Below are 50,181 nucleotides of genomic sequence, written 5' to 3'. Positions count from 1 at the left end.
AACTATCGACGTATGAAATATTAGATTGGATTCTAATTTTCTCTTCGGAATCGATTCGCCCTTTTTCTATAAGACGAACTAATATCTTTTCTAAAGCAGCTTTTGCTTTATCCAAAGCAGCTTGATTAGTATCGTATAATTTGACTTTACAACCAGCAGTAGCAGTAACTTGTGCTATACCACTTCCCATTGTTCCTCCTCCGATAATTCCTACATTCATGCTTTATCTTTTATTGTGGATTCCGCATCAAGTGCGGAATGACAAATCTGTTGATTTATCTTCCTTTAAATTCTGGTTTTCTTTTCTCTATAAATGCAGCAACACCTTCAGCATAATCTTCTGTACTCGCTGCTTCAATTTGTAATTTAGACTCTAAAGCTAGCTGAGATTCTAAATCATTTGTCATTGAATTATTATACAATTCTTTAATGAGACCTAAAGCTTTTGTTGGCATGTTTGCCATTTTCAATGCTAGTTTATTAATAGTGTCTTCAAATTCTTCTACTGGAACACATTTGTATATCATTCCCATTTTTTCAGCCTCAACTGCTGGAATTTTATCACCTAACATCGCTAACGCTAATGCTTTTTGAAATCCGATTAGACGCGGTAGAAAAAACGTACCAGCACTATCAGGAACTAAACCAATTAAACTAAACGCTTGAATAAAACTCACTTTTTCGTGTGCCACTATAACATCACAGGCTAAAGCAATATTTGCTCCTGCTCCTGCTGCAACACCATTAACTGCAGCTATTACTGGTTTCTTAATAGCTCGTATTCTTGTAATGATTGGGTTGTAATGTTCTTCGAGAATTTTTTTAAATCCTGGATTTAAGTCTGAATCTGTTACTTCTTTTAAGTCTTGACCAGCACAAAACGCTTTTCCGTTTCCAGTAAGAACGATTGCTCTTACGTCAGCATTCTTTTCACAAGCGTCTAAAGTGTCGTGAAGTAAAAATGCCATTTCACGATTGAAGCTATTGAATACTTCTGGTCTGTTTAGCCTTATTATGGCTACTTTATTTTCTATTTTTAATTCTATTGAACTCATTACATCTTTATTATTTATTGCAAGCACGAAGGCCATTACAGTGTTATATTAAGACTCCTGCTTTCGCAAGAATTGGTCACTTTAAACATTTAAAATAATCGAATGGTTCTTGACAATCATCACACTGAAATTGTGCTTTACATGCCGTTGAACCAAATTGACTTACTAGCCTCGTGTTTTGAGAACCACAATTGGTACACTTAACGATTCGTTTTCCGTTTAGCAAGACATCTATATCTGCTTCGGCATCTAAAGGCGCTGCTATTCCATAATCTTCTAAGGCTTTTCGACCTCTTGGTGTAATCCAATCAGTAGTCCATGCAGGATGTAAAATCAAATCAATTTCAGAGTCGTAACCTGCGTCCTTTAATGCTTTTTTAATATCGTCTCCTATCACATCCATTGCAGGACAACCACTATAGGTTGGCGTAATTTCGACTTTAACGATCTCGTTTATAATCACTGCAGAACGCACGACTCCCATATCCATAATAGATAATACTGGGATTTCTGGATCTGAAACCTCTTCCAATATTGGGATTAACTTTTCGTCTATATTTTGTTCTGTTGATGTCATATGTTTTTAAAACTGAATTTGAAAAGCTTTCTAACTACTGTCATCTTCAAATTCAACTTCTTTTTTTTTAGATTCCTGACTGCGCAGCAATTTGGGTTACCATTCCATATTTGGATAGGCGCGTTGCATGTATTGCAATTCACTTAATAAATACCCTAAATGCTCTGTATGAATCCCTTCTTTACCACCTTTTTGGAAATATTTTGATTCTGGTATCTCAAGGTCTGCTACCTGTAAAAGGTCATTTACTCGTTTATAATAATTTAATTTTAGCTTGGTTACATCGACACCTACGCCTTCTGCTACCATAACTTTATCGGCTTCTGTTTGATGAAACAATTCATCTGTATACGTCCATAAATCATTAATAGCCTCTTGCATTTTTTGATTACTCTCCTCTGTACCATCACCTAAACGCTTGACCCAATCTGAAGAGAAACGTTCGTGATAACTCACTTCTTTGATGCATTTATTTGCAATAGCAGACAACGTTAAATCTGTACTTTTCTGCAATTCTGCAAGGAATGCCAAATGATAGACATCAAATAAAAATTGACGACCAATGGTGTAGGCAAAATTCGTATTAGGTTGTTCTACCAATAATACATTTTTGTACTCGCGCTCTTTTCGGAGCATCGCAATATCATCTTCGGTTCTTTTATCTCCCGCAATTTTAGCTGCATATTGGAAATAGCTGCGAACTTGTCCGAATAAATCTAATGAGATGTTTGTACAAGCGATATCTGTTTCTAATGTTGGTCCATGACCACAAAGTTCTCCTAGGCGTTGGCCGAGGATTAAGCTGTTATCTGCAATACCAAGAATGTAGTTATATAAGTTTTCGTTTTTCATGTTTACTTCCCACGAAAGCGGGACTCATTTTAATTAAACATTGTATTAAATTTTAAGAATTTCCCGCTTTCTTGGGAATTGTATTTTGTACAAAGCTCAAATTACATATGTTTTACGTCGTCTGGCAACTCATAAAAAGTTGGATGGCGATACACTTTATCATGAGCAGGCTCAAATAATTCGCCGTTATTATCAGGATTTGAAGCTGTAATATTAATAGATTCTACAACCCAAATACTGACACCTTCACTGCGTCTTGTGTAGACATCACGTGCGTTTTCTAGAGCCATTTCTGAATCCGCTGCATGAAGACTACCAAAGTGCCTGTGCTCTAATCCGTTTTTACTTCTTACAAAGATTTCCCAGAGTGGCCAGTTTTTTTTATTTGACATAATATTAAAATTAAAATCGAGCGTGACATTGAAATCAAAAACCGTTCAGGTCCCTATTCGACTTCAATTTCAAGTCTCTATTATACTGCTTGTTTTTGTTTTCTTTCTTGTTTCTTTTCGGCATGCGCCATTGCTGCATCACGAATCCATTCGCCTTCTTCCCATGCACCGATTCTTGCTTTCATTCTTTCCTTGTTGCAAGGTCCATGACCTTTTACAACTTGCCAAAATTCATCCCAATTGATGTCTCCAAAATCGTAGCTACCACGTTCTTCGTTCCATTTTAAATCTGGATCTGGAATAGTTAAGCCAATTAATTCTGCTTGAGGAACTGTTTGATCTATAAACTGTTGACGTAAATCATCATTTGACTTTCGTTTTAATTTCCATTTCATGGACTGCTCGGTATGGACAGACTCAGCATCTGTTGGTCCTAACATCATTAAGCTTGGCCACCACCAGCGGTTTAACGCATCTTGAGCCAATTCTTTTTGCTCAGGGGAACCGTTAGCTAATTTCATCATGATTTCAAAACCTTGACGTTGGTGAAAACTTTCTTCTTTACACACACGAATCATTGCTCGTGCATAAGGTCCGTACGATGTGTTACACAACGGCACTTGATTAATAATAGCTGCACCATCTACCAACCAACCAACGGCTCCCATATCTGCCCAAGAGACTGTAGGATAATTGAAGATACTTGAATATTTGGCTTTCCCTGTATGTAATTGCTCGTACATTTCTTCTCTAGAAATCCCTAAAGTTTCAGTTGCAGAATACAGGTACAAACCATGACCCGCCTCATCTTGCACTTTTGCTAATAGCGCCACTTTACGTCTTAAGGAAGGTGCTCTTGAAATCCAGTTACCTTCTGGTAGCATACCTACAATTTCGGAATGTGCGTGTTGCGACATTTGACGTATATGCGTTTTACGATACTTTTCTGGCATCCAATCTTTAGGTTCGATTTTCTCGTCTCTTGCGATACGCTCATCGAATTGCCTTTCTAAACTTCTAATTTGCTCTTCACTCATTGTTTTTAGCTTTTAGCTGTTGGCTTTTGACCACAAGCGAGTTAATTTTTCTTTTTTACTATCCCAACCCTTTCCAAAAGAAAGGGCTTTTGTAATTGTTTTTAGCTTTAGAAATCAGTCTTAAATAATAGTCACTGATTTCTTATTTTGCGCTTACTCGATTGACAACCGCGTTAAGGATGGAGCACTTGTTGGAGCTCATCTTTGATAGCGACTTGCGAGAGCCTGACCCTTTAGGGTAACGCCCTAATTATTATGTTAAACGTCGAAATCGACGACGACTTTATCTGCCGTTGGCACAGCTTGACAGCTTAATACCAAATTTTGCGCGACTTCTTTTTCATCTAATGCATAATTAATTTTCATTTCTACTGATCCTCCAATCACACGGCATTTACAGGTGCTACAAACTCCGCCTTTACACGCAAATGGCAAATCTGCTCCAGCGCCTAAAGCTGCATCTAAAATATTATCATATTCTTTTGTCATCGTGAATGAAAATTCTTTTCCACCATCAACGATCGTAACTTCTACACCTTCTACTTTTTGTTGTGCTAAACGTTCTGCACGTTTAATATCATCTTCTGAAAGCCCAGTGACAAACAACTCAAAATGAACTAATTCTTTGGGCAAGCCTTGGTTAATTAAATACGTACTTATGTAGTTTACCATGTTCTCTGGTCCACAAAGGAATACCTCACTTGTATCTGGAATATCTATAAATGTTTTTGTCAAAATACCCATTTTATCATCATCAAAGCGACCGTTAAACAAGTCTATATCTCGCCGTTCTTTGGTTAAAAAGTAGTAGATTTCGAATCTTCCGAAATATTTGTTTCTTAGTTGTTCTAGTTCTTCTTTAAAGATAATAGATTTAGCTGTCTTATTGACATAAAATAACTTACATGTTGAATTTGGCTCTGCTTTAAGATGCGTTTTCACCATAGATAGCACTGGAGTGATACCGCTTCCTGCCGCAAAAAATAGATAATTTTTAGCATCTTCTGGTTTAACTGAGACACCAAAATTACCACTAGGAGACATAACTTCCAGGTCATCTCCAGCTCTCAATACTTCGTTTATATAGGTCGAAAACTTTCCGCCAGGGATAAGTTTAACAGCAACCTGCCATTTATTCTCAATAGGACTTGAACACAAAGAATAAGAACGACGCACATCCTCATTATTAATATCTACTTTTAAAGTCAAATGTTGCCCTTGTCTAAATTTAAATGCGTCTTGCAAGTGCACTGGGACCTCAAAAGTCACTACTGATGTATCTTCTGTCTCCTTATAAATATCTGCAACTCTTAAGTTGTAAAATTCTGCCATTACTATCCTTAACCCTTTCCAGAGGAAAGGGAATTATTACGTTAAACTTTATTAAAACCTATCAGGCTTTCAAAACCTTACAGATCAAACTAACAACTGTTAGTTTAAAGAACAAAGATACAAAATTTAAATCTTAATTAATTGTTAATTCCGTCAATGAGAACTTGACTCAATCCATTAGCTAAATCGTTTGCGTTAAGATCTTCTTTTTTGGGAATCCATAAATACAACGACCGCAAAGTAGTTAGCATTGAAAACATGATAATTTCGGGATTACTATTTTTAATTTCTGAAGTAGTAATACCTGTTTTTATAATCTTAAGAAAATTAGCTTCATATTCATTTCTAAGTTTAAGGTAGTATTCTAAATGGTCTTCTAGGTGCATCCAGTCATTATTTAAAGACGCCATACCGCTAGTGTTATGAGATGTGATATCAACATGTAAGCTTACGATTTTTTTAAGTTTATCAATATTAGATTCTTCTGAACTGATAATTATATCCATTCCATTAGTGAATTCTTCAGCTATACATATGATAATGACTTTAAGTATGTCTTGTTTCGAGTTGATATGATTATAAAGACTAGCTGCTTTCATCCCCATTGCAGTTGCCAAATCACGCATGGTCACGGCACTGTAACCTTTCTCTTTAAAAAGTTTAGCAGCAGTATTTATAATTTCATCTTTACGTGTTTCAGATTTCATTAGCGCTAAGATACATATTCGGCTTAAACTATATCTCAATCAAAACACGACATATTAAAAGGCGATTTTTAATTCATAACTTTGCAATGTTTTAAAGTTAAATCATCTCAATATTCTATGAATACTCAAATAGAAACCAATCCTTTAATTGATAGATTACCACCTCACTTAAAGCAATTTATTAAACCTCAAAACTACGATGACTACTCCCCAATCAATCAGGCAGTTTGGCGTTATGTGATGCGCAAAAACGTGTCTTACTTAAGCGAATTTGCTCACCATTCATACGTAAAAGGATTACACAAAACTGGAATCTCTGTTGACACCATCCCGAGTATGTATGGTATGAATCGTATTTTAAAAGATATTGGCTGGGCTGCAGTTGCTGTGGATGGTTTTATACCTCCTAATGCATTTATGGAGTTTCAAGCCTACAAAGTATTAGTCATTGCTTCGGAAATGCGACAACTAGAAAATATTGAATACACACCAGCTCCAGATATCATTCATGAAGCTGCAGGTCACGCCCCAATAATTGCAAATCCAGATTATGCAGAATACTTAAGACGTTTTGGAGAAATTGGCGCGAAAGCCATCTTATCATCACATGATAATGATATGTATGAAGCTGTAAGATCTCTTTCTATTTTGAAAGAATCTGCTGACTCCAGAAATGAGGAGATTGAAAAAGCTGAAGATGTAGTTAACGAACTTCAAAACAAAAAAGTGCCGCTTTCTGAAATGGCAAAAATCAGAAACTTACACTGGTGGACTGTTGAGTACGGATTAATTGGCACCATTGAAAATCCAAAAATTTATGGTGCAGGATTATTGTCTTCTATTGGTGAAAGCAAATGGTGTATGACTAAAAATGTGGAAAAATGGCTGTATAGTAGTGATGCTGCAGACATAGAATTTGACATCACTAAACCGCAGCCTCAACTTTTCGTAACTCCTGATTTCGCCTATTTAATGCAAGTTCTTGAGGAGTTCTCTAGCAATATGGCACTTAGAAAAGGTGGATTTAGAGGCTTACAAAAACTTATTGATTCTCAAAAAATTGGAAGTATTGAGCTCAATACTGGTTTACAAATTTCTGGCATATTTACCCAAATGATAACTGATGAAGACAATAATGTTGTCTTTTTTAAAACCCAAGGACCTACTGCTTTAGCCAATAGAGACAAAGAACTTATTGGCCACGGCAAAAACGCTAATATAAATGGATTTAGTTCTCCTATTGGCAAACTTAAAGGGATTAGTCTAGCCATTGAAGACATGCGACCACGAGATCTAAAAGCTTATAATTTTTACGACGGAAAACGCATCTCTATAGAATATGAGAGCGGCATTACTATTGAAGGCTTAAATGTTACTGGAATTAGAAATGTCTTTGGCAAATTAATCCTTATCGAATTTGAAGATTGTACTGTTACCTATAAAAAGCATAAATTATTTTCTCCCGAAGAAGGCACTTTTAAACTAGCTGTTGGCTCCTCTATTACTTCTGCTTTTGCTGGTGCTGCAGATTATAGATCATTTGATAACTTATATCATGTTTCAGAAACAAAAACAACTAAACTTGATAAAAATAAAACGATACTTGAATTGGAATTACTCTATAAAAAAGTGAGAACTCTAAGAGATTCAACATACACCGCTAAAGATCTAGAAGTAATTTTCAGTACATTATCAGCGAATCATCAGGAAGATTGGCTTTTAGCTATAGAACTGTATGAATTGACAAATAATTTCGACAATAGACTGAGTGAAGATATTTTAAGTTATTTAAACAAAATGAAGATTAAAAAACCTAAAATAGCTCACTTAATTGATAATGGATTAGAATTAATTACTCTATAAAACTTTAACTATGGGATTTTTAAATTTTATTTTTGGCAGGAAAAAACGTCAAGTACAAGAATACTTAAATAATGGAGCAATTATTTTAGATGTAAGAACACAACGCGAATGGGATAATGGACATATTAATAACTCTGTTCATATTCCTTTAAATGAATTGAATACTCGAGTAAAGGAAGTAAAAGCATTAAATAAACCTTTAGTGGTCTGTTGCGCAAGTGGCGTTCGTTCCAATAAAGCCGCTAAATTCTTAAACCTCAAAGCTATTGACGCTATCAATGGTGGCGGTTGGGTTAATCTAGAAAAAAATATAAATTGAAATGAGATTCGCAGCTCTACATATTGTGTGGCTTCGACTAGGCTCAGCACGACATTATGAATACATCGTGTGTTACCAGAATTACTTCTTTAGACTCGGTAGGTTTTTAAGCTTATCAAAATTGCTCACTAGGTTTTGATTATATTCTAAAGTCCAACCCTTAGTATTGGTAAGAATATAAAATTCAGACAGTTCGCTAATTAGTCTGTTTTGTGCGTTTGATTTTAAATCTGAAGCTTCAATTTTTTTGACTAGTGATGTATTCACTATTTTTTTTACGTCATTATAATCTTTAGCTTCAAATTGGTTTAGGAAACCGGCTTGAATGTCATAATATTCAAAATCTGGACTAATTTTAATTTCTTCTTTTGGAATACTCATAATACGACGAGTTTTGGCTAATTCGTCAACTTCATACGTCATCAAGCTAAATCATAACTAACGGTCACATCTGCATTTACGATTACAATAGCTCTTTTCTCGGCTTCTAATAAATCACCAAAAACTGCTTTTGAGTTTTTATAAGTAAAACCCTAACTAAAATAGCCTTCTGTAACTACTAACTTCCCAACGTTCTTGATTAGCTCTTGAATGAGTGCTGTATTTTCCAGAAGCGACATTCTATCTTCTTTTTTATCTCAACAATATTTAAATGCAAAGAGTACAACTAGAGTAATAATGACACCAAAAAGCGTCTATCTCATATGATAATTTACATCAAAAAAACCTTAGTTTTCTTTGATGCACGAAACCTAACTAATATTTGTTATTTCATTGAAATCGATAAAACCCAACAGTTTTCAAGCTGCTTCATATGATCTCAACTTTACATTAAGTTTAAATTATTAATCCTTTGTAAGTTCCAATTTCTCAGCAAAATAGTCGCAGAAATCTTTCATAGTTGCCGTCATTTTATCATCTTGAGTAGCTCTTTGGAAGGTATTACTCATTTCAACTAGTGTTTGATGAAAAAACTGTTTCATCTCGTCAACAGGCATGTCTTTAGTCCACAAATCAATACGAAGAGTTTCCTTAGCTTTCCCATCCCAAACAGCAAGCATCATTGCTTTTGCCTCTTCGTTTGAGATACCGCCATCTTCTGCGGTCCAATGTAATTTTTCTGGAACTTTATTTTCGTCAAGTTCTATATTGAGCTCTATTTTGGATGTGTGATTTGCCATTATTTGGAGGGTTTGTAATTTGATTTATTAAATATATCTATTGCTTCGGTTTGCAACATTTCGTTAAGAGAAACCTTGTTATTTTTCATATATGATCTTACAATTTGCCAACCTATATATTGGCCAAGTCGTCCTGGAGTTTCATTATCTAATGCTAAAAAGAATTTTGAAAAAGGTGCCTCTGCTATAAAACGCGCTGGTAAAGAACTATCGGTATTGTAAAGCATTTCATTTTCTACAAATTCTGTCCAAATCATATCTTCATTAAAGTTAGCGAATTCCAATTGCTCTTTTGAGTAACCGATTTTTTCAGCATCAGTTTTAAATGGAATGACTTTATCTTTGAAATACAGCTGTTTTCCGAAGAAAATCATCTCGTCTAAAAATGTCTTTCTTTGAGATTGAAAAATTTGTTTCTCTGCATACGCTTTTGCCAAATCGACGACTACTTGTGATGGCTCCAAATTTTGAGTAATATATTTAGGGAAATTTCCATAAAATTTATGATCTTGACCTAAATAATTATCAAGCGGAATAAGCACTATAGTATCTGTGACAATGACTTTATCTCTATAAGAAACATTATTTGTCAAGGTAATTATACGAGGTTCGGTAAAGGATACGTTGTAATATTTTAAATGCTGAAATAACCTATTGATTTCATTTTTGATTGTCGAAAAGTCATTAAATTTTTTACTTGCTTCGTTTAACAACTCATTTTGCAAAGTATCACTCATTTGAGCTATAAAAATTGAATCAGGAACATGATTTGAGAACATGAATGGATATACCTTTTTAAGCTGACCTAAATCCTCTGGTTTAGCCTCAGCGAAAGCACGATCAAATCGCTCAATATTAAAATGTGTATCAATTTTTGCGATTTCGTTCTCTAAGGCTTCATCATTTTTACAACTAAAAAAAGCCGCTAGAACAAAAACAAATAGTGTTATTTTTCTCATGTACTTAGATTTCAAAATTTTAATAAAAGTAAATATGTTTTACTAACTGATTTTTGAGTTTATCTTATTATTTTTGTAAAGCAAAGGTACTCTTCTTAAAATAAAAACTCAATAAAATGCAAACAGAAAAAGTCGTTGAACATATTGTAAATTGGCTTAAAGATTATGCTAAAAAAGCTGGTGCGAATGGTTTTGTTATAGGTATATCCGGAGGAATTGATTCTGCTGTCACGTCCACTCTGTGTGCCAAAACAGGGTTAAAGATTCTATGCATTGAAATGCCAATTCATCAAGCTGAAAGTCATGTAAGTAGAGCACAAAAACATATTTCTCAATTAAAAGAGCGTTTTTCTAACGTAAAAAGCACTAAAACAGACCTGACACCTGTTTTTGAAGAATTTAAAACAGAAGTCTCTTTAGACGGCGAACAAGCTACTGTAGATATGGTATTAGCTAACACAAGAGCTCGATTAAGGATGACCACCTTGTATTATCATGCTGGAATATTAGGGCTTTTAGTCGCTGGAACTGGAAATAAAGTTGAAGATTTTGGTGTGGGTTTTTACACAAAGTATGGAGATGGTGGCGTTGATTTGAGTCCTATTGCCGATCTTATGAAATCTGAAGTTTACCAAATAGGAGAATACCTTAAGGTACCAGAATCAATTATAAAAGCTACACCAAGTGATGGTTTATTTGGAGATGCTAGAAGTGATGAAGATCAAATTGGTGCTTCTTATCCAGAACTAGAATGGGCAATGAACATGAAAGAAGAGGGGAAAACTGAAAATGCTTTTGAAGGACGACAAAAAGAAGTATTTCGAATATTCACCAATTATAATCTCTCAAATACTCACAAAATGGTAGCCATACCAGTTTGTGAAATTCCTAATAATTTAAAATAATCGCTGAGATAATCACACAAAAACTGAACTATGTTGAAATTTTTAGTAGCTTTGTATGAAAAATTACAACATTCTTGAATTTATTTAACAAGTTCTGGCTCATTATTTTAACTAACTAATTTAAATATGTATTATGATTAAGGTATTAGTGGTTGATAACCATCCTATCGTAACTACTGGCTTTCAATTATTATTTGATAATCATGAAGACATTCAAGTAGTGGGAACTGCTGGAAGTGGTGTTGAGATTTTTGAGTTTGTAAGACGTCATGAAGTTGATGTTATTGTCTCAGAAATTGAGCTCCCAGAGCTCAATGGGATTACCGCGCTTAGAGCTATTAAGAAAGAGCATGGCAAGATTAACATTATTATGTTTAGCTACCATCCCGAAGAAATCTATGCTATAAGCACTATAAAAGCTGGAGCATCTGGATATGTATCAAAATCTGAATCTACAAATGTCATCATAAAAGCGATAAAGACTGCTTACAGTGGAGGAATTCATCTAAGCGATAAGATGTCTAAACATTTAAACTATAATGACACAAAACAGTCTAAAACTAGAATTTACAAACGCTTATCAACTCGCGAAGTAGAAGTCCTAAAATTATTATCATCTGGCAAAAAAAATAAAGAAATTGCTTTAGAACTTGACATTAATGAGAAAACAGTAAGTACTTATAAAGCAAGACTTTTTAAGAAACTTAATGTCACAAATCTTATTGATTTAGTAAATCAAGGCAAACACATGGATATTTCTTAAACTTTACCTCCAACAACTTTTCCAAGTTTTCTAGACAGTAACATTTTTAAACCTAGATAATCCTTAACATCCTCTAATATATTTCTGGAGTTCGCATCCTCTCGCAAGGTATCATTTTGATATTCTAATACTTTTTTATCAATCAAATAACAACGCAATGTCAAAATTGTTTGTGTTACTAACTGAGCAATTGAATGTTGTTTTGCCTTCGGAATGATATGATTACGCTCCCAATCATGCAATGTGTAACGCTCATCATTCATTAATATAGTAGTCACATCATTAGCCAACTCTTGATCTAGTCTATTTACGAAATTCTGTATTGAGAATTCAGGTTCTTGATGCAGCGTATCTATAATTGTTTGATATAACGTCTTAAAGATAGGATTTGAAAACTGCATCTCGTCTTCTTGCAAATCAAGATATATCTTCTCAAAAACTTTAGCATTTTGGATTACTGGTTCTAATTGCAATTCACCATCGTCTGATTCTTTTAAAACTAAGTCTTCAAAATCCTCTACCTCTGTACCATAGAGTAATAAGATTTCAATTATTTTACGTTCTAATTCATATTGCAAATCTACTTTTTGCGCTTTAGGCTCTGATTTTACAACTTGAAATGCGTTTTGTTTTTGCTCATTCTTGTGGGTTTTATTTGCCTCTTGAACATCTTTTTTATTTATTTGGGCTAAGGTCGTAAACAGCACGTCTTCTCTAATATCCATAATACGGGAGCATTCTTGGATATAAATTTCCTTTTTTATTTGATCAGGTATTTTAGAGATACTATTTACAATATCTCTAATAGTCTCTGCTTTTTTTATTGGGTCGTTATTAGCTTCTTTTATTAATAAAGAGGCTTTAAATTGAATAAAATCTTTGGAGTTGTCCTTGAGATACGTTGTTAATTCTTCAAGCGTCTTTTGTTTTGCAAAACTATCTGGATCTTCACCTTCCGGAAAACCGCAGACTTTCACGTTCATACCTTGCTCTAGAATCAAATCTATACCTCGTATTGAGGCTCTAATTCCTGCCGCGTCACCATCAAAAAGTACTGTGATATTATTTGTCAATCTATTTACAAGTCTTATCTGCTCAGAAGATAACGCAGTACCAGAAGATGCTACAGTATTTTTAATTCCTGCTTGATGAAATTGAATGACATCTGTATAGCCTTCAACTAAATAACAATTATCTTCTTTAGCTATTGCTTGTTTTGCATGGTAAATCCCATAGAGTATTTTGCTTTTGTGATATACTTCACTCTCTGGAGAGTTCATGTACTTAGCAGCCTTTTTATCTACTTTTAAAATACGCCCTCCAAAACCTAGAATACGACCACTCATACTATGAATAGGAAACATAACACGACCTTTAAAACGATCAAATTTCTTATCTGGCTTGACTATTGTTAATCCTGTTTTTTCAAGAAACTCAATTTGATACCCTTGCTTTAAAGCTTCATCTGTAAAGCCTTGCCACTCATCTAATGAATATCCTAGATTAAACTGTTTAATGGTTTCGTTTGTAAATCCACGTTCTTTAAAATAGCTTAAACCGATCGCTTGACCTTGATCTGTTTTAAATAGGATACGCTCAAAATATTGCTTAGCATATTCATTAACCAAATACAAACTCTCTCTTTCATCAGCTTCTTGCTTTTGCTCATCGGTTTGTTCGGTTTCTTCTATTTCAATATTATATTTTTTAGCGAGATATTTTATAGCTTCAGGATACGTAAAATGCTCATGCTCCATTATAAATGTGACTGCATTCCCTCCTTTTCCGCTGGAAAAGTCTTTCCAAATTTGCTTTACAGGAGACACCATAAAGCTTGGTGAACGCTCATCACTAAATGGACTCAACCCTTTAAAGTTACTTCCTGACTTCTTCAACTGAACAAAATCACCAATAACCTCTTCAACGCGAGCGGTTTCAAATACTTGTTCTATGGAGGATTTTGATATCAATTTTAAAGATAATAGTTAACATCAAATTTAAGCTATTATATGCTAACAAAAAAGCACCATTCGTTTTATAAAAGGTGCTTTAAATCGTATTTTGATAGACTAGTCCAAATCAAATCTAAACCCTAGAGATAGGTTATGCTGATCAAATGTTTGGTTTTCAAATACAGGGTTTAAGTCATATTTCGCATATATACCTAAGCCTCCATAACCCACATAAGCACTTACACCGTATACAAAAGGTGTCGCATTATAATTACGTCTTATTCTTTGCTTTACGCGATTTCCATCTTCTTTGAAACGCAACTTTTGTTGCGTACCAATATTAAAACCTGCGTATCCACCAATCCCTATTTTAAAGTGATTCTCTGTACTGTATCTAAAGTAATTCTTACGTTCTATTTTTTTTGATGGCCCAAACTCAAAGTGTATGGGTACAACCAGATTTGTTATTCTAAATTCCGCCTCACTTAACTCACTGGGAAAAGCTTCCAAAGTCGTTATATTTCCATCTTGAACAAAATATTGATCATTTTTAGGTGTTAATTTATTCCATTGAAGAGAGACACCATATTTTAATCGTACTGCATTAGACTCCTTAAATAGTCGTGTTTTCCATGCGACGCCTAACTCTATAAATCCAGAACCCATGAAAGAGTATTCATCACCAATTTTTTGACCATCACCGATAGCATTATTAAACCCCGCTGCAAACACTAAATCACTGGTGGTACGTTTATCATAAACTCTTGATTTATTTTTTGGATTAATATTAATTCCTGTAAATTTTCTGAAGCTAAACCCAAACTGCACAGTCTCATCGGAATACCCATCATTATTTCGTTCTAATAGAGCAATTTTATTATCAAGAATTGCCATACGATTCTCAATATTTAGAGCTCGTTTTTTAGCTACTTCTTTTTTTAGCATTTCAGCGTCATCCTTAGTTATGCCTCCAACATCTAGTCTTCTATTAATGTTTTCTACTTCAGCCTTTAAAAATTCGCGTTCTTCGTTTTCGATAGTTTTTTTTAGCTCGATTAATCTGTCGATTTCTAAACCATTTTCTCTAAATGGCATATTATTTCCCGTAGAGTCTTGTTGTGTTTCTTGTGCATTCACATTACTTACAATTAAGCATAGTATGAGGAGCACTAAAGGTTTTGTGATCGTATTCATAGTGTTTGTTTTAGTTACCGAATTATTCGGAATGGATTGATGATAAATTTCACTTCGACTGCGCTCAGCGACTACTTGGAACCTTAGTTGTTACGCTCAGTAACTGCAGTTATGACCGATTTGTAACCTGATTTTAAACCGTCAAACACTCTGGTTCTAAACGATTGTTCCAGATCATCTTCAACGTCTTGAAGTAAAGCGTCTGCATCTACTGTTCGCGAAGTTTTTTTATATATTCGCTCTCTTAAAATAGCTCTTTCTGCCTGTTTTAATAGATTTTTAATTTCGGCATCTGTAATAGCTCCATTTTTAATTGTGAGGTTTTTGATTTGATTAACAACCTCAACCGCTTTGACCTCTTCAAAGGTTAATGTACTCACAGCCGTTTGTTCTAATTTATTAGTATTTGAATTTATAATCGCTACAGCTTGTTTTGTTTCATTTAATTTAATTAGTTTCTCTTTTATTGATTTCTCAATTTTAGTCTCTGTTTTATTATTAGTAGACTGATTAGATATTGTCGCTAACTTAGGTTCGTCTTTGATTGATGGTTTAATTTGTTTCTGCTTTTTATTCTCTTCGGAAATTTCAGCAACAACTTCCTTTTTAAAAGCTTCATTACTATCATTTGCCTCTACCTTAATTTGAGATGCTTTGATGCTGGTTTCGACTACTGTTGGTTCTACTAGTTGATTTTCCGAAGCATTAAACATTATATTAGTGACGAAAATAATTCCAATAATACTCGCGGCAATACCGATATAAAAGAGAAAGCCTCGTTTGCTGTTTTTATTGCTGGCATCAAGATCTGTAGACAATTTATCCCAAGCATCACTAGATGGCTGTAGGGTTCTTTTCTCTAACTTATCTTTTAGACTCTCTTCAAACTTAACTGATGCCATAACTTGTTGTATTTATGTCCTTAATTTTTTTCTGAAGCATTTGTCGGGCTTTAGATAATTGTGATTTTGAGGTGCCTTGAGAAATACTCAAAATATCTGCTATTTCCTGATGCTTATAGCCTTCAATTGCATGCATAACAAACACCATTTTATAACCTTTTGGAAGCTCATCAATGAGCTGTTGAATTTGAGCAACTTCAATTTGTGACTCTATATTGTTGTAGTGCTCTTTATAAATGGTTTCATCTTCAACCGAGAACTCTACCTGCTTTTCTTGTCTTAAAAAAGAAATAGATTCTCTTACCATGATGCGTCTCAACCAACCTTCAAAACTTCCCTCATTTTTAAAATTTTTAAGATTTATAAACGCTTTTAAAAAACCTTTTAACATCACAGATTCAGCATTTTGGATGTCTTTTATATAATAGCGGCATACGCTAAGCATTTTTGGCGCATGAATCTCAAACAATGTATGCTGAGCATCACGCTTGCCTTTCACTGCTCTTTTTATAAGCGTCGTATTATTTTTATGATGTAATTGAATTACTTTCAAAATGGCTTTCATTTGGTCTTCTATTTATAAAGACGTAATAATTGTTCAAATGGTTGCCTGATGATTCAAAAAACTTTAGTTAATGACTTGTTTGCTATTAACTTGATGTTTATCAGGCAAATAAATTTAACCATTTGGTAAGTGACCTATTGATTAAATTAGTTCTATTTAATAGATAACGATTATTTTTTTCTATCAATCACATAATTAACCATTAACTCCAATGATGATTTGTATTGAGATTCTGGATATGTATGTAATATCTCTAAAGCTTGCCCTTGAAATTGCTTCATTTTATTGACCGCGTAATCAAGTCCGTTGTGGTCTTTCACAAAATTAATAACCTCCTTAACCCTCTTTTTATCTTTATTATGGTTCTTAATTGAATTGATCAACCAAGATTTTTCCTTTTTAGAGCAATTATTAATGACATAAATCAAAGGTAGTGTCATTTTTTGTTCTTTAATATCTATTCCTGTAGGCTTACCAATTGCTTCATTTCCATAATCAAAAAGATCATCTTTGATTTGAAATGCCATTCCAATGAGTTCTCCAAATTTTCGCATAGTCTCTATATGCTCAGAATTTGGTTTTACAGATGCAGCACCTAAACTACAACATGCAGCGATGAGTGTTGCTGTTTTTTGTCTGATGATTTCGTAATAGATATCCTCTGTAATATCTAGTTGTCTCGCTTTTTCAATTTGCAATAATTCTCCTTCGCTCATTTCTCGAACAGCGACGGATATAATCTTTAATAGATCAAAATCATTATTATCTATGGATAGTAATAATCCTTTCGACAACAGAAAATCACCGATAAGAACTGCAATTTTATTTTTCCATAATGCATTAATTGAGAAAAATCCTCTTCTACGATTACTATCATCAACAACATCATCATGAACTAGGGTTGCTGTATGAATTAACTCAATAACCGAAGCTCCTCTATAAGTACGCTCATTAACTTCACCGTTATCAACCATTTTAGCGACTAAAAAGACAAACATTGGTCGCATTTGTTTCCCTTTTCGGTTTACGATATAGTGCGTTATACGGTTTAATAAGGCAACCTTACTTGACATAGAGAGTAAAAACTTCTGTTCAAAGAGTTCCATCTCGTAGGCAATGGGTTGTTTTATCTGTTCGGTAATCTTCAAGTATTATTACTTTTTTGTGTTGATTTTACAAAATTACTAATTAAGAACTAAAGGTTTTGAATATGATGTAATAAAAAATTAAATCTTATGACTTTGAGATTTCCCTTATCTTTTTTCTTTACTTTTAGGTTAATTAATTTAAATTTTGAATTTTATGAAAAAAATTACTCTTTTCTTTTTAACACTCTTAGTATTTACTTTTGGTAATGCTCAAGAAACCATTTCTTTTGAAGCTCCTGCCTACAGTCTTGGGAATATTAATGCTCAAAATGGCTGGGTGACCACTGGAGATGGTACTGGAGGTTTTGTAGCTAACCAAGTCATTACTGACGAATTATCAACAGACGGTACACAATCTCTTAAAATTGTCCAAGAAACTGCTTTTGGAGGGCAATCAAGTGCTATTGTAGGTGGTTTTTATGATTATGCTTTACCTATAACTCAAGAGGGTTCTACATTTTCTGCAGATATGAACATCACTCAACAAGATGCTAATAGTTCAAATTTTATATTTGGATTAGTTAATCTTACGGCTGGATCATTTATAACTTGGATAGAATTTGATTTTGCTGGTAATATTTTTGTTTTAGTAGACGATGGTCTTGGTACTGTTGTTAGAAATGATACTGGAACATCATGGAGTATTGACACGTGGTATAATATAAGAATGGAAATAACTGGTTCTATAATAACTTTCTTTGTGGATGATACTCAAGTAAGCACTGGAACAGTTATTATTACTGATGCAGTAGAACAGGTTAGATTCTCACATGATAATTTTGCAGGATCTGCTTACATTGATAATTTTAGAACTAATGATGAGAATTTATCTGTTTCAGAATTTGATCCAAATACATTCACACATTTTTATAACAGAGATTTAAAACAACTAAAATTAAACGCCCCTCAAAACAACCTAAATAGGATAGATATCTATGATGTCTTAGGAAAACGTGTTGTAAATCAAAGTTTAAGCGGAAACGAAAGCAATATAGCATTAGCGACACTTAAAAGTGGTGTTTATATTGCTAGAATTACAACAGAAAAAGGAATTCAAACTATAAAGTTTATAAAAAACTAATAGTACAGACACCAATAAAAAAGCGACCAGACTTCGACTACTTTCAGTAAGCGAGTGGTCGCTTTTTTTATTATAATAACTTGATTCTCAACTATTTAAAATTTATTAAAATCAATCAACTCTTTCTTCTTCTTTGATTTTTTTGTAACTTATTGATTCATTAATCTTTAAAATTCTCAATATAAAAAAAATTACTTTATTAATCTTTACTATTTGCGCCTTCCACGCTGGAAATGCTCAAACCAATCTTTTCTTTGATGATTTTGAATCTTACACAGACTTCATCATTACAGGAATAGGTGATTGGGACACTCTAGACTTAGATGGTTTACCAACCTACATTGGAGGAGATTCTACATTTGAGAATGCAAATGCTGCAATGGCATTTATAATTTTTAATCCAGCAGCTGCCGGTTCAACAAATGAGGATGATCCTGCTGCGGCAGAAGCAAGAAATTTTGACCCATTTAGTGGTGTAAAATATGCTGCAGCTTGGGCTAGTCCTCCTGGAGCATTAGCAGCAAACGACGATTGGCTAATATCACCTCCTGTTGATTTAGCAGTATCTGGAAACTCAGTTACCTTTCAAGTCAAAGCCATGTCTAACACTTATGGTGATGAAAATTATGAAGTTGGTATTTACACAGGAACTGGCACACCAACAGCCTCCTCTGATTTTAATATATTAGGAGGAACAAGAACTGCTACTTATCCCGATTAGGCTGAAGTCACAGTAGATTTAAGTGGTTATGATGATACTGAAATCAGAATTGGTATTCATTATACGTCAAGTGATGTATATATGCTCTTGGTTGATAATTTTTCTGTTGACACAACTTTAAACTTAAGTGTAAATGATTTTGAATCAAACACATTTACGCATTCGTATAATAAAGACACAGACATCCTTACTCTAGACTCATCTACTTTGCCATTTAGCGGTGTAGAAATTTATAATATCCTGGGGCAACGTGTTATAAACAATACGTTATCTGTAAATAATGAAACCATTGATATATCAAATTTAAAAGATGGTATTTACTTAATTAAAGTATCTATTCAAGGACATTTACAAACCATAAAGATTTTGAAGCAGTAATTGTTATTCAAGCATAATTAAAAAGCGACTACCCTTCGACTACACTCAGTAACCGAAGGATCGCTTTTTTTTATGCCTTATTAGCCAATTGCCCACAAGCCGCATCAATATCCTTTCCACGCGATCGTCTCACGGTTACCGTAATATTATTAGCTTCCAGCATATCGACATACATGTCAATTGCTTTTGAATTTGCTTGCTGAAATTCGCCGTCATCAATAGGATTATATTCTATTAAATTAACTTTACTAGGCGCAAATTTGCAGAATTTAATCAAGGCTTCTACATCATTTTTGGTATCATTAATTCCATCCCAAACTATGTATTCATAAGTAATACGGTTTTTAGTTTTCTCATACCAATACTCTAAAGCCTCTCTTAAATCTGCTAACGGAAATGTTGCATTAAAGGGCATAATAGATGTTCTAATCTCGTCAATAGCAGAATGTAAAGACACTGCAAGTTTAAACTTCACCTCATCATCAGCCATTTTCTTTATCATCTTAGGAACTCCAGATGTTGATACTACAATACGCTTTGGTGACATTGCTAGACCTTCAGGTGATGTGATTTTATCAATCGCCTTAAGGACGTTATTATAATTCATGAGTGGCTCTCCCATACCCATGAATACGATATTAGACAGTGGCCTGTTGTGATATAATCTACTTTCCTTATCTATAACAACGACTTGATCATAAATCTCATCTGGATTAAGATTTCGCATACGTTTTAATCTTGATGTTGCGCAAAATCTACAATCTAAACTACAACCAACTTGACTAGAAACACATGCCGTAGTGCGGTTTTTAGCAGGAATCAAGACAGACTCTACGATTAAACCATCATGTAATCGTACTGCATTTTTAATGGTCCCATCGCTACTCTTCTGTATTTGATCTACTTTAATATGATTAATAACAAAGTTGCTCTTAAGCATTTCTCTGGTTTCTTTAGACACGTTGGTCATGTCTTCGAAGGAATGAGCACCTTTACTCCATAACCATTCATAAACTTGATTTCCACGAAACGCTTGATCGCCTTCTATGACAAAAAAGTCTCTTAATTGTTCTTTTGTTAATGCTCGTATGTCTTTTTTTTTAATATCCATATATGTTGCAAAAGTAATAAAACCTTTTTTTCTGTTTATGATTTAACATTAAAGTTTAAAATTTCCGAAGCATAAAAAAAGCCTTACTATTACAGAAGGCTCTATTTATAACTATAAGTGATCTATTAAATAATCAACATCGCGTCACCATAGGTGTAAAAACGATATTTTTCTTTAACTGCTTCTTCGTAAGCCCTTTTCATAAAATCGTGACCTGCAAATGCAGACACCATCATTAATAACGTAGATTTTGGTGTATGAAAATTAGTAATCATACTATTCGCTATACTAAACTCATAAGGAGGGAAAATAAATTTATTCGTCCATCCTGTAAATTCATTTAATGTTCCACTAGAGGATACACAACTTTCTACAGCACGCATAGCGGTAGTACCTACAGCACACACACGCCTTTTTTCAGCAATACCTTTATTAATGATATCTGTAGCTGGTTTTGTAACGTAAATTTCTTCACTATCCATTTTATGCTTGGACAAATCCTCAACCTCAACTGGGTTAAAAGTACCTAAACCAACATGAAGTGTCACTTCTGGTAACTCAACTCCTTTAATTTCTAAACGCTTCAGTAAATGCTTTGAAAAATGCAAACCTGCAGTTGGTGCTGCCACAGCTCCTTCATTTTTTGCAAAAATAGTTTGATAACGTTCGGCATCTTCTGGCTCTACTTCTCTTTGAATATATTTTGGGAGTGGTGTTTCACCGAGTTCGGTTAATTTTCTTCTAAATTCATGGTAAGACCCGTCATATAAGAAACGTAATGTTCTTCCTCTAGAGGTTGTATTATCAATAACTTCGGCCACCAAAGTTTCATCTTCACCAAAGTATAATTTATTACCAATTCTTATTTTACGTGCTGGATCCACTAAAACATCCCAAAGGCGCTGTTCTTCATTTAATTCTCTTAATAAGAAAACTTCAATTCTCGCTCCTGTTTTTTCTTTGTTACCGTATAGGCGAGCTGGAAACACTTTCGTGTTGTTCAAAATCATGACATCTCCTTCATCAAAATAATCGATGACATCTTTAAATAGCTTGTGCTCGATAGTTTGATTTTTTCTATCCAAAACCATTAGTCTAGACTCGTCTCTAATATCTGACGGACGTTCAGCTAATAATTCATCTGGAAGATCAAAATGGAAGTGTGATAATTTCATAAGTTATTGTTTAATTATTTTTAGGTCTTATACAATTTTGCCAAATAAACATCGCATCAAATTAAAATACTTATATCTCTGAATAATTACGGCAAATACGTTTTTTTCAAGTCGCAAATATACAATCTCAACATAGGCCTTGTCAAGTAAAACGCAGTATTTATTTAGAAAATTTAAAACCAAGAGTTTTTAAGTCGTCCCAAAACGTTGGATATGATTTAGAAACCACCCTGTAATCTTCAATAATTAAATCTGTTTTTAAGGCTAATGGAGCAAATGCCATTGCCATTCTATGGTCATTATACGTAGCAATAGCAACGTTTTTATTCAAGGTTACTGTTTTATGAAGCATTAACGTATCTTCTGTAATATCAATTGTTGCTCCTAATTTTTGCAATTCATTTTGAAGCGCAACTAAACGGTCTGTTTCTTTAATTTTTAATGTATGTAAACCTGTAAGATGACACTTTAAGCCCAAACCTAAACATGTAACTGCAATAGTTTGAGCAATATCTGGTGAGTTATTAAGTTGAAACTCTACTGTATTGCTTTTAGAATCCTCCACTTTTGTAAGTAATATACAATCACTTCCAAAGACTGTTTCCACACCAAATGCTATATAAATATGTGCTAGTACAGAGTCACCTTGTAACGATTCTTCTTTGTAAGACGTCAACTTCACTTCTGTTCCAATTGGACTTAAAGCCACTATGCTATAAAAATAAGATGCCGAAGACCAATCTGATTCTACGGTAAGACTTTCTGTTTTAAGAGCATCCTTTTTTGAATTGACCTTTATTACTTGATTTTCAAAGGTTGTTTGTATTCCAACTTGGTTTAATAAGTCAAGTGTCATATTTATATACGGAATCGAAGTGATTTTACCTTCTAAGGTCAATTCTAGTCCGTTTTCTAAACGAGAGGCAATTAATAATAATGCTGAAATATACTGACTACTCACATTAGCCTTTAAAGTTACTTTATGCCTAGTAAGTTTTTTACCTTGAATCCTAATAGGCGGACAACCATAAGCCTCTGTATAAGAGATTTCTGCACCTAATTGATGTAATGCGTCCACCAAAATTTCTATTGGTCGTTCTTTCATACGACTGGAACCAGTAAGCACAACATTCCTGCCTTCTTTACTTGCAAAATAAGCTGTTAGAAAACGCATTGCAGTTCCTGCATGATGAATATCTAAAGTAGTTTCTTTAGAAGCTAAAGCCTTTTGCATCACTATTGAATCATCAGAGTTTGAGACGTTATTAATTTTTAATTCTGGATATAATGCTTGCAGTAGCAACAATCTATTAGACTCACTTTTTGATCCAGTGATCGTGATGTTTGATTGCTCTTTAATTACAGATTTGTGAAGTTGTATTGTCATAAAAAAATACTTGCTCGTTTTGGCAAGTTGATAACTAGAGCGGAAGTTTTATTTTAATTTATCGTTATTTTGATGTCTGTCGTGGTCTCGTTTAGTTTTCAAATCCAATTTTTTATCGAAAGCACTTTGCAAATCAATACCTGTTTGATTTGCCAAACACAAAACTACAAAAACCACATCTGCTAACTCTTCTCCTAAGTCCTTATTTTTATCACTTTCCTTTTCGCTTTGCTCACCATATCGCCTTGCAATTATCCTTGCCACTTCACCAACCTCCTCTGTAAGTTGAGCCATATTAGTAAGCTCATTAAAATACCGTACGCCATGTTCTTTAATCCATGAGTCCACTTCTAATTGTGCATTTTTGATATCCATTTTAAATCTTTTTAAGTACTATCTTTTCACCTTCTTTTTCCATGGCTTGAGCAAAAAACTGTTTAAAAAACGTATAATTCTCAGGAAGTATTAACGAGGCGTTAATATTTAACTCTACATTGACTTGAAGAAAACGTCCATTTTGATTCACTAAATATTTAAATTCCCCTGTCTTATTTGCAAAATCTAGAGCTTGATTTTCCGGCAAATATTCAACATTATAACCTTCAGGCAGCATAATATTAATCATGTATTTATCAGACATTGGGTACATTAAATCAATTGGTAATTTTCGTTCGTCTTGCTTAAATGGATTTTCTTGAGTATTCAAAAAGAGTAACGGAGAAAAGTATAGTTTATCGCCTATTTCTTCAAGTGCATTATCCATTGTATACTCGTAAGTGATTTTAATGGGCTCTAATAAGCTATCCTCTCCTTCAACCTCCAAATTAGAAATAAGCAAATCCCCTTTATCCTTTTCTAAAACCTTTATATAAGCTTCAGTACTTAAATCTGCATAATTATCTCTATAACGTTTGGCGATATAATCAAACTTTTGTGACCTTACTTTTCCTTCCGCAGATAAATCTGAATTTATTTTAATATTCAAGCCTGTGATATCTCTAGAGACTTTGCGTGGTGTCAAATCAATCCATGTAGAGCTGCCATTTTCTCTAATCACCCGTCCTTGCCAATTTAAATCTCTTATAGGTAATGTATTAAAGGTCGCATTATCTCCTGTTGCATCTAATAACGACATGATGTCTTCATCTTCAACAAAACAAATAACATAGTTAAAACCATCTCTTGTAGGAAATAATGGAATCCCGTGACTCTTTGTACTAATCAATACGGGGTTTGCTATAATCCCTGCATATCTTAGCATTGACACTAACATTAAATTAATATCGCCTACATTACCAACCCCTTCTTTATAAGCTTTTCTAACACCGGCATCTGTTGTGTAGCCATAATAACCATTCCATTTAACCTTAACTTTTACATAATTATAAATAGCAAAAGCTTTTTGAGCATTACTCTCAAGATTAGCAGTTAAAGCATCTATCTCATCCTCATAATAACCAGATTTATCTAGTTGTTCGCCAAAATCATCAGACTTATAAATTGTTTTTGTTACCGCATCCCAAGAATTGGATAAATTCTTATAAGGCTCATTAGGATATTTAATCGCTGTTAATTCTAACTTTAATTTGGCTTGATAGTTACCTAAATTATCAATAAAAGGCTCGTCTTTTAATGCTGGTATATCGGTTTCATTAATTTTAATTACATTTTCGTTAATGGAAAATTGAGACACAGAAGTCTCTGAATTTCTACTACCATAACTATCACTAGAAACTGATGTATTTGTCACCGATTCGTTTCGAGACGAAGTGGTTTCTTCAATCTTAGGCCTATATGTTGTTTGAGGATTCAACACTTTATTGTAAATAAAGTACTCCGGTGTTTTTACAGACACTTCTAAGACATTAATCGGGATGGCATATTGCAATTCCAAATCGTCTATTGCTAAAAACGGTGAAGATATCTCATATGTGAATTCCACAATACAGCCTTCTTTTATATTGGGCATTGTGAATGATTTCACCTTCCAAAACTTATTTAATTCCTCATCAAAAACACCATCACTTTTAAGCTTGTCGTCTTTTACTTTACCATCTACCAAATTATATGTGTAGGCCTTAAGCTTATATAATTTTTCGCTTTCAGAATTCATCTTATTATACAACCTAACCTTCTTAGTAGCCCAACTAAAACCCTCTTTATTGTAAATTTTGATACGTTGATGAATGGTTCTAACCTGAATAAAACCGTCACCTTTACGATAATCAAATCGCACACTTTCCCTTTTAAATAAGAGAGCAGCATTCGCTGTTGGATCTTTTGGATGTACTTTTTCTGCTAGTTCATCTTTTGAAACTTTACCAAATTTAAAATTTTGAGCTTGCAAGTTTAATGCAATAAGGAGCACTACTGATGTAATTATAGTCTTCATTCTTTACGTTTTAGAGATCAATACCATTTTAGATTTATCATGTTTCACCATTATTGACATGAAGGTTCTAAAATCATCGTACGCTTCTTTTGGGTAGAATCCCTTATTTAAAATTTGTGTTCGTTTGTATCGTAATTTACCGTCAGATAATTTTTCAATAGAAAAAGAATAGCTTCCAAACTTATTAGATATATCAACTGCACTTGGTATGGCTTCAATATCAAAATTTGGATCTATAGTAATGATAAATTCATCTTCATCTTTATAACCTCTTTCTATTTCAAAATCTAAAGTTCTCTTTTTATATCGCGTAGGAATTCGAGTTACTCTATTAAAAGCATTAGGGTGAAACAGTAAACGCTTACCACTTTTTATAGCAAAACTAGAAGAAGATACACTTACGTCCTCAATAAAAACAACACGATCTTTATCATTTGTGAATTTTATGTTTTCTACGGAAAGGTTATTTATATAATCCCAATAGTCTTTAAAATATAATTCTTGATCTCGTAATGATTTATTTTGATTCCCTTCATGAAGCGCATATTGATAACCTTGAGTTTTAATCGTTACATCTGCTGAAATTGATCCATCCGCAGCAATAGTTATCATTGCATTTGTAGATTGCAAATTATCTTTTGTAGCATACACCGTTGTATGTATAATTTCACCTCCTTCTGGAGTAATCAATAAAGCATCTCTATCATCTGTAAAACCAGCGGTAAAACCAAATGGATTTGTTTGGCTGGTGCATTCTAACCAAATATCTTTAGTCTCATTTGGTATGCATAATACTGCGTGGTTACCCTCAGTAGCAGAAAATTCATTATCAAAACTGGTAATAGCTTTACCTCCATAAATAACTGCATAATAAGAAGTTACACCTACCTCATCCAAAAGCGCTTTTGTATAATTAGACAAACCTTTACAATCAGCATAACCTAGGCGTTCTACATCTCCAGCCAGCATAGGTTTCCATCCTCCAATACCCACTTGTACGCTTATATAACGGGTTTTATTTTGCATGTAATTATAAACAATCTTTGCTTTCTCAGCATCTGTAGTTGCATCTTTAGCCAAGGCTTTAACTTCTTCTTTTATGATTTCTGGTATAACTTCTGTACCCGTTAACAGCTCGTCATACATCCATTTACCAAAATCTTGCCAGTTATTATTTAGACCTTTAACGCCTTCCATTTCAAAATCTACTAGTGCTGCTCTTACCATGGGTGCGTAGCTTTTAAAAGACGGACTATAAGCTTCTGGTTTTATCGACTTTAGATTTTGAGCAGAATAATGAAAATCACTATGTGTCTCAATAGAATAACTATCAAGGTTGATTGCTTTAATCTTAACTTCTGTATCTGAGTTATTAATAATTTTATATTCTGAGTTTTCTGTGCTGACATAAAAACCTCCAATAGGTCTCCAAGACGGGACAAAAGCTGTGCTCTTATAATTTACCTGAATTTCTATAGCAATAGTATACGGATAATTTGTTGGTGTGTAATTCAAATACTTTACTCGATTATCTGAGTAAAGCGTCCCACCACTTACAGCACTTACATCTTCAAAGTCTTTTTCTCTAAATTTCTTAATCTCCTCACCATTACTATCGTAGATTCTGGCTTCTAGGCTTTTAATCTTTCTATTGTCATCATACCCTACAACAGCACCCTGATCTAAAAGACCATTTTCGTTATATACTGTCACAATACGTTTATTGCTATATAAAAAATCATTGTAAGACTCAATCTCAATAAGTGTATTGTCATACCGAACAACTGCGTTAGCCTTAACTCTTAATTGAATGGGAACTGTAGATGATTTAAGTAGTTCTTCATCTTGAGCATTTGTAGTAGTTGACAGCAATATTGCAAACAATATTACAGAGAATTTTAAGAGCATAAAAAGCGTTTAAGTTTAGGCAACTATCAAATATAGAAAATATACTTAAACACTAGGTGCGGAAAACCGTAAAGTCATCATAATTAATTAGCCATCAGCTTTTTTAAAAAAAAGGCATCAATAAAAGGGTGCCACACGGTATTGTTATGTATTGAATTTCACTCAAAATGACTCTAACGCCCCATTCTGAGAGAAACTTCTCAAGTCCAATTGGCGACACTTTTAGACCTCTAAAAAGAAAGAAATATCGAGCATTTTCAAAAGGGATTAAAAAACCCACACCTTCTACTCCAATAGTCATAGCAGCTTATATCCCGTGAGAAATAGTTGATGAAAATAAAACAACAACAAAAATAAGTGGTCTAGATTTTCCGAATAAAAAAGTAAGCAAGATAGAATGCGTAAAGCCTCTATGACGAAAAGGATGCAAATAATCTATACCAAAGAAAAACCCTAGAACACCTAAATCTGGCAGTACAGAAGACCCAAAGGATAGAAAAACTAACAACTTACTAGATTTAGAATCTACAACTTTCGCAACGGTATAAGCAACTACGCTGTGTCCAAAAATTGATGCCATTACGCCTTATCCTTAGTATCAATTATGACGGTAACAGGACCATCGTTGATCAGCTCCACTTTCATGTCTGCTCCAAATTGACCCGTTTGCACTTTTTTACTTAAATCTATTTCTAACTGTTTTACAAAGGCTTCATATAGAGGAATAGCTAAATCTGGTTTAGCTGCGCGAATATAACTTGGTCGGTTTCCTTTTTTTGTACTCGCATGAAGTGTGAATTGACTCACAACGATAGCATCACCTTTGGTTTGCAATAATGAGGTATTCATAACACCGTCAACATCTGAAAAAATACGAAGATTAGAAATTTTATTAGATAGCCATTTGATATCCTCTTGAGAATCATCACTAACAATACCAAGAAGCACTAATATACCTAAGTTGATATTCGCTACTTTTTGCCCTTCAATACTTACTGAAGCTTTTAATACGCGCTGAATGACTGCTTTCAAAATAATTTAAGATTTAAAATTCAGATTTACTGCAAATCAAATACTGCTTGCTATATACTAGTTACTTTTCTTCCCAATTATCAGTCCTATAGTGCTCGTCTTCACCTTCTAAAATTTTAAGATAGCTACGATATCTAGAATATGAAATCTCATCATTCTCTAATGCATCTTTCACTGCACATTTAGGCTCTTCTACGTGAAGACAATTATTGAATTTGCAGTGTTGTTTAAGTTTAAAAAATTCTGGAAAGTAATCAGCGACTTCTTCCTTATCTATATCCACAATACCGAAACCTTTAATCCCTGGAGTGTCAATAATTTTAGCATCAAAACTCAAGTCAAACATTTCTGCAAAGGTCGTCGTGTGCTGCCCTTGACTGTGTTGGGAGGAAATGGCTTTCGTTTTTAAATCTAATCCAGGCTCAATAGCATTAACCAGTGTTGATTTTCCAACACCAGAGTGGCCTGCAAACATACTCACCTTGCCTATCATTAATGCTTTAACCTTATCAATGTTTTTTCCTGTTTCCGCAGAAATACCGATGCACTCATATCCTATCTTTCTATATACATGAGCTAAATATTTCACCTCATCTAAAGTCTCTTCACTATACGTATCTACTTTATTAAAAAGCAATACTGTTTTTACCTGATAAGCTTCTGCAGTGACTAAAAAACGGTCTATAAAACTTGTAAACGTTGGCGGATTATCAATGGTAATTAACAAAAATACTTGATCTACATTGGATGCAATAATGTGAGTTTGTTTGGATAGATTAACCGATTTACGAACAATATAATTAGAACGGTCATGAATCTTGTGGATTACGCCTGTTACATCATCATTATTGGTCTCTAATTCAAAATCTACAATATCACCAACCGCAATGGGATTCGTGCTTTTAATACCTTTTAATCGGAATTTACCTTTGATTCTGCATTGATAAGTAGCACCAAGATTAGTTTTCACGGTGTACCAGCTTCCTGTAGATTTATAAACGAGTCCTGTCATTAAAAACAAAGATGCTAATAATTAGCGTTTAAAACAATAAAAAAAAGACCATCACTTGATGGTCTTTAATTCTATGTAAATTAAAATGTTAGTTTATGATCATACGACCTAACTTATCTTCAGATTTTCTTGAAGAGTAAATAAGATACTCTTTGTTGCTTTTTATATAAAAAACTCCTGGTCTCAAGATTAATTGATCTTCTTGTAATTCTTCTGGATCAATTCTAGTGATATCGCCATTAACTTTATTAAAAGTGAAGGCTGTTGGTATTGCTTTATTGTAGTTTCCTAATTTTTTAATCTCTTCAATATCTGTAATACCTATATTTTTTTTGTTGTCATTAAAAACAACTGTAAGCTCGCCATTGGTGTAAATTGGAATAGCTCCTAAATACTCTGGTCCTTTTCCTAAAACCGCCAAAGGGATTGCAATACCTACTCCTACTGAAAAATTAGAACCATTTGAAAACCCATACATACCAATTGACATAGTGGTAAAGCTTGCTCTTTGGTCCTTGGCAATGACATTTGCCCATTCTACAGACCCATCAGCATTTAACGATGTCACAATAATTTCATTGGTAAAAAATGTGATAGGAGTGAAACTAATACCAAGACCTCCAATACCAATACCTGAAGAACTACCAATAATTGATTGTCTATATTCTGCAAGAAAAATTAAACCTCCATTTTCTTTTTCAATTAAACTATGCGTCGAATAATAAGGTAGTATATCCTTATCCTTTTTAGCTCTTCGCTCTCCAATGAGTTTAACTTTTGTGTCAAAATCAAAGACATTAAATTTTAAGTTAGTGACTTCGTTTGAAGAGCCGTTTATAGTTGCAGAATAAATACCTTTTAATTTCCAATTTGCTTTTCCGCGTTTATTAACACTAGAATAAAAACCAACTAAATTAAGTGTGTTATTCGCTGTCATTAACATTTCACAATTAATAACTTCTTTTCCTGTAAAGTCTATATTAATAACTTCTTTATTATAGCTATTAGCTTCTTTAAAGGCATGCACTTCAAATTTTTCAATATTCTTTTTTGCTTTTCTATCTCTATAACTTTCATTAATTACAAGAAAGATATCGTCTTCCTGAGTAATATCAAAATCTGAAATTGTAAATTCTAAATCCTTTCTATCTTCAAATGATACTTTTTCTAAATGCGATGTAACGATGTCTAAATTTTCATTAATAAGCTTAATTTCATATTGCATGATTTCCTCTTTATCAAATAGAGATGCATGCATTATTAAAAGCTTATCTAGATTAGGTGAGTGTTTAAAATAGAAAGCACCTTTCTCTCTGTTTTTGGTAACCTTGGTTGAAAATAATTTTTTTGTGTTTGTTGTTAACTTTCCATCTTCAGAGATTTCTACAGCCAACAAATTATTAACTTTATTTTTTCTATCATAAACGCTACCAATAATATAAATTCTATTATTTAAAACAGCGATTTCTTCAAAGTTTGGTTCTTTATCAATAAAATCATCCATTTCAATTTCATTAACAGAAATTAAATCCATGTCTACTGAACTAAACACTTTAATATAAAAGTTTTTCCCTTTGGTTGCTAAGGTGTAAATTTTACCATTAGTCTCTCCAGCTATTTTAACAATTTTTTCTTTGTCGGCCTCAATTTCTTTTCCGTGAGTAATTGTAATTGGTCCTAATTGTCCCTGAGCATTTACCGTAGTATAAGACACTAATATCAGTAAAATAAATGTAATTCTTTTAAGCATATAATCTATATATTGAATTTGAAAGAGAATTCTTTCACGAACAAAAATATACTTTTTATTGACTTTTTAGTTTAGATTGTCAGTAATCTACATTCTAATTACTCTTTTAACAGCAATTTAGACCCCATTAGAAGACACGCTAATGATATAAATTTCAGATGATCGATTTGATAAATCAACAATAATATTAGACCTTAACTTTCCTTCTGTTCCATTTAAAATAATACGCCCTGCTTTAGCTGATACCATGACCTTTACTTGAGAAATATCTTCTAGAAACTTAATTTTAAAGATGCCATCCTATGATGGGTTTGGATAGAGTTTAATGGTTTCAGACTTACTTTTTCGCACTATGTTGTCTTGAGTAACACTTAGACCAAGACGTCCTCACCCACACATAAGATAACAACTAACGGTAGTGCAACTTACTGCTCCTGTATGCGCATAAATCAATACTGAATCTACCTCCTCAAAGCTATCAAAAACTAAATCAACTGTCGTCACCTCGCCTACTAAAACTTCTTTGGTCTTATAACCTAAATAAGAAAACTGTAAGATATCTGTAGGCTTAGCCATAATCAAGAATTTTCCATCGTCATTTGAAGATGTTCCTATTTTTGAGTTTTTAATCGTAATATGAGCTGAAGATAATTGACCTAAATTATCTGAAACTGTACCTTTAATAAGGGCCTGAGCAGATGTTCCTAATGCGATTAATACTGCACATAACACCAGTAATGTTAATTTCATAATATGAGTTTTAAATTATGAATCAAACCTCGATGAAATCTAGAATTTACAAAACCAATAATGAGTAAAACATACTTTTGAGTGAGTATAACGCATAAAAAAGCCTCAAGTTAATGAGGCTGTAAAATTTATGGATAAGGGACTAACCGTTGATGACTTTTTCTTGATGGTTAATGGATTCTTGATGAATTGCTTTAAACATACGTAAAATAAATTCTTCACTCAGTCCTTTTTCATCACCATGTAAAACCATTTTACCCAAAATCTCGTTCCATCGCTTGCTCTGCAACACTGCAACATTTTTTTGTTTTTTAAGTCCGCCAATACCATCGGCAACCTTCATTCGTTTACCTAATAATTCTATGATTTGATTATCAACCACATCAATCTGAGCTCTCAAATTATCGAGTTCTTTATTAAACGCTGCTTCAGGATCTGATTCTTTTCTAATTTTCAAATCGTCCATGATACGAATTAATGTCTTTGGTGTCACTTGCTGAGCAGCATCACTCCAAGCGTTATCAGGATCAAAATGAGTTTCTATCATTAAACCGTCAAAATTAAGATCTAATGCCGTTTGAGATACATCAAAAATCATATCTCTTTTACCAGTAATATGCGATGGGTCATTGATTAATGGTAAATCTGGAAATTTATTTTGAAACTCAATAGCTATTTGCCATTCAGGAATATTTCTATACTTCGTTTTCTCATAAGTAGAGAACCCTCTGTGAATTGCTCCTAAATTTTTAATTCCTGCAGTATATAATCTTTCAATACCACCTAACCATAAAGCTAAATCTGGATTTACTGGATTTTTCACTAACACTATTTTATCTGTTCCTTTTAGAGCATCTGCAATTTCTTGCATTATAAAAGGACTCACTGTAGAACGCGCACCAATCCATAATAAATCAATATCATGTTCTAGAGCTAATTCTACATGGTTTCTATTGGCCACTTCTGTACAGGTTTTCATACCTGTTTCTGATTTTACTTTTTGTAACCATTTTAAACCTAAAGCACCAACACCTTCAAAATTCCCTGGACGAGTTCTTGGTTTCCATATACCTGCTCTAAAATAATTAACGTCTGTATCCTTAAGCTCGTGCGCTATTTTTAAAACTTGTTCTTCGGTCTCTGCACTGCACGGTCCTGCAATAACTAGGGGATGATCTAATCCTAGACTATCTAACCATGTTCTCATTTCTTTTTTATTCTCCATTGCTTTTGGTCTTTTGGTTCTGTTTTCCATAGAAAACAAAGTCAATTTATTTTTATTTTTACGTCGAATTATTCTCTTTTAAACCAGTCCTTGTAAAATATCTTTGATGTGGTTTGTATTTTTCATTTCATTATAAACTTCATCAAAATCTTCGGCTTCCATCAATGCTTTAAAATGCTTTAAATTATTGATGTATTCATCTAATGTTTCAATAACATTCTCTCTATTTTGCTTAAATATTGGTGTCCACATTGCTGGTGAACTTTTTGCCAATCGCACTGTACTTTCAAAACCACTTCCTGCCATATCAAAAATATCGCGCTCATTTCTCTCTTTATCTATTACTGTTTTACCTAACATAAATGAGCTAATATGGGATAAATGAGACACATAAGCAATATGCTTATCATGAGCTTCAGGATTCATATAACGTATCCGCATACCTAAGTCTCTAAAAAGCTGTAAAGCTTTCTCTTGAAGTTTAAATGTTGTCTTTTCTACCTCGCAAATGATATTTGTTTTCTTATCAAATAAATGTGCAATAGCCGCTTTTGGACCAGAAAACTCAGTTCCTGCAATGGGATGTGTTGCTAAAAAATGATGTCGGTTTTTATGATTTTCAACAGACTTACAAATAGGAAACTTTGTAGAACCAACATCAATCACTAGCGTTTGCTCGCCTATCCTATCTAAAACCTTCGGTAACTCTATAACGGCTTTATCTACAGGAATTGAAAGTATGATCAAGTCTGCATTATACAAATCATCATAAGTTGCTTTCTCATCAATTAAATTGAGGTTTAAAGCGTCATCAAGATGACTCTCATTAGAATCAATACCAAAGATTTTAGCACCTACATAATTAGACTTAATGTCTATTGCTAAACTTCCGCCAATTAATCCAATACCTATGATGTATATGTTGTTCATATCTAAATTTCGTTTCTACGGAAATATTATAATTCAGGAGTTGCTATTCTTCCGAAGAAAAATAAATAGTCTCTATATTAATCGTGCTAATGCTTCTTCTAATTGATCTATTGAAGCACATAATGAAATTCGTATATAGCCTTTCCCGTTACTCCCAAAAATGGTCCCTGGTGTTATAAAAATTGACTTTTCTTTTAATATCAAATCAATATATGCTTCTGCTTCTATATGCTCTGGCAACTTAGCCCAAACAAACAATCCTGTTGCGCCTTTATTGTAAGTACAATGTAATGCCTCTGCAATTTTCCAGACGATTTTACGGCGTTGCTCATACACACTATTCAAACTTGTAAACCACATATCTGAACATTTTAAGGCTTCTATAGCTCCTTTTTGAATTCCTAAAAACATCCCAGAATCCATATTACTCTTTACACGTAATACAGCATCTATATAATCATGTTTTCCTAGCAACATGCCTACTCGCCATCCAGCCATATTAAAAGTTTTACTCAAAGAGTTTAACTCTAAACAGACCTCTTTTGCATCCTTATACTTTAAAATACTCCTAGGAAAGCGATTAAGCACAAAACTGTAAGGATTATCATTAACTATTAGAATATTATAACGTTTGCCAAACTGTATTAATTCTTCAAATAATTTAGCAGATCCATTCTCTCCAGTTGGCATATGCGGATAATTTACCCACATAATTTTCACGTTTTCAACACCTCTTTTTGCTAAAGACACCAAATCTGGACACCAATTAGACTCTGCTTTTAAGTCATAAAAAACGGGAACTGCTCCAACTAAATTAGCTACTGATTTATATGTTGGATAACCAGGGTTTGGAATCAAAACCTCGTCACCTACATTTAAAAACGCCATTGATATATGTAAAATTCCTTCTTTACTTCCCATAAGAGGAAGTACTTCGGTATGCGCACTTATAGATACTTGGAAATGTGTTTTATAAAAATCCGCAATAGCTTCTCTCAATTCTGGAATCCCTTGGTAGCTTTGATATTTGTGCGCTGCATCGTCTTCAAAAGTTTCTACAAGTGCATTGAGTACTGCTTCTGGAGGATCCATATCTGGACTTCCAATCCCCAAATTGATAATTGGCTTGCCTTGAGACATGAGCAAACGCACTTCTCTCAATTTCTTCGAAAAGTAGTATTCTTCTACATTTTGTAAACGTTTAGCAACTTGTATCATAGTCTCGCATTTTTATATTCTCCCAAAACTTTGAAGTCTTGCGTCATAATTTTCAAAATTGATTTGGCTTTATCATAGTCTTTATAAGACTCAAAAGTTATATCGACGAAAAAGGCATATTTCCATGGGGTTTCTATTTTAGGAAGTGATTGAATCTTGGTTAAATTTAACTTACAATCACTCAATACATTTAAAATAGCCGCTAAACTTCCTCTTTTATGTTCTAATTCAAATTTTATAGAGGCTTTATTAATTTTATTTTCGGGTATTTCAGAATTTTTAGTCTTGACAACAAAGAAACGTGTTTCGTTATGCTTGATTGTTTGAATGCTCTCACAAAGTATATCAAGATCGAATAATTGGGCTGCCATGCGTGACGCAATAGCGGCTATACTTCTAGTTTTATTATCCTGAATCCTCTGTGCTACTTGAGCGGTATCTATATCCTCTATTAATTTGATGTGTGGATATTGCTTAAAAAACAGTTTACACTGCAATAAAGCCATAGGATGCGAGTACACCTCTTTAATATCATCTATAGTTTGATCAGGCAATGCCATTAAGTGATGTTGGATATCTAAATAATATTCTCCTACAATATACAAATCATGTGTATCTATGAGTGCATAATTTGGAATAATGGATCCTGCTATAGAATTCTCGATTGCCATTATAGCGGCATCACTTTTACCGTTTAACACACTATCAATTACAGCATCAAACGTCATACACTCATCCACTAAGATAGTCTCGTCAAAATAGTGTTGAGACACAATGTGATGAAAAGAACCCTTCACTCCTTGTATGGCTACTTTTTTAATCAATCTCTTTTAAATTTTCAAATAATTATATAAAAAAAGTCCCGATTTTCATCGAGACTCATATTAAATTTATTTCTAATAAACTATACATACGAGGTCTCTGTCTTTTCGTTAAAAAAGAAATAAAACCAGTTATGATATGTATGATTTGATGTATTCATGTGTGTTACTAATAAAAATAGGCACCTATATTAAGACGCTAATGTACTTATATTTTTAAGAAATTAAAATTGTAAGACTATTTTTTTAGATTTTACGTTTCATAATTAAAGAATTCATAAATTAAACTACCTCATTAGCAATAATTAGTATTTTTGAATAAATAAATTTATATATGTCTATTGAGGTTGAAAACATTTCAAAAGTTTATGGCGCACAAAAAGCACTAAACAACATTTCATTTTCTGTAAATACTGGTGAAATTGTGGGTTTCTTAGGACCTAATGGCGCAGGAAAGTCTACGCTTATGAAAATCCTGACGACTTACATTAATGCCACGCAAGGCATGGCTAAGGTCGGTGGATTTGATGTACAAGCAAATAAACAGGATGTACAGAAAAATGTAGGTTACTTACCAGAACATAACCCTTTATATCTAGAGATGTATGTTAAAGAATACCTCACATTTAATGCTGGCATTTATAAAACGCCCAAAACTAGAATAAATGACGTGATTGAGCTCACTGGTTTAACACCTGAGGCTCATAAAAAAATAGGCCAGTTATCAAAAGGATATAGACAGCGTGTTGGATTGGCTAATGCTTTACTTCACGACCCATCAGTTTTAATTTTAGATGAACCTACAACTGGGTTAGACCCAAATCAATTGGTAGATATTAGACATTTGATTAAGAATATTGGTAAAGATAAAACTGTGTTTTTATCAACACATATCATGCAGGAAGTTGAAGCGATTTGTGATCGTGTCATTATCATAAATAATGGTGAAATTGTTGCCGACAAAAAACTCAAGGACTTGCGTAATGAGAAAGAACAAATAGTCATTGTAGAGTTTGATTATCGTGTTGAAGAGGCTTTTCTAATTAAGCTACCTAATGCTAAAACCGTAAAAAACACACATGATTTCACTTATGAAATTACATTTTCTACTGGGCAAGACATGCGTTCTTATGTGTTCGATTTTGCACACGATAATAAACTAAAAATTCTTCAGTTGAATCAGAAAAACGCGAGTTTAGAAACTTTATTTAGGGAATTGACTAGTTGAAAGTTATGATCCACTTCAGAAAATATCATGAATTTAAAAAAAAAGTTAGATCACATCGACTCTGAAATTAAAAACGGAATAAATTAAAAGCAACAGATAGGTTGCGCAAGCTAATTCAATAAAACCCAAACGACACTCAGCTAAATAATAAACGTGCTGAATTATATTATGAAAGCGGGTTTTTAGATGCTGCCGGAAAACATTGGATTTTGTTCCAACCTACTAATGACCGAATAAAAAAATGGGTCGAAATTTATGATAAATCGGTAAATTATTCTGGCCACCAAATTTTAAAGGACATAACTTTTCGAGGAGATATATCTAAACTCTCTGAATTTGCTAAAAAGAAATTGCCAGAACTAGAATCTCATAGCAAAATAAAAACAAATCATATTCGCAAATTCAGACCTAAAGTCAACAACTCTAAAAATCAAAAACACAAACAAACAATTAATGATAAATTAATAGGATATGGAATATTTGGAATGCTTATAATAGTCCTTATTCTAATTTTAGTTGGATTTATAACGGCTATTGATTAGATTTTTTAACCATTACTACTTCTAAATTCCTGCTTCATTAAGATAAACTCGGCACAAATCTCAGGAATTAATCTTCAAAAATAAGTGCACCAGTATAAAACTGTTCGACATCAACAACCAAAGGAGTATTCACAACAATCACATCGCCTGTGCTCCTAATTTCGCCTGTTAGCGATTGCTGTGCATTTATAATCATGTCATTGCTACTGCGCTGAAAGACATCAACACTCTGCGCTATTAAAAGACGCCCTTCAAAGCGCGCATCACCAGAATAATATCCTAAAAACAGGTTGTCAACTTCCCCACTTATAAAAACAGATGATAAGTTGTTAACGAATACATTAAGCGTATTGCAATCAATTTCTAATATAAAATTACCGTTTGTATTCACCACATCTTCTTCAGTAAAATCTTCAGAAATCAAAACTAAACTGGAATAGTTTAAAACACCTTGGCTACTCACATTTCCACCTGATCCATTTCTAATTTCGGTAAGATTAGGTGCACTCACAAATACTTTTGTAATTCCATACTCGCGAGTCAAGTTACACGCATTATTATTGATTAATTTTAAACGACCACCTTCTACTTTAACCTCAATATCCTCCATTAAATATTCTCCAGTTTGGACAGTTACTTTTTGAATTGGAGCGTCAATTAATATTAACTCTATGCGCGGAAAAACAGTAACCTCAGTAAATACCTCAACGTCATAATCTCTTTGAATGACATCACCAGCATTTTGAAAACAATCTGGCACATTCTCTCCATTACAGGACAATAGAACGATTGTAAACATTATGTACACTATTTTTTTCATAACCTAACTCCTATTCCAAATTCAACTGCTTCTGCTTTTGCACCATGAGATTTAAGCGTTATCGCACCAAATATCTTATCACCAAAATAACGTTTTAAACCAATTCTATTATAAACGCGTCCTTCAAAATCATAAGGGTAATACACGTAATATCCCAATTGGGTTATAAATGACATTTTATTAATAAATAACTCATGACCTACAAAAACGCCAACACGTTTCCAATCTTCATCACCCATAATATCAAACTCTGGAAAGGCAACAGAATAATACGTAATCAACTCTTCCAAGAATTTTGAAAAGAATACATCTGCACCAAATTGGATAGCACTTTTTCTATTTAATCGTTTATCGGCATAAGCAGAGACAATATAAAATGGATACTGACCAACACCAATCACATCACTTTCATTTAAACCCGTTCTAAAAGCAAAATTATATTTTATGGGTTCTTTGTGTTTTTTCTCTTCGGAAGATGGGATATAATCAGGTTCCTTTTGATAATTAAACAGGTAATTGGCACCAACATTAAACACAAACGTATTAGTGGACGTATTTGGTGCTTTAAAATTAGCATTAGAATAATGAATGACTGAAATACCTGCTTGTAGTCCTAAGCCTTTAAAGATATTCTCTTTTCTATAATTAAGCATTAAGTAGGTAGAACTCATCAAATCTGAACCATAAGCATTGTTCAAAAAGTTAGTATTCTTATCATAAGGATTCGTGGTGTAAGCAATCCCTTGTCCTATTCTAAAGTTAAGATTACGATTTAAAAAATAAAAATTATAATGTGCATACAAGCTGTAATTTTCACCTAAATTTTTATTTTTCATATCCTGATAGATGAATGAAAAACCCCAATCCGGGTAGTTATATCTACTTTCCCAGTCTTTAAATCCGTATGTTTTTTTATTGTAACTTAATATCAATCCGGTAGGATGATCTGTTATTAAATGAGAAATATCTGAATTGTGCTCTAAGATTGTTCCGTAGAATACATTCGCATCTAAAGAGAAGAGGTCAGGATCTTCTTCTTGCGCAAAAGCAGGCATACAAAACACACAGAATAGGTAGGCTAAAAAACGATTCATAAATCTAGTTAGAGCGTAAAAGTATGTAATTAATTTCAACGCTTTAGACTCTAAACGCAAAAAACAAAATTTGAGTTTAAATTAAAATAGATTCAGCTAAATACACTTTTTCAGAACAGTTTCATAATTACAAGATATTTCAGTTTTAAAAATAGGGGCTAAAAATTTAGACAATTGCCCAAACTCAATTAAAAAAGCGTCGTGACCATGAATCGAGTTAATTTCGTTTATAGTGACATTATCTTTAATTAATTTTAAATCCACATAGGTTTCCCAGTTCTCATCCGCTTTAAAAAAGAGATCACTATTGATGGTCACAATATGAATATTTGAACTAATTCTTGATGCCACAGCACTAAACGAAGATCTACCTCTCGTAATATCAACAGTTCTTAATACTTGGTTGAGCAGCTTATATGCCGAAACATTAAAACGCTCATTCAACACCTTACCATGATAATTAAGCCAGCTCTCCACATTAAAAATTGTATTTGTGTTTTCACTTCTTCGAAATTTGCTCGTCAAAGACTCTGGCGTGCGATATAAGGTCATCGCATGCATTCTTGCATCTACTAATGGTTCTCTTGAGTTGTTTAACAAAGCATCTTGGATATGACAATTCGCAATTAGCCAGTCTGTCGATTTCCAATCTGTTGCAATTGGGACCAGATTACATATCAAATCTGGCTCTAAAGCGGCTAATTCCCATGCAATCGCACCTCCAACAGAACCACCAATAACAGCAAAAAGCTTTTGAATTTCTAATTGTTTTAAACCTTCTAAAAATAGTTTAGCGATATCTCTCGCTGTAAAATCCTTATAGTTCTCAATGAGGTTGTTACTATTTCCATCGTATCCATTTCCAGGAATATTGAATGCTAAAACCGTGTAAGCGTTTGTATCAATACACTTGTTTTCACCTATAAGATCGTTCCACCAACCCTTATTTCCGCAGACATTAGAATTACCCGTCAACGCATGGTTCACTAATACTATTGGGGCATCATACAACGGTTGACCAAAAGTTTGGTAAGACAGTTGTATCGAAGCTGTCTTACCATTTTGAGTAACATAATTTGAAATGTTTATGTATTGCAAATCTTTCATTTTAAGTCAAATTGAATTCTTTTTCTACAGAAATCGCAATAGGTGTCTGGTTGGTTAGATTATCTTTCACAGGACATCGTGCTTCAACTATTTCTAACCATTTCACTAATGTTTCTATAGAGGCATCTGTCTCAGGAATAAGACTTAACTGGATACTTTTAAATCCAGCGCGTTCTTTATTTGATACTCCTAAAAAACGTTCTGGATTAATATAACCAGAGACTTCAATCTTTAGTTTTTTAATTATAAAGCCTAATTCTTTGGCTACTACATGTCCAACTACATTTATACATCCTGCAAAACCTGCTAAAATATATTCTACGGGATTAGCATCTTCGTCTGTCCCATTTAAAGCTTCGGGCTCATCAATAATTAATTCAAAATGTCTCGCTTTGCCTATAAATTGAGTTGCAGAAGTACTTTCCCCTGATACCGTAAATTTTAAATCACTCATGTTCTATTTTTTATTAGAGATTAGTTTTTCATTTGTATTAGAAATGATTAAATAATCTCATTATATATGTTATCTAAATTTTTAAGCTAAAAGTGCTTGTTTAACTACTATAAAAGCATTTTCCAAATCGGCTTTCAAATCATCAATATTTTCGATACCAACAGACAGGCGAATTAAATCTTTAGTAACACCTGTTGCTTCTTGCGCTTCATTACTTAATTGTTGGTGTGTTGTACTCGCTGGATGAATAATCAATGATTTGGTATCACCAATATTTGCCAATAATGAAAATAATTTAGTTGTATCTGCTACTTTTTTAGCCGATTCATAGCCGCCTTCAACCCCAAAAGTCACAATCCCGCTTTGTCCATTTGGTAAATATTTTTTAGCTAAATCTTTATATTTACTGGTCTCCAACCCTGGATAATTTACCCAACTCACTTCAGGTTGTTCTTGTAACCATTTTGCTAATTCTAAAGCATTTTCACTATGCTTTTTAATACGCAATTCTAAAGTTTCTAAACCTTGAATAATTTGAAAAGCATTAAACGGACTCAAAGCTCCTCCATAATCACGCAATCCTTCAATTCTAATTTTTGCTATAAATGCTGCAGGGCCAATAGTTTCACTATACACTAATCCGTGATATCCAGCCGATGGCTCAGTGAATTCTGGGAATTTCCCGTTAGTCCAATCAAAAGTTCCTGCATCGACGATAATTCCGCCTAACGAGGTACCATTACCATTAATGTATTTTGTTAAGGAATGTATGACGATGTTTGCGCCATATTTAATTGGATTTAATAGATAAGGAGTTGCTACTGTGTTATCGACGATCAATGGCACTTTATGTGCTTTAGCCTCTTTAGAAATTGCTTCAATATCTAAGACATCTAATTTTGGGTTTCCTAAAGACTCCACAAAAAAAGCTCTGGTATTTTCTTGAGCTGCTCTCTCAAAATTTTCAGGATTTGAAGGCTCTACAAATGTTGTTGTTATACCGTGTCGTGGTAAAGTAACACTCAATAGATTGTAAGTTCCTCCATACAAACTACTTGATGCAACGATATGATCTCCAGCTTTTAAAAGTGTTAATAGTGTTGTTGAAATAGCGGCTGTACCTGATGCGGTTGCAACCGCTGCTATCCCACCTTCAAGGGCTGCGATACGTTGTTCTAAGACATCGTTGGTTGGGTTATTTAGACGTGTGTAAATAAATCCTGGAACAGATAAATTAAATCGTCCTGCTGCATCATCTGAATCGTCAAACACATAAGCTGTAGTTTGATAAATTGGAACCGCTCGTGTTCCTCCATTTTTACTAACGTCGTGTCCTGCGTGCAACGCTTTGGTTGCGAATTTTTGTGTACTCATTTTTCTAAGTTTTCGAGTTAAAATATATTAATTCAAAAGTCAAATAAGCCTCACTTGCCCTGAACATAGTCTAAGGATGAAGCATACTTAATAGAAAAATGTTATAAGAAAAAGGTAATTACAGATGCGTAATTACAGTTTGGTTATCTATCTAGCATCGATTTATGAATCGAACAACTGAGTAGAATTTAGCACCTTCTTAATACGTTTAAGGGTTGCTAAGGCTTCAACGGGTCCAATCCCTCTGCCTTTCTTGATAACATTTCAATACGTGTTTGAACTTTATTGGGTCAAAGATTGCAAAAAATATAATTACAATCCAAATTAAATAGAATAATTTTCTGTTTAATTATCATTTATCTTATTTAAACGGAAAATTATTCTGTAATAGTTAATTATTACGATATTATAATCTTAAATATCAAAATTAGCGGTTTTTGCTTTTAAAATAAAAGTCCGTTCTAAAATTCTATTAACATCCAATTAACTTGTGATCGGTTTTCTAGTTTCAATAATAACTGTACTTTTGTAATCAATTATTAGGGAGGAAAAATTTGTTCTGATTGCAACCTCTGACACTAAAATACATTTAGTGTTATAAAAATGCTAAAGCAGTTAGTTTTCAACTTCTCTAGCGACCAAGCAATCTCAAAATTCCTCAACAAGAATTGTCAAAACAATTCTAGCCTCTCCAAAAGAAAGGTAAAAAAATGAAGTTCAATAAATTTAAAAATTTATATGTCATATTTATTTACTTCGGAAAGTGTCTCTGAAGGCCATCCAGATAAAGTAGCAGATCAAATTAGCGATGCTTTAATTGATCATTTTTTAGCTTTTGATAGCGAATCAAAAGTAGCTTGTGAAACCTTAGTTACTACTGGTCAAGTTGTTTTGGCTGGCGAGGTGAAATCGAACGCCTATTTAGATGTTCAAAAAATTGCACGTGATACCATTAATAAAATTGGCTACACAAAAAGCGAATATATGTTTGACGGGAACTCATGTGGCGTGTTTTCGGCAATTCATGAACAATCTCCAGACATCAATCGTGGTGTTGACAGAGCTAGTAAAGAGGAGCAAGGTGCAGGTGACCAAGGAATGATGTTTGGTTATGCAACTCGCGAAACCGATAACTACATGCCTTTAGCATTAGATTTATCACACAGAATTTTAAAAGAACTCGCAGCATTAAGACGTGAGAATAAAGACATCACATATATACGTCCAGACTCTAAAAGTCAGGTCACTATTGAGTATAGTGATGATAATATACCGCAACGTATTGATGCGATAGTGGTCTCTACACAACATGATGATTTTGATGAAGACGAAACCATGTTAGCCAAAATCAGAAAAGATATCGTTTCTATTTTAATCCCAAGAGTCGTTGCTAAATTACCAGAACACATTCAAGCCTTATTTAACGATCAAATCACGTATCATATCAATCCTACAGGAAAATTCGTCATTGGAGGACCTCATGGAGATACAGGGTTAACAGGACGAAAAATTATTGTTGACACGTATGGTGGCAAAGGTGGCCATGGTGGTGGTGCTTTCTCTGGAAAGGACCCAAGTAAAGTAGATAGAAGTGCTGCTTATGCTACGAGACATATTGCAAAAAACATGGTGGCAGCCGGTATTTGTGACGAATTATTAGTTCAAGTCAGTTATGCCATTGGTGTCGTAGAACCAACGTCCATTTATGTGGATACGTATGGCACTTGTCCATTTAATATTACAGATGGAGAGATTGCTTCAAAAATCAGAGGTATTTTTGATATGCGACCAGCAGCTATTGAAGAGCGTTTAAAATTACGCCAGCCAATGTATAGTGAAACTGCAGCTTATGGTCACATGGGAAGAAAAAATGAAACTGTAAGTAAAACATTCTCTCAACCCAATGGTGATGACTTAACAATGGATGTTGAATTATTTACTTGGGAGAAATTGGATTATGTAGATAAGGTTAAGAAAGCGTTTGACTTATAAAAAACGCTATTACTAAAACTGTTACAACCTCTGAATTCAAAATTTAGAGGTTTTTTTACTCAAATATTTGAGTAATACCCTCAAAATTTTAACATTTATTCTCATTAATATACGTAGCTCTGCCTATTGACTTCTCCGTAATAAAACACCCCTTTTGTTTCAACTAAATTAAAACCTTAAAATTTATGAAGCAAAAAATGAAACACCATCTTAGAATTGCTATGCTGCTTCTAGGAATTCTAAGTTGCTTTACGAGTTATCAAAAGGATGACTTTAAAGAGCCAGTTAAAGAAACTGGAGAATCCAGAGTAAAACACATTTCTTTATCAGCCTTTAATAGTAAAGTAGGTGGCAGTAAAGAGTACAGAAAACTAAGTAATTTATTTGAAGGAGAAGCAGTAACATTATTATTAAACTCTTAACAGCTAAAGACTAATTAATCATTTAGTTTTTAGCTGTTTTTATTAGAGCTAAATGAAAAACTTATTTTTTACAATATCAATATTACTTTTAGCTTTATCATGTAAAGCACAAACTTTACCTATAGATACTCCAGGACATTTAATAGAAGATGACTCTTATGTTAAAGACCTTAATAATGAACTCAACAATTTTGTTGGCACATAGGTTTATACTAATGGTAATATAAATTTTACAGTTACGATACAAAAACTTGTTCATTCATTTAATGGTGATTATTACGAAGATTATCTTATTGGTGAATACGCTTACACCTTAAATGGTCTCACTATTATAAATACATTATCTAACCGACCAGATGAATCAGAAGGCAATACAGAAAATGGACCAGATAATATTAACAATGTAAATGTCACTCAAAACATAGGTGGTAGATATCTTGTCACAAGGCAAGACCTCGATTGCCCTAACTGTGGAGTTAATGAAAGAAGAATTGGATTATATTTTGTAGATCCAGAACGAAAATATCTTCATAATAGAATGAATTTTAGATACATGGAAGGTCAAACTAACCCAGAAAAAATTACTATAATTATAAAAGCTAGAAGTGGTGCAGTAATACCAGAAGATGGCTTCGAAATACCTCGTGTACCTTACGGTACTTATTTGATGGAGAAGCAATAAATAATTTATTTTAAGAACACGAAAACCTCTGAAATAAAATTCAGAGGTTTTTTTGTTTTAATTATGGTAGAGAAAATAATTATCCACGTCTACCACCCATACGTTGAGACCTAAACTCTTTCATTTTCTCAACAATGGTTTCTTGGTAGTCTTTCTTATTAATTTCTTTGCCTTTATCTGGCGCCTCGATTTCAATAGTTTCTTCTGGATTGATGACTAATTTAGAACATAACATGGTCGTATCTCCTGCGCTGACTTCTAAGATTAAACCTGGAAGTCCCCAATATTCTGACGGTCCATGACTTACTGGTATTTGTGGAGAATACCATGCCTCTACATCGGTCATTGCGATTTCTGGTTCTGTAGCCTCTTCTCCTTCTGAAGTTGGGGCACTAGTTCTCAATTTACCCCAAGAAAATGAATACCATGTCAATTCATCTGATGGTATAGATGCTGTGGCTTTAAAACACATGTAACTTCCTATTTGCTTGCTTTCTGATCCTAATTTCCATTCTATTGGTTGTAAGCTATCTTTTACAAGAAAACGTTTTCCATAAAACTCTTGATCTTGAATTTGAGTATTGGTCTTTACATTCTTATATTGATCTCCTGCTGCAAAGTTTTTCCCCCAAGAATCTGTTGCTCCAGACATCGCATCTAGCTTATCCTCTTCCGTAAAGTAAGATTCTGACTTATTAAATGTAAGCGTATATGTTTTTTCTAGTCGATTTTTTAATTGTGCCTTCATGGCCTTCTTTTGTTCTTCACTCATTCTTGCTCCCCAAGCTCCAAAGTCTATAGAAGATTTCGCCATGTAGTAAGCCTTACCTTGAAATCCCTTAGCGTCTTGTGGATTATTTGAATTAGCGCTTCTACTTGGATTAAGCATCATTAATCCTATTAAAAACAAGGCTGTAAATGTGGTAAGTATAACTTTCATAATTGCAAATAATAGTTGGTTTGTCTAACAAATTTATATAAATATTAAACATTACTAGTGGTTTTATTATAAAATTAACAGCTTAAGGATGTCATAGGCTCTTAATAAAAAAGACCTTCTTTATAAGAAAGAAGACCTTTTTATCTTTGCGTTATGGATGGAGGCTTTGCTGGAGCTCCTCAAAGAGAGCGACTGCCGAGAGCCTGACCCTTTGTCGTTTTCTACGAAAAAGGGTAACGCCCAATATAAATTATAGGGTATATATCACTCTAAAGGTCACAAAACGAGGTTGAATAAACGTTTCTGAATTAAATACTGAAATATTACCTGCACTATTATTTATCCTAGCATCAACATCTAATAGGTTAGATGCTTTCACTTCATATTCCCAATTAGCATCTTTATCTTTTCTGTAAGCTAAACTCGCATCCCAAGTTTGAAAAGATTGTGAAGGTCTAACACCGTCAGCTTGATTGGTGTAGGTGAAATCTGTTCTAAAGGTTACTGATTTCCAGATATAAGCATCAAATTCAATTGAAGGTGCATTGGTTACGAATCTTGTTGACGTTGTGCCTTGATCGTTGCTGTTAATAGAATAGTCGTATCGTATGCGTACATTTGGTGCATCTCTAAAATTTGTACGTAATTCTGGAGAATACGTTTGACTAAAGTTTTCACTTACCGTTCGTATATTTTGAACAAATTGATTTCTTTTAAAATAGGAGAAACGCACAGCCATTCTCGCTCTAATTTTTTTGAAGGTACGCTCTACACGTCCAAATACATTTGCAGATTCATCTGCAAAATTAGAATTGAAAAAGGAACTGGTTTGAATCACATTATCAAAATTTGTTAAACTTCTAATTTGATCGATATTTTTACTATAATTCGCAATAGCAACCACATTCGTATAATTAAAAAGGTTAAAACTAAAATATCTCAAACTCAAATTATGTGATAATGAATTTTGTAATTCTGCATTACCAAAGCTAATATTATTAAAACTGTTTAACACCAATCCTTCAGCCAAACTATTAACATCAGTAAAAGAGTTACTCATATTATATCTAAACGTTAACGTTTCACTTTTTTTAAATTGAATTAGCGTTTCAAACTCTGGTAAAACTCTAAAGAAATTGTCTTTAAATTCAGTTCCAAATTGTGTGTTCTTATTACCATAAGAGTGTAAAGATAGTCCTGGAGTAATTGTGAATTTACCAGTTTTGAGCCTGTATTTAAATCCTAAATACACATCACTAAAGTTATACTCAGTATCATTTTCATTTCTCAAAAGAGCACCTTCGCCATCTGTCAGTGCTGCTACTGGATCAAATACAGAACCATTATCTAAAAACTGAAATATATTAGAATTAAATCTTTGATTACTTAAAATAGTACCTAACGTTATATTGATATTACTCTTGTTATTTAAGATATAGTAATAATCTAATTTGGCATCTAGTTGATTGGTCTTAATACGACGCTCTTGATTTAGATTATATCCAAATTGATCTCTGTCAAAACCCAAAGCTCCTGCAGTATTATCAAAGGCATCTTGTTCTGAAGGGTCACCAGGTTCATTATCGTCATCAGCATCGTTATTAGTTGGATCATTACCTAATAAAGCATTATAAAACGGATCCTCATCCCTTATTAAATGCTGCGCTTCAAGTGCAAAAATATTTTTTTCATCTAGTGTGTAATAATAGTTGAAGTTTTGATTAATACTAAACGGTTTTACTTCGTTAAATTGACTGGTACTGCCAACAACCGACGACAGGACGTCTTGTCGCTCTGAATCTGAAGAAATCCTACCCAAAAGATCGTAATCTAATTGATTATTAAAGTTTGGTTTGTATGATACACTCAATTTTGCTAAACCTTGATTAGTGGCTTCCCTTCCTGTTTGCACTGTTTCTTCGTCAGGAATACCCAAATCTGAATTAATATATCTCACAAAACTTTCTTCACGAGTTCTTAAACGACTACTATTATAAATTAAAAACCCACTAAGGTCTAGATTTTTTTGTGGTGCATAACTAAAATTTGCTGCACCTAATTTTGTTACAATCTCCTGGGCATTGCCAATATTAGTAAGGCCTCCAAGACCGTTGTCTCCTAAGTTAATACTTGTTCCACTCCCTTGGCTTGGACGTCTAAAACCACCTCCAAAATTTCTAATATCTCGATTAGTCAAAGCCACTTCCCCAATGTTATTCATGTCACCAATAACGTTGATACTGTATTTAGGACTGTAATAAAACAGTTTGGGTTGCACAAGGTAAAGATCATCTGTATCTGCCACTCCAGCTCCCATTGTAACGTCTCCAAACCAAAAACTCTCTTTCCCTTCTTTTAACTTAATATTTATAGCGACATTATCTTGATTATTTGTAACACCTCTTAATTGTCCAACTTCGGAATAATTTCTTAATACTTGTATTTTATCAACCGCATTTGAAGGAATATTTTTAGTCGCTAATTTTGTATCGCCATCAAAGAAATCTTTCCCATTGACCATGAGTTTATTAACAACTTTACCTTCGACTTCTATTTGTCCGTCAGCATTAATCTCGACACCTGGCAATTTTTTGAGGACGTCTTCTAGCTTTCGCTCAGAGCCATCCTTAAACGAATCTGCGTTATAAATCAGAGTGTCACCCTTTATGGTTACTGGCATTTCATAAGTAAGCTCTACGGCTGCCAATGCGTTATCATTTTGGAGCGTAAAATCTTTAGTAATATCTGCTTCTATAGTTGAAATCGTTTGAGAAACGGTTTTCATTCCAATATAACTTACTTGTACGGTATACGTTGTGTTTTTGTCTAAATTGAGTTTAAAAAAACCGTTTTCATTCGTAATAGCATACGATGCCATCGCTTTGGTTTCTTTATTGATGGCAATCACGTTTGCCAATTCTAAAGGTGCTCC

Annotated in this window: 49 protein-coding genes, 2 pseudogenes and 1 riboswitch (1 of these 52 cut by a window edge); of the genes and pseudogenes, 12 read left to right on the top strand and 39 right to left on the bottom strand. The window is 33.5% G+C overall.

Annotation, left to right across the window (positions count from 1 at the left end; translation table 11 throughout):
• The 8 genes from ACJAZK_RS03990 to ACJAZK_RS03955 form a co-directional block, all read right to left on the bottom strand.
• The coding region (locus ACJAZK_RS03990; protein WP_415222721.1) for a 3-hydroxyacyl-CoA dehydrogenase NAD-binding domain-containing protein at positions 1-220 on the bottom strand (220 nt) is incomplete at its 3' end.
• Positions 221-275: 55 nt separating this feature from the next.
• A complete protein-coding gene (locus tag ACJAZK_RS03985) occupies positions 276-1,055 on the bottom strand; it encodes an enoyl-CoA hydratase-related protein (RefSeq protein ID WP_415222720.1) in 780 nt (259 codons plus the stop codon).
• A 76-nt stretch (positions 1,056-1,131) separates the two neighbouring features.
• Complete coding sequence (gene paaD, locus ACJAZK_RS03980; protein ID WP_028871534.1) at positions 1,132-1,632, bottom strand: 1,2-phenylacetyl-CoA epoxidase subunit PaaD; 501 nt, start codon at positions 1,630-1,632, stop codon at positions 1,132-1,134.
• 96 nt (positions 1,633-1,728) lie between these two features.
• Positions 1,729-2,484: a 1,2-phenylacetyl-CoA epoxidase subunit PaaC gene (gene paaC / locus ACJAZK_RS03975; RefSeq protein WP_415222719.1), complete on the bottom strand. Its 756-nt coding sequence runs from the start codon at positions 2,482-2,484 to the stop codon at positions 1,729-1,731.
• Positions 2,485-2,585: 101 nt separating this feature from the next.
• Positions 2,586-2,876: a 1,2-phenylacetyl-CoA epoxidase subunit PaaB gene (paaB, locus tag ACJAZK_RS03970; protein ID WP_415222718.1), complete on the bottom strand. Its 291-nt coding sequence runs from the start codon at positions 2,874-2,876 to the stop codon at positions 2,586-2,588.
• 80 nt (positions 2,877-2,956) lie between these two features.
• Positions 2,957-3,913 carry a 1,2-phenylacetyl-CoA epoxidase subunit PaaA gene (paaA, locus tag ACJAZK_RS03965; protein ID WP_415222717.1) on the bottom strand — a complete coding sequence of 319 codons (957 nt, stop codon included), beginning with the start codon at positions 3,911-3,913 and terminating at the stop codon, positions 2,957-2,959.
• A gap of 258 nt (positions 3,914-4,171) precedes the next feature.
• Complete coding sequence (locus ACJAZK_RS03960; protein ID WP_415222716.1) at positions 4,172-5,245, bottom strand: FAD-binding oxidoreductase; 1,074 nt, start codon at positions 5,243-5,245, stop codon at positions 4,172-4,174.
• 137 nt (positions 5,246-5,382) lie between these two features.
• Positions 5,383-5,952, bottom strand: coding sequence for a TetR/AcrR family transcriptional regulator (locus ACJAZK_RS03955; RefSeq protein WP_415222715.1), 570 nt, complete (start codon positions 5,950-5,952; stop codon positions 5,383-5,385).
• Between the two features lie 117 nt (positions 5,953-6,069).
• On the opposite strand from ACJAZK_RS03955, the gene ACJAZK_RS03950 reads away from it, so the two are divergent.
• Together ACJAZK_RS03950 and ACJAZK_RS03945 are read left to right on the top strand one after the other, a co-directional pair.
• Positions 6,070-7,815 carry an aromatic amino acid hydroxylase gene (locus ACJAZK_RS03950; protein ID WP_415222714.1) on the top strand — a complete coding sequence of 582 codons (1,746 nt, stop codon included), beginning with the start codon at positions 6,070-6,072 and terminating at the stop codon, positions 7,813-7,815.
• Positions 7,816-7,825: 10 nt separating this feature from the next.
• On the top strand, positions 7,826-8,134 hold the full coding sequence (locus tag ACJAZK_RS03945; protein WP_028871541.1) for a rhodanese-like domain-containing protein: 309 nt from the start codon (positions 7,826-7,828) through the stop codon (positions 8,132-8,134).
• An 81-nt stretch (positions 8,135-8,215) separates the two neighbouring features.
• Here ACJAZK_RS03945 and ACJAZK_RS03940 read toward each other — a convergent pair whose 3' ends face one another.
• The 3 genes from ACJAZK_RS03940 to gldB all read right to left on the bottom strand — a co-directional run bounded on the left by ACJAZK_RS03940 (position 8,216) and on the right by gldB (position 10,274).
• Positions 8,216-8,557 (bottom strand): DUF4230 domain-containing protein, encoded by a 342-nt coding sequence (locus ACJAZK_RS03940; RefSeq protein ID WP_415222713.1) that lies wholly within the window; start codon positions 8,555-8,557, stop codon positions 8,216-8,218.
• A gap of 422 nt (positions 8,558-8,979) precedes the next feature.
• Positions 8,980-9,315, bottom strand: coding sequence for a gliding motility protein GldC (gene gldC / locus ACJAZK_RS03935; protein ID WP_415222712.1), 336 nt, complete (start codon positions 9,313-9,315; stop codon positions 8,980-8,982).
• Positions 9,315-10,274: a gliding motility lipoprotein GldB gene (gene gldB / locus ACJAZK_RS03930; RefSeq protein WP_415222711.1), complete on the bottom strand. Its 960-nt coding sequence runs from the start codon at positions 10,272-10,274 to the stop codon at positions 9,315-9,317. Before gldB ends, gldC begins: the two co-directional genes overlap by 1 nt.
• Positions 10,275-10,390: 116 nt before the next feature.
• Here gldB and nadE point away from each other — a divergent pair, with 116 nt between their 5' ends.
• Together nadE and ACJAZK_RS03920 are read left to right on the top strand one after the other, a co-directional pair.
• Positions 10,391-11,179: an NAD(+) synthase gene (gene nadE / locus ACJAZK_RS03925; RefSeq protein ID WP_415222710.1), complete on the top strand. Its 789-nt coding sequence runs from the start codon at positions 10,391-10,393 to the stop codon at positions 11,177-11,179.
• A 133-nt stretch (positions 11,180-11,312) separates the two neighbouring features.
• On the top strand, positions 11,313-11,942 hold the full coding sequence (locus tag ACJAZK_RS03920) for a response regulator transcription factor (protein ID WP_415222709.1): 630 nt from the start codon (positions 11,313-11,315) through the stop codon (positions 11,940-11,942).
• Here the strand turns inward: ACJAZK_RS03920 and dnaG are convergent.
• The 5 genes from dnaG to ACJAZK_RS03895 all read right to left on the bottom strand — a co-directional run bounded on the left by dnaG (position 11,939) and on the right by ACJAZK_RS03895 (position 17,703).
• A complete protein-coding gene (gene dnaG / locus ACJAZK_RS03915; RefSeq protein WP_415222708.1) occupies positions 11,939-13,912 on the bottom strand; it encodes a DNA primase in 1,974 nt (657 codons plus the stop codon). The genes ACJAZK_RS03920 and dnaG overlap by 4 nt on opposite strands.
• A 99-nt stretch (positions 13,913-14,011) precedes the next feature.
• Positions 14,012-15,088 carry a hypothetical protein gene (locus ACJAZK_RS03910; RefSeq protein WP_415222707.1) on the bottom strand — a complete coding sequence of 359 codons (1,077 nt, stop codon included), beginning with the start codon at positions 15,086-15,088 and terminating at the stop codon, positions 14,012-14,014.
• 83 nt (positions 15,089-15,171) lie between these two features.
• The gene (locus tag ACJAZK_RS03905; RefSeq protein ID WP_415222706.1) at positions 15,172-15,990 is read right to left on the bottom strand and encodes a hypothetical protein; all 819 of its coding nucleotides are present in this window, start codon (positions 15,988-15,990) and stop codon (positions 15,172-15,174) included.
• On the bottom strand, positions 15,977-16,555 hold the full coding sequence (locus ACJAZK_RS03900; protein ID WP_415222705.1) for an RNA polymerase sigma factor: 579 nt from the start codon (positions 16,553-16,555) through the stop codon (positions 15,977-15,979). The genes ACJAZK_RS03905 and ACJAZK_RS03900 overlap by 14 nt, the downstream gene beginning before the upstream one ends.
• Positions 16,556-16,725: 170 nt before the next feature.
• Complete coding sequence (locus tag ACJAZK_RS03895; protein ID WP_415222704.1) at positions 16,726-17,703, bottom strand: polyprenyl synthetase family protein; 978 nt, start codon at positions 17,701-17,703, stop codon at positions 16,726-16,728.
• A gap of 154 nt (positions 17,704-17,857) precedes the next feature.
• Between ACJAZK_RS03895 and ACJAZK_RS03890 the strand changes: the two genes are divergently transcribed.
• The 3 genes from ACJAZK_RS03890 to ACJAZK_RS03880 all read left to right on the top strand — a co-directional run bounded on the left by ACJAZK_RS03890 (position 17,858) and on the right by ACJAZK_RS03880 (position 19,883).
• A complete protein-coding gene (locus ACJAZK_RS03890; protein ID WP_415222703.1) occupies positions 17,858-18,784 on the top strand; it encodes a T9SS type A sorting domain-containing protein in 927 nt (308 codons plus the stop codon).
• Between the two features lie 151 nt (positions 18,785-18,935).
• Positions 18,936-19,505, top strand: coding sequence for a choice-of-anchor J domain-containing protein (locus tag ACJAZK_RS03885; protein ID WP_415222724.1), 570 nt, complete (start codon positions 18,936-18,938; stop codon positions 19,503-19,505).
• A gap of 81 nt (positions 19,506-19,586) precedes the next feature.
• Positions 19,587-19,883 carry a T9SS type A sorting domain-containing protein gene (locus tag ACJAZK_RS03880; protein ID WP_415222702.1) on the top strand — a complete coding sequence of 99 codons (297 nt, stop codon included), beginning with the start codon at positions 19,587-19,589 and terminating at the stop codon, positions 19,881-19,883.
• A 70-nt stretch (positions 19,884-19,953) separates the two neighbouring features.
• Here ACJAZK_RS03880 and rlmN read toward each other — a convergent pair whose 3' ends face one another.
• From rlmN to ACJAZK_RS03800, 16 genes are all read right to left on the bottom strand, one after another.
• Positions 19,954-20,994 (bottom strand): 23S rRNA (adenine(2503)-C(2))-methyltransferase RlmN, encoded by a 1,041-nt coding sequence (gene rlmN, locus ACJAZK_RS03875; RefSeq protein WP_415222701.1) that lies wholly within the window; start codon positions 20,992-20,994, stop codon positions 19,954-19,956.
• Positions 20,995-21,119: 125 nt separating this feature from the next.
• On the bottom strand, positions 21,120-22,169 hold the full coding sequence (gene queA, locus ACJAZK_RS03870) for a tRNA preQ1(34) S-adenosylmethionine ribosyltransferase-isomerase QueA (RefSeq protein ID WP_028871555.1): 1,050 nt from the start codon (positions 22,167-22,169) through the stop codon (positions 21,120-21,122).
• Positions 22,170-22,329: 160 nt separating this feature from the next.
• Positions 22,330-23,556, bottom strand: a complete 1,227-nt coding sequence (locus ACJAZK_RS03865; RefSeq protein WP_415222700.1) for a 3-phosphoshikimate 1-carboxyvinyltransferase — start codon at positions 23,554-23,556, stop codon at positions 22,330-22,332.
• 48 nt (positions 23,557-23,604) lie between these two features.
• Complete coding sequence (locus tag ACJAZK_RS03860) at positions 23,605-23,931, bottom strand: nucleotide pyrophosphohydrolase (protein WP_415222699.1); 327 nt, start codon at positions 23,929-23,931, stop codon at positions 23,605-23,607.
• Position 23,932: 1 nt separating this feature from the next.
• The gene (locus tag ACJAZK_RS03855; RefSeq protein ID WP_415222698.1) at positions 23,933-25,948 is read right to left on the bottom strand and encodes a DUF3858 domain-containing protein; all 2,016 of its coding nucleotides are present in this window, start codon (positions 25,946-25,948) and stop codon (positions 23,933-23,935) included.
• A 3-nt stretch (positions 25,949-25,951) separates the two neighbouring features.
• Positions 25,952-27,856 (bottom strand): DUF3857 domain-containing protein, encoded by a 1,905-nt coding sequence (locus ACJAZK_RS03850; protein WP_415222697.1) that lies wholly within the window; start codon positions 27,854-27,856, stop codon positions 25,952-25,954.
• 103 nt (positions 27,857-27,959) lie between these two features.
• On the bottom strand, positions 27,960-28,157 hold the full coding sequence (locus ACJAZK_RS03845; protein WP_415222696.1) for a hypothetical protein: 198 nt from the start codon (positions 28,155-28,157) through the stop codon (positions 27,960-27,962).
• A 6-nt stretch (positions 28,158-28,163) separates the two neighbouring features.
• Positions 28,164-28,436: a metal-dependent hydrolase gene (locus tag ACJAZK_RS03840; RefSeq protein WP_415222695.1), complete on the bottom strand. Its 273-nt coding sequence runs from the start codon at positions 28,434-28,436 to the stop codon at positions 28,164-28,166.
• Complete coding sequence (gene dtd, locus ACJAZK_RS03835; RefSeq protein ID WP_415222694.1) at positions 28,436-28,888, bottom strand: D-aminoacyl-tRNA deacylase; 453 nt, start codon at positions 28,886-28,888, stop codon at positions 28,436-28,438. The genes ACJAZK_RS03840 and dtd overlap by 1 nt, the downstream gene beginning before the upstream one ends.
• Before the next feature lie 61 nt (positions 28,889-28,949).
• Positions 28,950-29,900 carry a ribosome small subunit-dependent GTPase A gene (rsgA, locus tag ACJAZK_RS03830; protein WP_415222693.1) on the bottom strand — a complete coding sequence of 317 codons (951 nt, stop codon included), beginning with the start codon at positions 29,898-29,900 and terminating at the stop codon, positions 28,950-28,952.
• An 88-nt stretch (positions 29,901-29,988) separates the two neighbouring features.
• The gene (locus ACJAZK_RS03825; RefSeq protein WP_415222692.1) at positions 29,989-31,650 is read right to left on the bottom strand and encodes a hypothetical protein; all 1,662 of its coding nucleotides are present in this window, start codon (positions 31,648-31,650) and stop codon (positions 29,989-29,991) included.
• A 387-nt stretch (positions 31,651-32,037) separates the two neighbouring features.
• Positions 32,038-32,400: a carboxypeptidase-like regulatory domain-containing protein gene (locus ACJAZK_RS03820; RefSeq protein ID WP_415222691.1), complete on the bottom strand. Its 363-nt coding sequence runs from the start codon at positions 32,398-32,400 to the stop codon at positions 32,038-32,040.
• Positions 32,401-32,542: 142 nt separating this feature from the next.
• Positions 32,543-33,625: a chorismate mutase gene (locus ACJAZK_RS03815; RefSeq protein WP_415222723.1), complete on the bottom strand. Its 1,083-nt coding sequence runs from the start codon at positions 33,623-33,625 to the stop codon at positions 32,543-32,545.
• A gap of 78 nt (positions 33,626-33,703) precedes the next feature.
• Entirely contained in the window at positions 33,704-34,555 is an 852-nt protein-coding gene (locus tag ACJAZK_RS03810) for a prephenate dehydrogenase (RefSeq protein WP_415222690.1), read from the bottom strand.
• A gap of 72 nt (positions 34,556-34,627) precedes the next feature.
• Positions 34,628-35,773 carry a pyridoxal phosphate-dependent aminotransferase gene (locus ACJAZK_RS03805; RefSeq protein WP_415222689.1) on the bottom strand — a complete coding sequence of 382 codons (1,146 nt, stop codon included), beginning with the start codon at positions 35,771-35,773 and terminating at the stop codon, positions 34,628-34,630.
• Positions 35,770-36,597 carry a prephenate dehydratase gene (locus tag ACJAZK_RS03800; RefSeq protein WP_415222688.1) on the bottom strand — a complete coding sequence of 276 codons (828 nt, stop codon included), beginning with the start codon at positions 36,595-36,597 and terminating at the stop codon, positions 35,770-35,772. Before ACJAZK_RS03800 ends, ACJAZK_RS03805 begins: the two co-directional genes overlap by 4 nt.
• Before the next feature lie 331 nt (positions 36,598-36,928).
• Between ACJAZK_RS03800 and gldA the strand changes: the two genes are divergently transcribed.
• Together gldA and ACJAZK_RS03790 are read left to right on the top strand one after the other, a co-directional pair.
• Complete coding sequence (gldA, locus tag ACJAZK_RS03795) at positions 36,929-37,822, top strand: gliding motility-associated ABC transporter ATP-binding subunit GldA (protein WP_415222687.1); 894 nt, start codon at positions 36,929-36,931, stop codon at positions 37,820-37,822.
• Positions 37,823-37,959: 137 nt separating this feature from the next.
• Positions 37,960-38,364: pseudogene (locus tag ACJAZK_RS03790) on the top strand (DUF6584 family protein); the annotation flags it as partial.
• Between the two features lie 67 nt (positions 38,365-38,431).
• On the opposite strand, the gene ACJAZK_RS03785 reads toward ACJAZK_RS03790, so the two are convergent.
• From ACJAZK_RS03785 to ACJAZK_RS03765, 5 genes are all read right to left on the bottom strand, one after another.
• On the bottom strand, positions 38,432-39,184 hold the full coding sequence (locus ACJAZK_RS03785; RefSeq protein WP_415222686.1) for a head GIN domain-containing protein: 753 nt from the start codon (positions 39,182-39,184) through the stop codon (positions 38,432-38,434).
• The gene (locus ACJAZK_RS03780; RefSeq protein WP_415222685.1) at positions 39,181-40,278 is read right to left on the bottom strand and encodes an acyloxyacyl hydrolase; all 1,098 of its coding nucleotides are present in this window, start codon (positions 40,276-40,278) and stop codon (positions 39,181-39,183) included. The genes ACJAZK_RS03785 and ACJAZK_RS03780 overlap by 4 nt, the downstream gene beginning before the upstream one ends.
• 96 nt (positions 40,279-40,374) lie before the next feature.
• Positions 40,375-41,385, bottom strand: coding sequence for an alpha/beta fold hydrolase (locus ACJAZK_RS03775; RefSeq protein WP_415222684.1), 1,011 nt, complete (start codon positions 41,383-41,385; stop codon positions 40,375-40,377).
• Between the two features lies 1 nt (position 41,386).
• Positions 41,387-41,839 carry an OsmC family protein gene (locus tag ACJAZK_RS03770; protein ID WP_415222683.1) on the bottom strand — a complete coding sequence of 151 codons (453 nt, stop codon included), beginning with the start codon at positions 41,837-41,839 and terminating at the stop codon, positions 41,387-41,389.
• Between the two features lie 81 nt (positions 41,840-41,920).
• A complete protein-coding gene (locus tag ACJAZK_RS03765; protein WP_415222682.1) occupies positions 41,921-43,213 on the bottom strand; it encodes an O-acetylhomoserine aminocarboxypropyltransferase/cysteine synthase family protein in 1,293 nt (430 codons plus the stop codon).
• Positions 43,214-43,353: 140 nt separating this feature from the next.
• A riboswitch (SAM riboswitch) is annotated at positions 43,354-43,476 on the bottom strand.
• Positions 43,477-43,951: 475 nt separating this feature from the next.
• Between ACJAZK_RS03765 and metK the strand changes: the two genes are divergently transcribed.
• The 3 genes and pseudogenes from metK to ACJAZK_RS03750 all read left to right on the top strand — a co-directional run bounded on the left by metK (position 43,952) and on the right by ACJAZK_RS03750 (position 46,309).
• Complete coding sequence (gene metK / locus ACJAZK_RS03760; protein WP_415222681.1) at positions 43,952-45,205, top strand: methionine adenosyltransferase; 1,254 nt, start codon at positions 43,952-43,954, stop codon at positions 45,203-45,205.
• 185 nt (positions 45,206-45,390) lie between these two features.
• On the top strand, positions 45,391-45,627 hold the full coding sequence (locus ACJAZK_RS03755) for a hypothetical protein (RefSeq protein ID WP_415222680.1): 237 nt from the start codon (positions 45,391-45,393) through the stop codon (positions 45,625-45,627).
• A 52-nt stretch (positions 45,628-45,679) separates the two neighbouring features.
• A pseudogene (locus tag ACJAZK_RS03750) lies at positions 45,680-46,309 on the top strand (DUF6705 family protein).
• 79 nt (positions 46,310-46,388) lie between these two features.
• Here ACJAZK_RS03750 and ACJAZK_RS03745 read toward each other — a convergent pair.
• Both ACJAZK_RS03745 and ACJAZK_RS03740 read right to left on the bottom strand, forming a co-directional pair.
• Positions 46,389-47,249, bottom strand: coding sequence for a GLPGLI family protein (locus ACJAZK_RS03745; protein WP_415222679.1), 861 nt, complete (start codon positions 47,247-47,249; stop codon positions 46,389-46,391).
• A gap of 250 nt (positions 47,250-47,499) precedes the next feature.
• Positions 47,500-50,181, bottom strand: the 3' portion of a protein-coding gene (locus tag ACJAZK_RS03740; RefSeq protein ID WP_415222678.1) for a carboxypeptidase regulatory-like domain-containing protein. Its footprint extends 90 nt past the window's final position; the window shows 2,682 of its 2,772 coding nt (coding positions 91-2,772); its start codon lies off the right edge, out of view; the stop codon is at positions 47,500-47,502.

Source organism: Psychroserpens sp., from assembly GCF_047633235.1.
Lineage (GTDB): Bacteria > Bacteroidota > Bacteroidia > Flavobacteriales > Flavobacteriaceae > Psychroserpens.
The sequence above is the reverse complement of the archived record's forward strand: the minus strand, read 5'-3'. Positions and strand labels throughout refer to the sequence as shown.

Coding starts and splice junctions, on each gene's coding strand:
- ACJAZK_RS03985 (WP_415222720.1), bottom strand. CDS start 1,055: ATGAGTTCAATAGAATTAAAAATAGAAAATAAAGTAGCCATAATAAGG.
- paaD (WP_028871534.1), bottom strand. CDS start 1,632: ATGACATCAACAGAACAAAATATAGACGAAAAGTTAATCCCAATATTG.
- paaC (WP_415222719.1), bottom strand. CDS start 2,484: ATGAAAAACGAAAACTTATATAACTACATTCTTGGTATTGCAGATAAC.
- paaB (WP_415222718.1), bottom strand. CDS start 2,876: ATGTCAAATAAAAAAAACTGGCCACTCTGGGAAATCTTTGTAAGAAGT.
- paaA (WP_415222717.1), bottom strand. CDS start 3,913: ATGAGTGAAGAGCAAATTAGAAGTTTAGAAAGGCAATTCGATGAGCGT.
- ACJAZK_RS03960 (WP_415222716.1), bottom strand. CDS start 5,245: ATGGCAGAATTTTACAACTTAAGAGTTGCAGATATTTATAAGGAGACA.
- ACJAZK_RS03955 (WP_415222715.1), bottom strand. CDS start 5,952: ATGAAATCTGAAACACGTAAAGATGAAATTATAAATACTGCTGCTAAA.
- ACJAZK_RS03950 (WP_415222714.1), top strand. CDS start 6,070: ATGAATACTCAAATAGAAACCAATCCTTTAATTGATAGATTACCACCT.
- ACJAZK_RS03945 (WP_028871541.1), top strand. CDS start 7,826: ATGGGATTTTTAAATTTTATTTTTGGCAGGAAAAAACGTCAAGTACAA.
- ACJAZK_RS03940 (WP_415222713.1), bottom strand. CDS start 8,557: ATGACGTATGAAGTTGACGAATTAGCCAAAACTCGTCGTATTATGAGT.
- gldC (WP_415222712.1), bottom strand. CDS start 9,315: ATGGCAAATCACACATCCAAAATAGAGCTCAATATAGAACTTGACGAA.
- gldB (WP_415222711.1), bottom strand. CDS start 10,274: ATGAGAAAAATAACACTATTTGTTTTTGTTCTAGCGGCTTTTTTTAGT.
- nadE (WP_415222710.1), top strand. CDS start 10,391: ATGCAAACAGAAAAAGTCGTTGAACATATTGTAAATTGGCTTAAAGAT.
- ACJAZK_RS03920 (WP_415222709.1), top strand. CDS start 11,313: ATGATTAAGGTATTAGTGGTTGATAACCATCCTATCGTAACTACTGGC.
- ACJAZK_RS03910 (WP_415222707.1), bottom strand. CDS start 15,088: ATGAATACGATCACAAAACCTTTAGTGCTCCTCATACTATGCTTAATT.
- ACJAZK_RS03905 (WP_415222706.1), bottom strand. CDS start 15,990: ATGGCATCAGTTAAGTTTGAAGAGAGTCTAAAAGATAAGTTAGAGAAA.
- ACJAZK_RS03900 (WP_415222705.1), bottom strand. CDS start 16,555: ATGAAAGCCATTTTGAAAGTAATTCAATTACATCATAAAAATAATACG.
- ACJAZK_RS03890 (WP_415222703.1), top strand. CDS start 17,858: ATGAAAAAAATTACTCTTTTCTTTTTAACACTCTTAGTATTTACTTTT.
- ACJAZK_RS03880 (WP_415222702.1), top strand. CDS start 19,587: ATGCTCTTGGTTGATAATTTTTCTGTTGACACAACTTTAAACTTAAGT.
- rlmN (WP_415222701.1), bottom strand. CDS start 20,994: ATGGATATTAAAAAAAAAGACATACGAGCATTAACAAAAGAACAATTA.
- queA (WP_028871555.1), bottom strand. CDS start 22,169: ATGAAATTATCACACTTCCATTTTGATCTTCCAGATGAATTATTAGCT.
- ACJAZK_RS03865 (WP_415222700.1), bottom strand. CDS start 23,556: ATGACAATACAACTTCACAAATCTGTAATTAAAGAGCAATCAAACATC.
- ACJAZK_RS03860 (WP_415222699.1), bottom strand. CDS start 23,931: ATGGATATCAAAAATGCACAATTAGAAGTGGACTCATGGATTAAAGAA.
- ACJAZK_RS03855 (WP_415222698.1), bottom strand. CDS start 25,948: ATGAAGACTATAATTACATCAGTAGTGCTCCTTATTGCATTAAACTTG.
- ACJAZK_RS03850 (WP_415222697.1), bottom strand. CDS start 27,856: ATGCTCTTAAAATTCTCTGTAATATTGTTTGCAATATTGCTGTCAACT.
- ACJAZK_RS03845 (WP_415222696.1), bottom strand. CDS start 28,157: ATGACTATTGGAGTAGAAGGTGTGGGTTTTTTAATCCCTTTTGAAAAT.
- ACJAZK_RS03840 (WP_415222695.1), bottom strand. CDS start 28,436: ATGGCATCAATTTTTGGACACAGCGTAGTTGCTTATACCGTTGCGAAA.
- rsgA (WP_415222693.1), bottom strand. CDS start 29,900: ATGACAGGACTCGTTTATAAATCTACAGGAAGCTGGTACACCGTGAAA.
- ACJAZK_RS03825 (WP_415222692.1), bottom strand. CDS start 31,650: ATGCTTAAAAGAATTACATTTATTTTACTGATATTAGTGTCTTATACT.
- ACJAZK_RS03820 (WP_415222691.1), bottom strand. CDS start 32,400: ATGAAATTAACATTACTGGTGTTATGTGCAGTATTAATCGCATTAGGA.
- ACJAZK_RS03815 (WP_415222723.1), bottom strand. CDS start 33,625: ATGGAGAATAAAAAAGAAATGAGAACATGGTTAGATAGTCTAGGATTA.
- ACJAZK_RS03810 (WP_415222690.1), bottom strand. CDS start 34,555: ATGAACAACATATACATCATAGGTATTGGATTAATTGGCGGAAGTTTA.
- ACJAZK_RS03805 (WP_415222689.1), bottom strand. CDS start 35,773: ATGATACAAGTTGCTAAACGTTTACAAAATGTAGAAGAATACTACTTT.
- gldA (WP_415222687.1), top strand. CDS start 36,929: ATGTCTATTGAGGTTGAAAACATTTCAAAAGTTTATGGCGCACAAAAA.
- ACJAZK_RS03785 (WP_415222686.1), bottom strand. CDS start 39,184: ATGAAAAAAATAGTGTACATAATGTTTACAATCGTTCTATTGTCCTGT.
- ACJAZK_RS03780 (WP_415222685.1), bottom strand. CDS start 40,278: ATGAATCGTTTTTTAGCCTACCTATTCTGTGTGTTTTGTATGCCTGCT.
- ACJAZK_RS03775 (WP_415222684.1), bottom strand. CDS start 41,385: ATGAAAGATTTGCAATACATAAACATTTCAAATTATGTTACTCAAAAT.
- ACJAZK_RS03770 (WP_415222683.1), bottom strand. CDS start 41,839: ATGAGTGATTTAAAATTTACGGTATCAGGGGAAAGTACTTCTGCAACT.
- ACJAZK_RS03765 (WP_415222682.1), bottom strand. CDS start 43,213: ATGAGTACACAAAAATTCGCAACCAAAGCGTTGCACGCAGGACACGAC.
- metK (WP_415222681.1), top strand. CDS start 43,952: ATGTCATATTTATTTACTTCGGAAAGTGTCTCTGAAGGCCATCCAGAT.
- ACJAZK_RS03755 (WP_415222680.1), top strand. CDS start 45,391: ATGAAGCAAAAAATGAAACACCATCTTAGAATTGCTATGCTGCTTCTA.
- ACJAZK_RS03745 (WP_415222679.1), bottom strand. CDS start 47,249: ATGAAAGTTATACTTACCACATTTACAGCCTTGTTTTTAATAGGATTA.